Origin of the sequence: Enterobacter sp. 198 (genome assembly GCF_009025585.1) — a bacterium.
Taxonomy (GTDB): Bacteria; Pseudomonadota; Gammaproteobacteria; order Enterobacterales; family Enterobacteriaceae; genus Enterobacter; species Enterobacter ludwigii.
This window is the reverse complement of sequence record NZ_WCIM01000030.1, coordinates 628,794-685,789: the sequence shown is the minus strand read 5'-3', so window position 1 is coordinate 685,789 and position 56,996 is coordinate 628,794. Positions and strand designations below refer to the sequence as shown.

The following is a 56,996-nucleotide window of genomic DNA, read 5'->3' as shown; positions in this document are numbered from 1 at the left end:
CAACTCTTTCGGGCTGGAGATGGAGATGAGCCACATCACCAGAAAGAATGCCATCATTGCGGTCATAAAATCGGCGTACGCGATTTTCCAGGAGCCATGCGCGCCGTGCCCATGCCCCTTGTGCTTGCGTTTTTTTACGATGACGATCGGATGGGACTGATTTTTCATGCGTCCTCAGTTGTCGTCTGTTGGTTTGGGTTTTTCACCGCGCGCACGTGTTCTTCAAGCTCGATAAACGACGGGCGCTCGCTGGAATAAAGCGTTTTACGGCCGAATTCAACTGCGATAGGTGGCGCATAACCGTTAAGGTTAGAGAGCAGCGTGATCTTCACGCACTGCATCATTTTGGTCGTTTCCGCGCTTTTCTGACGCAGAACGCTGGCCAGCGGAGAGATAAAACCATACGCCAGCAAAATACCGAGGAAGGTGCCCACCATCGCATGCGCAATCAGCGCGCCCAGCTCTGCCGCAGGACGATCCGCCGAGGCCAGCGCGTGTACCACGCCCATCACCGCCGCGACGATACCGAACGCAGGGAGGGAATCGCCCACCAGCGCCAGGCTGTTTGCCGGCACTTCGGATTCGCTTTCATGCGTTTCAATCTCTTCGTCCATCAGCGCTTCGATTTCGAAGGTGTTCATGTTGCCGCTGATGATCAGTCGCAGGTAATCGACGATGAAATCCAGCATCATTGCGTCAGCGAGAATGCGCGGGTAGCTGGCAAAAATTTCGCTCTCTTTCGGGTTTTCAATATCCCGCTCAAGCGAGAACATGCCCTGCTGACGCGACTTCGCCATCAGACGATAGAGCAGCGCAAGCAGATCCATATACATGCTTTTGGTGTATTTAGAGCGACGGAACAGCAGTGGAATAGCTTTCAGCGTGCCCTTGATCGATTTACCGTTATTACCAACGATAAAAGCCCCTACCCCTGCGCCGCCGATGATAATAAGTTCAGCCGGTTGATAGAGTGCTCCAAGGTGCCCGCCGGTCATCATGTAACCGCCGAAAACTGTACCGAGAACTACCAGGTAACCTAATAAGATAAGCACGACATCATCCTTCCGCTAGTGACTATGGCAAGGATGTTCAGCTCGCAGCGTTTACCGTTTGCGGGGTAAAAAAAAGCAGCGGTAATTGCTTACCGCTGCTGGAATCTTGCCCACACGTTCGGGTTAAACAGCTTGTTCGATCTGTTCATCCAGCAGTTGTGGAATAATATCGGCAGCTTCCCGGGAAAGTTTACGTCTTTTTACTGCTCGGGATGGAGGCTGGCATAAACTACAGGCGAAGCTGCCTGCAGGCTGATGCGCATGGGTAATAAAATTGCCATCGCAGCAGTTACAGCGCGACAGCTCAAGCATTCCGCTTTCAACAAAACGCACCAGCGTCCATGCGCGGGTGAGCGCCAGCAAGGGACCCTCGTCCTGCTGAGGGCATTGTTCAAGGTAAAGTTTATACGCTTTGATCACGGCATCAACGCCGCTACACAAACCGGTTTTGAGAAGATACTGCCAGGCATTACAGAACATGGAGGCATGAATGTTCTGTTCCCAGGTCATAAACCAGTCCGTTGAAAACGGCAGCATTCCTTTCGGCGGGGGACTACCACGTAACTCTTTATACAATTTGATGAGGCGACCACGACTCAGCTGAGTCTCGCTTTCCAGCATTTGTAAACGAGCACCGAGCGTAATCAGCTCCATTGCTAACTGTATGTCACGCGCTTCCTGAACAATGCTTTTCTCGCTCATTGCTAGGCCCTTTTCTTACGGGCTGCGTCATCAGGCTGGCTGATTTCGGTAAGCAAGCGAGTGGAAAGAAGAATACCGGTATGGATCTGTTGAAGATCGTCAACACGGGAATCCTGCGTCAGACGCGTGATAGTCTGAGGATTGTCAAAACGGAACTGGCAAACCAGTTGGTTTGTTTCCGCCAGTTTAACCATTTGAGGAAGGGTTAACCCACCCAGCATGGTTGCCATTTCTTCATTAATACCCAGACGAAACATCGCGGACGCCTTGTCCTGACTAATCAAACGCTGCGCGAGCAGTAAATACGACAAATTGATGTCATAGATATGTTTTAGCAACTCGGATGTATGCATTGTTCCCATCCCGAATAACCAACTATTATTTTTATGCGGAAAGACCGCACCCCGTGATGTCGCCGGGAAATCACCCGGTATAAAAAAGAAAAGGCTAAATGCATAGTCGAATTTAGGTTTGTATTCATTGAAACGCGCAACAGCTGAAACGCGGTTACGTCTCTTACACGTTTTATCATTTCTTACAAATAACTAAGATTTTTCCTAATTCGACGCAAACTCTACTCGTCAGTTTTGACACATACAATGCAGCCACCCCCAAATTTAAAAAAAATGTGATCTACGTCACACAATTTAAGTGAATATCTCCCATAAATCCATCAGTATGACTTGTAAATTGGTTGTTTTTTGAACGATCAACACTGTTTTCTATTCTTTATGGGCGAATACTCATGCAGGAGTATGAGCAGAAGTGGCATGACATGTGCTGTTCGAAACGTATCAGCGACCAGATGCGCGTCACAGCGAATCCATCGTAAGGTCACATTTTCATTATCTATAAAAAACATGTAGTTATGCAAAACGCCTATAACAATTGTTTCACATGGTAATCATTAGAAATGTGTTTATAACGCGTTAAAACGATTTAACACCGGAAACGTAAAAAAGTGTGATTCAGGTTAAGTGGTTAATTTTTTTCATTTAGGCACGTTTTCCCGTTATTCTTCTTATAAGAATAATTAATGAATAATTATGATTAGCTTCACACTTATGTCGTATTCACCTCTTGCAGATCCGGTGAAATCGCGGTAATGGTGACTAAGACGCTGTCTTTCAGACACCTAAGGAGTGCGTTATGAGTTACTCCCATCTTCTTGTTTCTGTTGCGGTTTCGCCCGAAAGCCATGAACTCATCGCCCGGGCGGTTTCCATTGCCAGACCGCATAATGCCCGTATCAGCCTGATCACCCTCGCGGCCGAGCCTGAGATGTATAATCAACTGGCTGCCCCCATGCTGGAAGATATTCGTGAGGTCTTACAGGAAGAAACGCAGCAATTTATGCGAGAGCTGGTAGAAAAGGCGCAATATCCTATATATGACACCATTATTGCGACAGGGGAGCTTAATGCGCATATTCTCAGCATGTGCAGTAAGCAGAATATTGATTTAGTAATATGCGGGAATCATAACCACAGCTTTTTTTCTCGCGCAGCCTGTGCGGCGAAATCGATTGTGGCGTCAAGCCAGGTGGATGTGTTGTTAGTGCCTCTTGGGGGTCGTTAAACCCCCAGAGGAAAATCAGGCGAGTTTAGGGAATGTCGCGATCTTTTTTTGCAGATGGCCTTCATTACTCTGCGGCGCAATATCACGAAGATCGCGAATAAAACGCGCCTGCCAGTGGTTAATATCGTTCTTACGGATCGTTTCCATCATCTCGGCATGGCGGGAAATACGCTCCGTGAGCGGCATCGTCAGCGCACGGTTGAGGGCATTCGCCACGTCGTCACGATCGTAAGGGTTGACGATAAGCGCAGACGTCAATTCATTGGCGGCCCCGGCAAACTGGGAAAGCACCAGCACACCCGGATCGGCGGGGTCCTGGGCGGCGACGTACTCTTTCGCGACCAGGTTCATCCCGTCCCGCAATGGCGTAACCAGCCCGACATCCGCATAGCGGAACACTTTCATCAGGATCTTACGGTCAAAGTGTTGATTGAGATAAAAGAGTGGCGTCCAGCCCAACTGACCGTAGCGGCCATTAATGCGCCCTGCTTCCGTCTCCAGCTGGTGACGAATATCCTGATAAGCCTGCACTTCACCGCGCGAGGTGGGCGCTATCTGCGTATAGCGGATTTTACCGTGATGCTGCGGGTACTTTTCCAGCAGCGTTTCATACGCCAGGAAACGTTCCGGCAGCCCTTTGGAATAATCAAGACGTTCCACCGAGAAGATATTCTTCACGTGCTTGAGTTCATTCTTAAGCTGCGCCAGTTTGGGCGGCAGCGGACCGGAAGCCTGCTCGGCAATCTCTTCAGGTTCAATACCGATGGGATACACTTCAGTGTGGAATGTCTTGCCCCAGGCCGTATGGGTTTTCCCCCCTTTGGTCACCACTCGCGTTTTGCCGGACACAGAATCAAGGAACGCAAGTCGATCATTCTCGGTCTGGAAGCCCAGCAGATCGTAGTCACACAGCGCATCCAGCAACTCTTCATGCGGCGGCAGCGCGGTAAAGATTTCCGGCGTCGGGAACGGAATATGCAGGAAAAAACCAATCCGGTTATTCACTCCCCTTTTACGCAACTCTCTGGCGAAGGGCAGCAGGTGATAATCGTGGATCCATAAAATATCGTCTTCCTCGATTAAAGGCAGCAGTTTATCCGCCAGCAGCGAATTCACCCGCGTGTAGCCTTCAAAGGACTCGCGCTGGAATTTGACCAGATCCAGACGATAGTGAAACGCTGGCCACAGCACAGCATTGGAGAACTGCGAGTAATACTCGTCATAATCTTTTTCGTTTAACGCAAACGACGCCCATGTAATATTTCCGCGCGTCACTTTCTTGAGCGGTTTCTGTTCTTCACTGATTTCACCATTCCAGCCAAACCACAGCCCACCGGCGGCTTTTAAGGCACCTAATACCCCAACCGCCAGGCCACCTGCACTGGATTTTTTATCATCAGGCGGTGCAATTCGGTTAGAGACGACGACTAAGCGACCCATAATGGTTTCCCCCTTTGTTTTGCGCTATTTGTTGTTGTTGCTGGTTAGCGATGTCAGATATCCACTGCCAGACGCTGGCGACATCCGCCAGACGCCATTCGGCGACAGTCTCACCAGGCCCGACCTTGATGGCGATCCCTCCGGCCTGATTCACCACACGAAACCCTGCCTCGTCGGTCAGGTCATCCCCAATAAAAACGGGCGTCCTGCCGTTAAAAGGCGGTGTCGCCATAAACGCCGCAATCGCCGCGCCTTTATTGATCCCTTTAGGTTTAAGCTCCACCACGCATTTACCCGGCTGCAGCGCCAGCTCCGGATGTGCATTTGCTATAGCGGTCGCAAGCGCAAGCACAGCCGCTTCGTGCTGCGGCGCCTGGCGATAATGCAGGGCAAAGGCCATCCCTTTGGCTTCAAGCTCCGTACCGGGCAGTTCTGCCAGCGCAGACGAGAGTTGTACCTGTAGCGCCTGGATTAATGCGTCGGGGAGTGAAACGATATGCGTTTGATCATGGATGTCGCGGCGCTCCGCTCCGTGTACACCGGCCAGCGGAAAGCGGTAAGGCCTGGCAAGCTGGTCCAGTTCGGCCATCGAGCGCCCTGATATCAATGCCACTGCTCCCTCAGTCATCTGCGAGAGCTGATGCAACTTCTGAAGAACCGTGGCGGGGATCGCCACCAGGTCAGGATGCGGCTTTATCTCGGCGAGCGTACCGTCGAGATCAAAAAAGAAAGCATAGTGTCCGGGCAGTACAGGCGGTGCAGTTAACAAGTCAGCCACCCTATTCCTCCTTACGGTTTACGAGAGGTAAACGCCTTTACCTCTTTCATAGCCATGTAAGTATAGACAGTGTGACGTCGCTCGCCATTTGACAACCGCCCCGCCAGCAAAACTGGCGAGGCGGTTCGGGGGTCAGCTAAGGTTATTAGTTGAGCAATATAAAGATAGGAAAAACCTTAGACGGTACGCTTCGCTTTTTGCTTGTAACGGTCGAATATCACCGCTGCCAGCAGGATCAGGCCACGAACGACGTACTGAGAGAACGGCGAAATATTGAGCAGGTTCATGGCGTTCTCTACCGTCCCCAGGATCAGGATACCGGCCACCACATATGAGATTTTTCCGATGCCGCCTTTCAGGGAAACGCCCCCCAAAACACAGGCTGAAATGACGATCAGCTCATAACCGATAGAGGTCATTGGCTGGCCACTGGTCATTCGCGACGCCAGAATAATCCCTGCGGCTGCAGAGACCAGCCCGGAAAGAACAAAGATAATAATCTTGGTACGCACCACCGGCACACCGGCCAGACGTGCGGCTTCTTCATTGCCCCCGATAGCCAGGGTATTACGGCCAAACGTGGTCCGGTTGAGCAGGAACCCGAACAGGATAAGACAGGCCACGGTCAGCCAGATTGGCGCTGGCAGCCCCAGCCAGTTAGCGTAACCGAGGGTAAAGAAGCGCTCGTCTTCAATCCCCACCGCTTTACCGTCAGAGATGATATAGGCAAGACCACGCACAATTTGCATGGTCGCAAGCGTTGTGATCAGGGCGTTAATCTTCAGACGAGCAATGACAAAGCCGTTCACCAGACCGCTGAGCACGCCCAGTAACAGACCCGCCAGCACGCCAATCCACAGGCTCTCCGTCATGTTGATTACCACAGCCGTGGTGACACCGGCACAGGCAATAACCGAGGCCACCGACAGGTCAAAATCGCCCGAGGCCAGACAGAACAGCATACCGCAGGCCACCATGCCGGACATGGAAATGGCCAGCCCCAGCCCTTTCATATTAATAAAGGTGGCAAAATTAGGAACGAAGATCGCACAGGCGACAAACAGGGCGGCAAAGACCACCAGCATGCCGTACTGATCCCAGATTCGGCCAAAACTGAACGCCGACTTTGGCGCTCCGGATGTAGTAACAGAGGACATCATTAACTCCTTACTCAGGCGACAGCCTGGCTGACTTTAGGCATGGCGAGATTCAACGCCTGTTGTTCATTCGCCTGTTCATGAAGCAATTCACCGGCAATTTCACCTTCACGCATGACGACAATGCGATCGGCGACGCCAAGCACTTCAGGCAGATCGCTGGAGGCGAAAAGCACCGCCACGCCGCGTTTTGCCAGTTCATAGATCACGTTATAAATCTCGTGTTTTGCCCCCACATCGATACCGCGCGTCGGTTCGTCCAGTAAAATGACCTTCATATCCTCCGACAGCCAGCGGCCCAGAATGGCCTTCTGCTGGTTGCCCCCGGAAAGATTCATGATCAGCTGTTCCGGTCCCGGCGTTTTGATATTGAGTGAACGAATGTGGTGATCGGCATTGCTCGATTCCCAGCTATCGTTGATCAGGCATCCTGCGCGAATAAATTTGCGACGGGCGGAGATATTGATGTTGTCACGCACCGAATGCACCGGAATAATCCCCTCCGCTTTGCGATCTTCCGGGCAGAGCATCATGCCTGCCTTAATCGCGTGGGCGGGCTTCTGAATATCCACCGCTGCGCCGTCAATAGACACCACGCCTTCGGTAATGCGCGTGCCGCCGAACAACCCTTTCATTAACTCGCTACGCCCTGCGCCCACCAGGCCGAACAGCCCGACGATTTCACCGCTGCGTACCGATAACGAAACCGGCATGCGTACTCCCGGCGCTTTTACATTATCCAGTCGCAGGCGTTCAGGGCCGTACTCACGTGGTTTCCAGTGGTAAATGTCCCCCAGATCGCGTCCGACCATCGCCTGGACAAGCTGGTCATGGTTCACCTGCGCCATATCGCTAAAGGTGCGCACATAGCGGCCATCTTTAAACACGGTGATGGCGTCGCTCAGGGCAAATATCTCTTCCATACGGTGCGAAACATACAAAATCGTGCGGCCTTCCTGGCGCAACTCCCGGATCACGCGGAACAGGTTTTCGATTTCACGTGCGGAAAGCGAACTGGTGGGTTCGTCAAAGGCAATAATTCTGGCGTTACGCGCCAGAGCCTTGGCAATTTCAACCATCTGCCACTGGCCGATGGAGAGGTATTTCAGCGGCGTCTGAGGATCGACGTCCAGCCCAAGATGTTTAAGCTGCAGCCCTGCTTCATAATTAAGTAGCGAACGATTAACCACGCCGCTTTTGTGCGGGAGCTGTCCTAAATAGATGTTCTCGGCCACGGTCATCTCAGGGATCAGGTGCAGTTCCTGATAGATAATGGCCACCCCGGCATTAAGCGCCGCCGTGGTATCAGCAAAAGCCACCTCTTCGCCACGAATGGCCAGTGTGCCGGTCGTAGGGGAATAGTTGCCGCTGAGGATTTTCAACAGCGTGGATTTCCCCGCGCCGTTTTCACCCATCAGGGCATGAACCTGGCCGGCATAGCAGTCGAAACTGATATCGGTCAGCGCGTTAACACCGGGGAACGTTTTCCCGATGCCGCGAAATGAGAGATACGGATCAGACTGTCGCATAACGTCTCCGTGATTCCTGTAGTGTGTACGTCTGGCCCCTCATGGTGAATGAGGGGCGCAATCACAGCGTATTACTTACCGCCCAATCCTTTTTTCGCCAGTTCCTCTTTGAAGTTGTCGCGGGTAATCAGCACCACGTCGGTCACTTCAGTAAATTTCGGCGGTTCAGCCCCTTTGGTCACCCAGTTGTAAAGCATTTCACTGGATTTGTAGCCGTGTACGTCCGGGCTTGGCAGCAGAGAGCCATAGAAGCCGGTCGCCTGCGCTTTGGACAGTTCGCTGACGGCGTCAACGCCGTTGATGCCGATACCGATAACATCCGGAGCTTTAAAGCCCTGACCTTCTGTCGCACGCACGCCACCCAGCACGGTGTTGTCGTTCATACCGACCACCAGCCAGTGTTTAACTTCCGGGTGTTGAACCAGCATTGAGTTCGCGGCGTCGAACGCGCCGGGGATATCGTTGGATTTGGTAGGCACTTTATAGATCTGTTTTTCCGGGAAGCCGGCGGCTTTCAGAGCGTCCATGGAACCGGTAGTACGACGACGTGCAGTATCCAGCTCATCAGCCGTGATGGCCATGACGCCCGTCTCTTTTACATCCCAGCCGCGCTTTTGCATCTCTTTATAGAGTTCCTGACCCTGGCGCTCACCAATTTTGGTCGCGGCCATCATTACCAGCGGCACGGTGTCCATTGGCTTGCCTTTGGCATTGACGAACTGATCGTCAACGGCAATAACCTTCATGTCGTAACCGCGCGCTTTAGCCGCAATTGCCGACCCCAGTTTTGGATCGGGTGTACAGATAACGAAACCTTTCGCACCGCTGGCCGCCAGGCTGTCGATGGCGTTCAGGGTTTTTTCACCGTCAGGCACGGCGATTTTAATGACGTCAAAACCTAAATCTTTTCCGGCTTTATCGGCGAATTTCCACTCAGTCTGGAACCACGGCTCTTCTGGCTGTTTTACCAAAAAACCGAGTTTTAAATTCTCTGCGATAGCGGATTGTGACATAACAGCAGCCAGACCAACGGCCGCCAGCGCTTTAGTAAATTTGTGCATGGTAAACTCCAGCTTTAGCATTCTTTTCTGTAGGGAATATTTGCGTGCTTCTTATTTAATCGGACTTAAAACAAGGCATTAGCGCTTACCTCGTCATAAGCGTTATTGCTGGTGATAGTTTTAGCGGGAAATTAATCATCCATAAGAGAGCGCCATCACACCGCAGAATTACAGTAATTGCGTACATAAATTCAGCGGAAAATGACATAAAAACGGCAGGAATTGTCGGACAAATGAAACGGGGTTAAGCAGAATTATCCATAAGATCAGCTAAGAAGTCCCTGAGCGCCGGACGCTCTAGCATCCGGCGGGAAATTTACCAGGCGTAATAGATGTGGTCAGCGTGATCGCGAACGGGCGTTTCGTCACCCAACAGTCGAGCAGCCAGGGCCAGCGCAAAGTCAAAAGCATGACCAAGACCTTTGCCGCTGAGCAGGTTTTTATCCTGGACGACCGGTGCATCCACATATTCACCGTCTTTTACCGTCTCCCATAAATCCCCGGAGCAGACGTAGCGACGCCCCCGAAGCAGCCCATTTCCCCCCAGCACGCGCGCCGCTGCTGAACAAATAGGGCAAATCAGTTTTCCGCGCGCGTCATGTGCAGAAATAAAACGGATAACCTGCGGATCCGCGGCCAGATTTGCGCTGCCCTGCGGTCCCCCGGGTAGAACAATCGCATCGTAAAGCGAATCGCTGCGTTCTGATAAGATGCTGTCTGCCACCATGGGAATGTTATGGTAACTGATCACTGCACGCGACTGCGCGCAGGCCAGAGTTTCCACGTCGATGTTCAGCCGGCGCAAAATATCAATGGTGATAATCGCCTCTGCTTCCTCAAAACCGGGTGCCAACAGCACCGCAACCTTTGCCATCATAGACCTCAATGATTGAAACAAGATAAAACAGTGTTTCATTTTTACATAATCATTAAGAACAATCTTGCACAGCGATCACACACTCGCCTTTTGGCGATAAATTGATTTAGCGCAATTTTATTCCTCAAAATATATCCTGATTGATTGATCTGTTTTTCACATCGTCACAGAAGATTCTGTTGCCTTAATATTTTCACTCTTGAAAAAACGAGGCAAACAATACACAAACAAATAAAAATCAATCAGTTATTAATGTGTTAATTTATATCCGCCTGTTTTCATTTCTGTACTATATTAAATTTTGTAATGTATGGTAAACACAGCCTAATTAAGAGTTTTCTTAGACAGAATACAAGGGTATGCTTATTTATATCGAACACAGGAAGTGAATATTCGATCGACTTTTGTCGCCGCAGAAATGCCATTTCTGCATTCCATTAGATGTGCCTGCCGGGTCAGGTTAGCCGCGGACATCACGTCCCACAGTCAATAAGGATATGAGTATGACTACCCAAACGATGATGCAAAAACTCAATGCCCAGTTGAACCTCGAGTTCTATGCCTCGAATCTGCACCTGCATATCAGCTCGTGGTGTTCCGAAAACAGTCTCAATGGCTCCGCCACTTTTTTTCGCAGCCAGGCGCAAAGCAACGTCACCCATATGATGCGTGTTTTTAACTTCATGAAAGCCGCAGGGGCAAACCCAACCGTAAAAGCGCTTGATACGATCGACGATAACTACTCTTCTCTGGAAGAATTGTTTGAGAAAACGCTGGAACAGTACGAACAGCGTTGCAGCACGCTTAACAAGCTGGCCGATGAAGCCAGAGCACAACACGACACCAAAACCCTTAAATTCTTACGCGATATGGATAAAGCGCAACAGCAGGACGGCATGCTGCTTAAAACGCTGGCGGACGAAATCCATAACGCGCAGCAGGCGGGTTTATGTCCGGAACAAACCGACCGTCATCTGCTTGACCTTGTGACGGTACAGCACCACTGATCATTTTTCCTGCTCCCTGCCAGGCGCGCTTTTCGGCCTACCGGGAGCAGGTTCCCCCTCTCGTCGCCAACCTTCTGCTTTTGCTAAGATTTAACAAATCAGATCTCGCTCTCAATGATTAACCACACAACATGTAATGATTTATTTAATTACATTATCATTGACGAGGGAGCATCATGATCACCATTGAGTTTATTGTCATCCTCCTCTGCCTGCTGACAGGTACGCGTTTCGGCGGCATGGGGCTTGGGTTGATAAGCGGTATTGGCCTTTTTATTTTATGTTTTGTCTTTGGTCTGCAACCCGGCAAACCGCCGGTTGACGTGATGCTGACCATTCTCGCCGTCATTGGGTGTGCCGCAACGCTTCAGACCGCAGGCGGCCTGAACGTCATGATGCAATTTGCTGAGCGCCTGCTGCGCAAACATCCTCAACACATCACGCTTCTCGCCCCTTTTACCACCTGGATGCTGACCTTTCTCTGCGGGACCGGACACGTGGTGTACACCATGTTTCCCATCATTGCGGATATCGCCCTGAAAAAAGGGATCCGCCCGGAACGCCCAATGGCCGTGGCATCAGTGGCATCGCAGATGGCAATTACGGCCTCGCCGGTCTCCGTGGCCGTTGTGTCACTGGTCTCCATTCTGGGCGCGCAGCATGAGCTCGGCCACGCGTGGGGAATACTGGAAATTCTCGCCGTCTCGGTTCCTGCCTCACTGTTCGGTGTGGCGATTGCTGCGCTGTGGAGTTTGCGTCGTGGGAAAGCGTTAGCGGACGATAAGGAGTTTCAGGAAAAGCTCAAAGATCCGAAGCAGCGTGAATTCATCTACGGCGGGACGGAAACGTTAATGAATCAACGTTTTCCAAAGCAGGCCTACTGGTCCACGTGGATTTTCTTCGCCGGCATTGCCGTGGTTGTCCTGCTGGGGGCATTCCCTGACCTGCGCCCTGCATTTGAGATAAAAGGAAAAATGACGGCGTTGTCGATGAACCTTGTCATCCAGATGATGATGTTAATTGCCGGTGCCGTAATGCTGATGGCCTGCAAGGTCAATGCGTCTGCCATTTCTAACGGCGCGGTGTTTAAGGCGGGTATGGTCGCGATCTTCTCGGTGTTCGGGGTGGCGTGGATGAGCGATACCTTTTTCCAGGCGCATCTTGATGAGTTAAAGCTGGCGCTGGAAGGCGTGGTGAAAAGCCATCCGTGGACCTACGCGATTGTGCTGTTCCTGGTATCAAAGCTGGTGAACAGCCAGGCGGCAGCCCTGACGGCCGTTGCGCCTATGGGACTGATGCTGGGAATCGACCCGAAAATGCTGATCGCCTTTTTCCCCGCCTCTTACGGCTATTTTGTCCTGCCGACCTACCCAAGCGATTTAGCCTGCATCGGCTTTGACCGTTCGGGCACAACCCGCATCGGCAAATTTATCATTAACCACAGCTTTATTCTGCCGGGATTAATTGGCGTAAGCTGCGCGTGTGCGGCGAGCTATTTACTGGTACAGACGTTCTTTTAAGGTGAGCGAAGGGCGACAAACGGTCGCCCTTTTTAGCGTCAGGCGGGCTTTAGTGAGACTCGCCCTGCGGCGTGAATCGCAGTTCAATCAGCGCGATGGCTTTCTGAATAGCGCGAAGCGTGACCGGGTCAGCCGCAGCGGGATGGCTGTTGAAATCGATATTTTTCAGCTGCGTGGACATCTTCTCGCGCACTTCAACCGGCGCAATAACGTCCAGGACATCAAGGATTTGTTTGATAACTAACTGACAGGCGACAACGTCAGACACCAGCTCCTGATCGGCGCTCAGGTTTTGTGACATGGGGCTTTCTCCTTATTTAAAGGCCGCCATAGTAACAAAACGAAGGCCCATTCATCTCCCTCTCGTCGCTTACGGGCACAAAAAAACCCGCCGAAGCAGGTTTTTTTCATCAGAACATTGCGCCCGGTGGCACGTCTTTGAAAGTGTTGCAGTAGTTAGCCCACATACTTTTCAGGATCTTGCGAAGTTTCATCAGGTAGCTCCATTAACTTGTTATACAACTTTATCGTCAATGTGCTTATAATATGACCATCGTCACAAAAATCAATATTTTTGTGACGCAAATCACAATTTCATGCTTCCTGCCAAACCTGAAAAGTGGGGCTCACGGCACCTGAAAGCGTCAGCCTACGATCCCGCGAACAAAAGCTTCGATCTCTTTGTCCTGGCAATTCTCAAAGAAGCACTGCTGGAAACGCTGACCCGAAACGGCCGTCTTCACCAGCTCGGGATCGATTGCGCGCAGCGTATCCAGATAGTTCTCTTTCACGACCGCCGCTTTAACCTGGTTCAGAATACCGGCGTTACGCACCTGCGGCTCTTTGCGCTCGGGCGGATAACCTTCACCGTTTCGACCCGTGAACGCTTTTTCAAAGATAAACCGAACGTTCAGTTCAGCCCCCCAACCGAAGCCTTTGGCAAACGGCAGGGAGAGCGCGTTACCGTTGTTGATCTGAGCAAACAGGAACGCATCCGCAGGATCAATGCAATAGCCGCAGATAACACCCGGGTGGATGTTCAGCGACATCAATGCTCCCTGCCCCGTACCGCAGCCGGTCACAACAAAATCAACGGCTTTCGCATTCAGTAAAATGCTCGCCATAATCCCCAGATGGATATAGGTCAGGTGATGGTCATTCTCGTCGCTCATGCCCACGTTATAAACCGGGAACCCTTTTTCATCGGCTACCGTTTTCAACTCTTTCAGTATCACCGGGTTTTTCGCGGCCTGGCTGTTTTCCATCATCAGTGCAATTTTCATTTCATCTCTCCTGAATGCGTGGCGGGAGATCCCGCTATGGATACCTTTACCTGTTCACCCTACTATCAAACAAACAACCTTTCAAATTAAATGAAAGGTTGTTTTAAAAAACAAAGACGGGTTCACAATTTAGCGAGAATGAGACCGTACGCCAAACGTGCATTAAAAAGTTAAAGCAAACCTGTTGCCGCTTCAGCCCGTTAGCTAGACTGCAAAAGTACACGCTAAAATCGTATGGGGTTGACCTGTGAATCAGCGCTGCCGGATGCTTCGCTCCCTCTTTCTACTCGCGTTGACGGGTCTGTTGCTTGCTTGCCCCCCTGCCCGGGCAGAAGAGCCTGTACCGGTCTGGATCTTTGATGCTAACAACTTCGAATCCTGGCGCACACCGCAAGGAGAGTGGCAGGGTTTTTATCCTGAACTGATTAAGGCCATCAATAAACAGGCGGGTACGCAGCTGCAGCTGCGGCCGCTCTCCGGTGCCGATATTAGCCAGCGTTTTGCACAAAATGAGTATGGCGTGTATGCCGGGGTATTGCGCACGGAGAAGCGAGCCAGAACCAAAATTCTCTCAGCACGTTTGTTTGATAACGACGTGGTGGCCGCCAGTCCATCGATGACGGTGACAACTGCCGAACAGCTCAGCCATGCCCGGGTGCTGTTCCGTAAAGATGACGCGACGCTCGACAGTGTGCAACAACGTTATCCCGACCTTAAATTTCGTTCTCTGCGCCTCGTCGCCACCAGCGACGAGGCTTTTCGCTTACTGAGCGACAACCAGGCTGATTTCTATATTAATGACGCTCCGGAGATGGAGAATACCCAGCGCTATTATCTGGTCTCCCGGCCCTTTCCTGAGCTACGCATTCCTGTCGTCCTCGCCTTCAGTCCTGACCTGCTTCCCCTGCGGGATAAAATCAATGCGCTGATTGGCACCTGGTATCGCAACGGCGAAATCAACACGATGCTGGAGGAGAGCAAGCGCAATTACCTGCTAAGCCGTATCACCCTGTCAGAGGAGGAGCGAACCTGGATCGCGCATAATCGCCTGCAGATCAACCTGCCCAAAAACGAGAATTTTGCCCCGCTTATCTGGCGGGACAGCAAGGGCTACCACGGCACAGCCATTGATATGATTAACGACATGCGCGATTTACTGGGCATGAAGGTTGATGTCAATTTTATCGATCACTATTCGAGTCTTCCGCGACAGCAGTGGGCGGTTCGATTGATTGATATCGTTGATCGAAGCGACAGTGCGCATGCACAGGGCCGTATCGGCCCCGACATCGCCTGGCACAACGCCTATTACAATCGCAGCAGTCAGCCCTTCTTGTGGAACGAAGAGAGTATTCGCAGCCAGCGCGTCGGCGTACTCGACGGTTCGTTTGCCGCAGCCTATTTACGCCAGCGTTTTGGCAGCGATGTGATTATCGTGACCCGGCCAACCATTGACGGTCTTATCGACGCGATTGAGAACGATGAGATTGACTATATTCTGGGCGACCTCAGTTCGCTGGAGTCCACGCTTCGCGGCAACGAGTTGTTTCGCGGGGTGCTGAAAGTCGCGGGGGTCACCCGCTCTGAGTTTATTATTGGCCCGTGGGTGGATCCGCAGCATCCGCTCTTTCATCTGCTGACTCAGGTTCATCGCCTGTCAGAATACCGCACGCAAATAGAACGTCAGGATGAGCAGAGTTACTTACCCGATTTTTCTAAAAACACGCTGAAGATTATCAGCGTGATTTTGCTGATCGTGGCCCTGTTCAGCATCGGTATGCTGATCATGATGCGTCGCCATTTACGCCAGAACCGGATGGTTAACCGCAATATGGTGCAGGCGCTGGAGAAGGTAAACCGCGCGCACGATGACGAGACCGGCAGCCATATTCAGCGCGTCGCCCGATATTGCGGCTTGATGGCGCGTGAGCTGGGGCTTTCGCGCAAAAAGACCCGTGAGATAGAACATTTTGCCTCACTTCACGATGTCGGAAAAATTGCCGTGCCGGAGCGTATTCTGCGTAAGCAAGGCCCGCTGACCCAGGACGAGTTTGCCGAGATGAAACTTCATACCGTGAAAGGGTGGCGGATTATTCAGGGCTTAGAGCTGGGCGCAGTTGCGGAGAATATTATCCATTTCCATCATGAAAAATGGGATGGCAGCGGATATCCGCAGGGGCTGCGGGGAGAACAGATTCCGCTGGAAGCCCGCATTCTGGCGCTGGCCGATGTGTATGATGCCCTGCGGCAAAAGCGGGTCTATAAGCCGGGATTCACACACGAGCAAGCTTGCAAAATCATTCTGGAGGGTGACGGCCGCCATTTTGACCCGCAGCTTATTGCGCTGTTTCGCCTGCATCATCTTAAGTTTAAAACCATTTTTGACAGCCTGGCCGACTAAACGGCCCGTCGCAAAGAGAAAGCGCAGATTGCCCGGCTATTCCTCGCATTGCGACTCACATCTGCAGGTACGATAACGTATTTCCACTCACTCAGAGCGAACCATGAAAAGAGTCTTCGTCGCCGGTACGATCCTGCTGCTGGCGGGCTGTAACATTAATCGCCAGGCTGAGGTCAGCACCCTGGACGCGCCAAATGGCATCGTCCGCCTCGACTACGGGCAAGCAATGCTGCAAAACGCCTATTCCGATGAGTATGTTAATAACGGCACCGCAGCTAAAGCGTGTCAGAGCATGGGGTATGCCACCGCCTCTGCCTATGGCCAGCCCATTAAAACCTGCACCCTGACCAGCGGCTCTCTGTGTCTCAATGAGAGCGTGACGATCCAGTATAAATGCATGGGCTTTGCCGTAAACCCTAAGGCAAATAACCCGTGGTATTAATCTGTGCTGCCAGTATTGACTGGCAGTGTATTTCATTACGAACAAAAACAATTCTCATTAATAAAATATAAATCGGCAATGCGTTTTATTCCCATTCGTATTTTAAATAAAGAAATAATTATTTTACGTTTTGCAAATAATTAAATAACAAATTATAGTGTCGCTCATTGTGAACCAGAATTAATAACCCGGAGCGTCACCATGCTGAAAACTGAAATGATCGACAAGCTCAATGCGCAAATGAACCTTGAGCTTTTTTCATCCCTTCTCTACCAGCAGATGAGCGCCTGGTGCAGCTACCACAGTTTTGAAGGCGCTGCCGCCTTCCTGCGCCGCCACGCGCAGGAAGAGATGACCCACATGCAGCGTCTGTTTGATTATCTGACTGACACGGGCAGCCTGCCGCGCATCGATAACGTTGCGTCCCCGTTTGCCGAGTATAATTCGCTTGATGAGCTGTTCCGTGCGACCTATGAGCACGAGCAGCTGATTACGCAAAAAATTAACGAACTGGTTCATGCGGCAATGATCGGCCAGGATTATCCGACCTTTAATTTCCTGCAGTGGTACGTGGCAGAGCAACACGAAGAAGAGAAACTGTTTAAATCCGTGCTGGATAAATTGTCTCTGGTGGGGAAAACAGGCGAAGGTCTTTACTTTATCGATAAAGAACTTTCTACCCTCGATACACAGAAATAATATTGCTGCGGTGCTGTTTTCAGCGCCGCACTTTTTATTCTTCGCGCACAGATTTACATACACCCCGCACAGCTTGTACACCGCCAGTCCTGCGCATTGACCGCCTGGTAAAAATACCGGTAGTTAGCCGTCTCCAGCGGAATACCGGCATCAAAAAAAACATCTGTCAGCCAGTCTACGTTTTCGATGATCCACTCATCTTCTTTTAGCCCCTGCGCAAAGGTGTCGTCCTCAGGATCGATGATCGAATAAATGGCCCAGGTGCCCATATCCTTTTCACGACGCGATTCAGGAAGCTGCAGGGCCTGGTTCTGCCAGCTGATTATCCAGTGACCATGGCACAGTAAATTACCGCCCCGGCTCCACGCCGCGGTAAAGGGATTATTTCCCGCCATCTGCCCTCACTTTATTTGAAAACTTATAGTTATTGTTTAAATTACGCCTGATTTTTCGGCAAAAATAGTGCCCTTACGAAGTAGGTATCCCCTCCCAAAGGGGCAGGTGCGGGTAAATTACTTAAAGTCGAAAAATATCGTAAATAATTCATTACACCAACTGTAACGGTCATTTGACGAAGCGGGGCTTTTCCCTTACTCTGCGCCGCAGAATTTGTCGCGATTACGAATCGTTGTAGAGGAATGCGTGAAAAACAGAACCCTGGGAAGTATTTTTATCGTCGCCGGAACGACGATTGGCGCAGGAATGCTGGCGATGCCTCTGGCTGCCGCAGGCGTTGGATTTGGAGTGACACTGCTGCTCCTTGGCACACTCTGGGCGTTGATGTGCTACACCGCCCTGCTGTTGCTTGAGGTTTATCAGCATGTGCCCGCGGATACCGGCCTGGGTTCTCTTGCGGCACGCTACCTGGGACGCTATGGCCAGTGGATAACCGGCTTTAGCATGATGTTCCTGATGTACGCCCTGACCGCGGCCTATATCAGCGGCGCCGGCGAGTTAATCGCCTCCAGCGTTAACGACTGGTTCGACGCTGACATCACGCCTTCAACGGGCGTTATCTTCTTTGCGCTTATTGGCGGGGGGGTGGTCTGTGTGGGGACTTCGCTGGTCGATCTGTTTAACCGTTTTCTGTTCAGCGCCAAAATACTGTTCCTGATTGTGATGCTGGTTCTGCTGGCACCGCATGTTCACAAGGTTAATCTGCTGACGCTGCCGCTGGAAAAAGGGCTGGCGCTGTCCGCGATCCCGGTTATTTTCACTTCGTTTGGCTTCCACGGTAGCGTGCCCAGCATCGTGAGCTATATGAACGGCGATATCCGCAAGCTACGCCGCGTCTTTATGGTGGGGAGCGCCATCCCGCTGATTGCCTATATTTTCTGGCAACTGGTGACGCTGGGGAGCATTGACGCGTCGACCTTTACAGGGCTGATGGCGGAACACGCTGGCCTGAACGGTTTTCTGCTGGCACTGCGCGAGGTTGTCACCTCCCCGCACGTTGAGCTGGCGGTCCATCTGTTTGCCGACCTGGCGCTGGCCACCTCATTCCTGGGCGTGGCGCTCGGCCTGTTTGATTACCTGGCCGATCTGTTCCAGCGTCGTAATACTGCCGCAGGACGCTTACAGACAGGGGCAGTCACCTTCCTGCCTCCTCTGGCGTTCGCGCTGTTTTACCCGCGTGGGTTCGTGATGGCGCTGGGGTATGCAGGTGTGGCGTTATCCGTGCTGGCCCTGCTGCTCCCTTCCCTGCTGGCCTGGAAGAGCCGCCAGCAGCATCCTCAGCAAGGGTACCGCGTCATGGGCGGCAAACCGCTGCTGTGCATGGTGTTTGCCTGCGGAGTGATGATTATTCTGGTGCAGTGCTTGATCGCCGCAGGGATGCTACCGGAAGTGGGTTAACAAAAAAGGGGCTGAAATCAGCCCCTTTTTATTAGTGCAAACAGCAGCTCTTAAACTTCTTCCCGCTGCCGCACGGACACGGATCGTTACGCCCGACCTTTGTGCCGTTAACAATCGGTTTTTTTGCTTCTGGCTGCTGTGGGTTGTCCACCCAGTAATTGTACAAACGCAGTGCCGCAGGCTGAATGCTCTCAATGCTGGCTTTATATTCGTCTTCGCTCAGCTCATCCAGCTTCTCGCTGTTCTCGTCTGTACCGTGCAGCGCAATCGCATCAAGATCGGCCTTCAGCGCTTCCGGTAAGGCTGACCAGTCCGTCAGCGCCACACCGCGCATATAGCCATAACACCACTCTTCAACAACGGTATAGCTCTCGCCGTCGACATCGTTGTAACCAAACATCGGCTCAAACTGATCCGGGTATTCGCTCAGGCGCTCAGCAATGTCGTTCATATGCTTAAAGCAGAGATCGATAAAACGGTGCATTTCACGATCGTTTTTCCAGCGCGGAATGTATTTCTCGCCACCCCACACGGCCACCAGCCAGGTATCTGGCTCAACGACAACAGGGCCGGAAAGGACTGCGGTAAGCATGCCGTCCAGTTCAGACACGTCAATCACGGACGCATCGTCATGACCGTAAGACATTAATGTCTCTTCCAGCCACGCCATTTCGCTTTCATTCAATGGGCCTTCAGTCATCGCTGACACTCCTGATAAAAAAGGAAAAGATCCTGACACATATCTCACGGCTTTCCTATCTGAAGTTTAGGTCTTTATTGCTGCAAAAACGTGCAAATCGTGACCATTGCACAACTTATGGGCTTTGTTGTTAACGATATGTGATCTCCGCTGTAATTTCATCGCGTCCCACAAGGTGCCATATCACCGCACTCTATACTCAAACATGTCACAACCCGCTCAATGGGTTAACCATTCTGGCAACGATTTTGCTTAATGTTCTTCGCGCGAACCTGCGCAGGGAAACCTCGCCGTATTACGCAGGCGTTGTCTGGATCTTGTTCGTTTAGTGCATTTTGTTCTTGCTCGTGTTTTTGGATTGGCTGCGCCGTCGGCGTCCGGGTTTACGCCGTGGTGCAAAAACCTCTTTGCTAAGGAACATAATAATGTCGCTGAAATTTATCAGAACTCCCCTTTCTCTCGTGCTGGCCGGTTGTCTGGTGACGGCATTTTCTGCGCATGCAGATATTGTCATTGGTGTGGCCGGGCCGTTTACCGGCCCAAACGCCACCTATGGCGATCAGTACTGGCACGGTGCAACGCAGGCCGCTGAAGACATTAACGCCGCAGGCGGCATTAACGGCGAGAAGATTAAGCTGGTTCAGGGGGATGATGCCTGCGAGCCGAAACAAGCCGTGGCCGTCGCCAACCGCCTGGTCGACCAGGATAAAGTCAACGCGGTGGTCGGCCATTTCTGCTCCTCTTCCACAATGCCTGCCTCCGAGGTGTACAGCGACGCGGGGATCCTTGCCATTACCCCCGGCTCCACCAACCCGCTCATTACCGAACGAGGCATGACCGATATGTTCCGCATGTGTGGTCGCGATGACCAGCAGGGCCAGGTCGCCAGCGATTTCATTATCGATAAGCTGAAAGCCAAACGTGTGGTCATCATCCATGACAAAGACACCTACGGTCAGGGGCTGGCAGACGCCACCAAAGCTGCGCTGGCGAAGCGCGGGGTTCAGGATGTGATGTATGAGGGCTTATCCCGTGGTGAGAAAGACTTTAACGCGCTGGTGACAAAAATCGGCGCGCAAAAGCCGGATGTGGTGTTCTTCGGCGGTTGTCACCCTGAAGCCGGCCCGCTGGTTCGCCAGATGCGTGAACAGGGCGTACAGGCGAAATTCTTCTCCGGCGACTGTATCGTCAACGAAGAGATGGTGACCGCGGCGGGTGGGCCACAATATACCAAGGGGATTTATATGACCTTTGGTAAGGACCCGCGGCTGATCCCGGATGGGAAAGCGGTCATTGAGAAATTCCGCGCCGGTAAATTCGAGCCTGAAGGTTACACCCTCTACTCTTATGCCTCCGTTCAGGCCATTGCTGCGGCCTTCAAGGCCACGGGCGGTAAAGACTCGGCCAAAGCCAGCGAATGGCTGAAAGCCAATGCCGTCGACACGGTTATGGGCAAAAAAGCCTGGGACAGCAAAGGCGATCTGAAAGTGTCTGACTACGTGGTGTATCAGTGGGACGATAACGGAAAATATAAGGAAGTTCAGTAACGGGACGGAGTCACGCTCAACGCCGGCAGGTTCGCCTGTCGGCGCGTAATAAACATCAGGCTGCGCGTGCCGCGCAGCTTAAAATAACGAGCGCGCTATGATGAGTACATTCTTCCTGCAACAGTTAATAAATGGCTTAACGCTGGGCTCCGTCTATGGATTAATCGCCATCGGCTACACCATGGTGTATGGCATCATTGGTATGATTAATTTCGCCCACGGCGAAGTGTATATGATCTCCGCCTACCTCTGCGCCATTGGCCTGGCGCTGCTCTCCTTCTTCGGCCTGCAGTCGTTCCCGTTGCTTATCCTCGGTACGCTGATCTTCACGATTGTGGTGACCGGTGTTTACGGCTGGACTATCGAGCGCATTGCCTATAAGCCGCTACGCAACTCTACCCGTCTGGCACCGCTTATCTCCGCCATCGGGATGTCTCTGATTTTGCAAAACTACGCGCAGCTGAGCCAGGGGCCACGTCAGCAAGGGGTGCCCACGATGCTGGATGGCGTACTTCGCCTGCATATTGGTGAGGGATTCGTTCAGATAACCTACACCAAAGTGTTTATTCTGGTTGCCTCGTTCGCCGGCATGCTGTTGCTGACATGGATAATCAACAATACCCGGCTTGGGCGGATGTGCCGTGCGGTGCAGCAGGACCGCAAAATGGCCTCCATTCTGGGCATTAACACCGACAGAATCATTTCGCTGGTCTTTGTGATTGGCGCGGCGATGGCCGGTCTGGCGGGTGTGCTCATCACCATGAATTACGGCACCTTCGATTTCTACGTCGGATTTGTCATTGGCATCAAGGCGTTTACCGCAGCGGTGCTCGGCGGGATTGGCTCCCTGCCCGGTGCGATGCTCGGCGGGTTGATTCTGGGCGTCGCCGAGGCGCAATTTTCCGGCATGGTGAACTCAGATTATAAAGATGTGTTCTCGTTTGGCTTGCTGGTCTTGATCCTGATTTTTCGTCCTCAGGGTCTGCTTGGCCGCCCGATTGTCGCCAAAGTGTGAAGGAGAATACGATGACCTCTCACGGCTTTTCGCTTAAGCGCTGCATTCTGGACGCCATTTTTTCCGGGCTGATTGCGTTAATAATTTTTGGCCCGATTGCCGGCGTGGTGCTGGACGGATACAGCTTTAATTTCGCCGGACAGCGGCTCGCATGGATAGTCGGCATCGTGATGCTGGGCCGTTTTCTGCTGAGCGCTTTTTTAGGCACCGCTCCGGGTGCACGTTTCCAGGCACGTTTTGAAGCCGACAGCGCGGGGGTTTATGTCCGGCCGCCGGAATACAAAAGCCGCATGCGCTGGATAATCCCGCTGATTATCGCCCTTGCGATCTGCTTTCCCTTTGTTGCCACCAAGTACGTTCTCACCGTCGCCATTCTTGGGCTTATCTACGTGCTTCTCGGTCTCGGGCTGAATATTGTGGTCGGTCTGGCCGGGCTTCTGGATCTCGGTTATGTCGCTTTTTATGCCATCGGCGCTTACGGGCTGGCGCTGGGGTATCAGTATCTGGGATTAGGATTCTGGAGCATGCTGCCGCTGGCGGCAATTATGGCTGCCGCGGCCGGCGCCCTGCTCGGCTTTCCGGTGCTGCGCATGCACGGTGATTACCTGGCGATCGTCACGCTTGGCTTTGGGGAGATTATTCGCCTGATCCTCAACAACTGGCTGACCTTCACCGGTGGCCCGAACGGCGTTTCTGCCCCACCTCCCACCTTTTTCGGACTGGAGTTTGGCCGCCGTGCCAAAGAAGGAGGCGTGCCCTTTCACGAATTTTTCCATCTGACCTACAACCCGAACATGAAGTTTATCTTTATCTATACGGTCCTGTTCCTGGTGGTGATGCTGGTGCTGTATATCAAGCATCGTCTGACGCGGATGCCGATTGGTCGGGCATGGGAAGCCCTGCGGGAGGATGAAATCGCCTGTCGCTCAATGGGATTAAATCATGTGCTGGTCAAGCTCTCGGCCTTTACGCTGGGTGCGTCGACTGCCGGCATCGCCGGGGTGTTTTTTGCCACTTATCAGGGCTTTGTCAACCCGACATCGTTTACCTTTTTTGAATCGGCGCTGATCCTGGCGATTGTGGTGCTCGGCGGTATGGGCTCAACGCTTGGCGTGGTGCTGGCGGCGTTTGTGCTCACGGTGACGCCGGAGCTGCTGCGCAGTTTTGCCGAGTACCGGGTTTTGCTGTTTGGCATGCTGATGGTGGTGATGATGATCTGGCGTCCACGCGGGTTGATCCGCATTAACCGCAGCGGGTTTGCCGTGCGTAAGGGCGTAGCGCCATGAACGGAACGATATTAAGCGTTGAACATCTGATGATGCATTTCGGCGGGATCAAGGCGTTAAACGACGTCAACCTGGACGTGCAGCGCGGTTCAATTACTGCGCTTATTGGCCCAAACGGCGCGGGAAAAACCACCGTCTTCAACTGCCTGACCGGTTTCTATAAGGCTTCCGGCGGCAATATTTTCTTCAATACGCGCAATAAGACGACCAACGTCATTCAGATCCTCGGGCAAAAATTCCAGCCAGGAGACTGGATCCACCCTGCGCAGTTTGGGCAACGCCTGTTCTACAAAATGTTCGGCGGCACTCACCTGGTGAACCGCGCCGGACTTGCGCGCACCTTTCAAAATATTCGTCTTTTTCGCGAGATGTCGGTCGTGGAAAACCTGCTCGTGGCCCAGCACATGCGCGTCAATCGCAACCTGCTGGCCGGCGTATTCAATACATCAGCGTACCGACGGGCGGAAAACGACGCGCTGGACAGGGCCTTTTACTGGCTGGAGGTGGTCGATCTTGTGGAGTGCGCCAACCGCCTGGCGGGCGAGATGTCGTACGGGCAACAGCGGCGCCTGGAGATCGCGCGGGCCATGTGCACCGGCCCGGAAATGATCTGTCTGGATGAACCCGCCGCCGGGCTGAACCCGGTAGAGACACATAAGCTGAGTAACATTATTCGTTTTCTGCGCGACAACCACGGCATAACGGTATTACTGATTGAGCACGACATGGGGATGGTGATGGAAATATCGGACGACATTATTGTGCTCGACCATGGCGATGTGATTGCCCGGGGGAAGCCTGAGCAGATCCAGCATGACGAAAAGGTGATTGCCGCCTATCTGGGCACCGATGAAAGCGAGGTCACTCTATGAATGAGCCGCTGCTGTCATTTCGCGAGGTGGATGTGTTCTATGGCGTGATTCAGGCGCTGAAGCAGGTATCCCTCGAAGTGCATAAAGGGGAAACGGTGGCGCTTATCGGCGCGAATGGCGCGGGTAAATCGACATTGCTGATGTCTATTTTTGGCCAACCGCGTATTCGTAACGGGCAAATCCTGTTTTGCGGCGAAGACATCAGCCATAAATCTACCCACTATGTGGCCTCCGGCGGCATAGCGCAGGCACCCGAGGGGCGGCGTATTTTTCCGGATATGACGGTTGAAGAGAACCTGCTGATGGGGACCATTCCTGTCGGCAATCAATTTGCCGCCAACGATATGCAGAGCATGTTTGAGCTGTTCCCGCGCCTCAAAGAACGCCGTAAACAGCGAGCCATGACCATGTCCGGCGGAGAACAGCAAATGCTTGCCATCGCCCGCGCGCTAATGAGCCGCCCTAAACTGCTACTGCTGGATGAACCCAGCCTGGGTCTGGCGCCCATAGTGGTTAAGCAGATCTTCCAGACGCTGCGCGAGCTGGCTCGCAACGGCATGACCATTTTTCTGGTAGAGCAAAATGCACATCATGCTCTGAAGCTTTCTGACCGTGGCTACGTCATGGTCAACGGGCAAATTCGCCTCAGCGGCAGCGGCGAGGAGTTGCTGGGAAACCAGGAGGTAAGAAAAGCCTATTTAGGCGGGGTGTAATTCATACGCGTGTCATACGCATGTCGCGCATAACTGTAAATATATGTCAGGCGATGCGACGCGGGTGATTCAATATACCGCTATTAACATCTTCGCTGATTATTTATGAAAGATAGACATTTGCGGCCATCGGTCCGCTGAGTCCGTTGATACGACAGAACTCAACGCGAATCCCGGGAAGGAGCGTTTCTTTTTCGTTGTTATTAAAGGCTGAAATGTGGAGAAAAACGTCCTTTCGACCATCTGAAGGGATGATTAGGCCTTTGCCACTGTGCATATCAAAACTTTTGACAATTCCTGTCATTTTACGAGACAAATAAGATCCTCTTAGAAAACATGCATTAACTATACACACAAATTAATTTTAAGCTAATGCAGCGTGACACTTTTTATGTGAGCCTTCCGGAAGGCTAAAATAAAAATTGCTAATTCTCCCGCCTCATGCATTAATGAAGTCGTTGGTTTAATCCACACACGAGCGTAAAAAATTTTACCCGGCAGTCCTCATAACCAGGCGCTATCGCTGATATCCCCTCCTTTTGAGTCCATACGTTTAATATTATACGTTTCTTAGCATTTCAAATACTCACAAGGAGTCTGCATGTCTTCAAGAATTATAGGTTTGGTTAAGTGGTTTAACGAAGATAAAGGTTTCGGTTTTATCTCTCCTGTCGATGGTAGCAAAGATGTGTTTGTGCACTTTTCTGCTCTGCAGGGTGATGATTTTAAAACTCTCTTTGAAGGCCAGAAGGTCGAATTTGCTATCCAGAGTGGCGAAAAAGGCCCTGCTGCGGCAAGCGTAATACTTTGCGATAGATAAAGTTATCACGGACCCGCGATCACGATGATGGATTTTTCCTGAGTAGACGGGTCCTGGATTAGAAGGCTTTTTCTGAGCAACAGGTCAGCATATTTTTCTCGTAGAAAGAGTGTGCTGACCGATGTGATGAAGTGCAGGTCTGCTGCACGAAGAGTCTTAAAGCAGTAGCGAGCTGCTTGTAAAATATCAAAGTGCGTAAGAGGTCAGGCAACCTCCAAAAGCATCACTTCTTCAATGTTGCTTTGCCAAATGAGATCGTCTGTAAAGACGCAAATTCATCATCTGGCAAATGCATTTTTAGAATTTTTGAGCGGTTTTGAAAAGAGTGCTGCAGTGTGGGCAAACAAGTTGAGCCCCTTTTTGTACACGGCTGAAACTATGCTCAGAGTCTTTTGAACAGTTTGGACATGGACATTTTACTAAGTAATTGCGACGGAATTGTGTATTTTTACGTCCTGACATAGGCATCTCCTGATTTAAACGACTGTCACCATACACGTTCACGAAGATGATTGCTTGCTTTTATTTCCGAATGATTGCAAAAACCAAAGAAAGTACAAATGCAACGCTTTTTCGAAAATTAAATACCGCTAATGTTAAAAAAGGTAAATGATATCAACTTAAATATTCACTTCAGATGCCCATGTTGTCATGGCTCCCAATACAGAACGTCGATTTTTGATGTGTCTGAAAAAAATCCGTATGGCGCTAAATGCATTTTCTGCAAATCGACGATGACATTCGCAGACAGACCTGACAGCCAGACAAAAATTTTCGCGCCGTCCTGATTCCCCTCGCCTTCATAGAGAAGGTGCTTAAGCAGATAACGACCAACAAGGTGAGATATGAAGAAAGTCATCGTCTTTTTCAATGGTAAACCGAGCAATGTTGTCACCGTGCTTAAGGGTATTACATCCATACGGCAGGAATATCCGAATGGTGAAGCGATAAACCTGCAGATAATGTCCGCAGGTTTTCCTTCTCTGACCGGCGATCATGAAGTGGTTTATGTGGCGTCGGACAGGGAGCTGACTTCTCAGGAAATTCTGGATGCGGCTAAGAAATATTTATAATTATTCTGAATGTATGGCTGTTATTGTAGATGCCCTTGTTTAAGGGTAATCCCCTTCTTATTTGTGCTGCTAACATCTTTTGTTTACCCTCCCCGCGTTAAAAATCTTATACGGAATGAATAATACGTTAACGCTATCGCGAACAAACACATCCCTAATAGACTTAATTGCGTCATAATGTGTCAGGTGGCTTATTGTCTCAGCCCTGATTCATTCAGTTGTGTGTCAGACACAATATGCGTTACCTCATCCAGGTGCCCAATTCTGGCCTCCCCTGAACGATTAAACTTACTCTTATCTATCAACAATAAAGACTGAGAAGCGCGCTTGAGTAGCAGCGATTTGAAGCCAGCGTTGACCCTGTTGGAATCCCACAACCCTCCATGACTGTCTATCCCTTCGCAGGAGAAGATAAACAGGTCGATGTCCAGCAGTTTGAGTTGTGAAATCAACGAGGGGTTAACGTAGCAGCCATACTTACGCTCAAGTTTACCGCCGGAGCTAATAAGTTGAATCTGTTCACGTTTGCCCAGTTCCAGGCAGATGGGGTGACTGTTAGTAAAGACCTGAATATCGATGTCAGGCAGTTGACGCGCTAGATACCAGCAGGTTGAGCTGGCATCCAGAGCAATGACCATCCCGGCTTCAATCCACTCCAGCGCCTCTCTGGCGATATCCGCTTTATGCGTGAAGTGGCTCTTAAGGCGAATATGAAAAGGATCGCCGCTGTCCTGGTTTTCTCGGTGAATATATTTCGCCCGCCCGTGGTTGCGCAGCACTTTTCCCTGCGCCTGCAGTTCGCTGAGATCGCGGCGAATGGTCTCTTTACTGACGTTAAGCTGGGTGGATAAAACGTCCGTCGTCAGACTATGATGCTGAATCAACAGGTCGATTATCGTTTGCTGACGTGCCTCTTTCATTTTTTCTCACCCATCATTCGATACACGCCCGCGCTGGCGGGCGCACCGGCATGAGATTACGGCGTTACCCCCTTTTTTAAAAGAATATTCCCGTATTTAGCACACTCCCCTGTGACAACGATCGCAAAGGATTTTTTGGCACGTGTGTAAAACGCATAGCGGTCAATGCGGGTAATTGCCGGACAGGGTGCCTGACGTGAAAGCGCATCGCGATAGCGAGCCTCAACACGGGGATCGAGGGAGTCACCCTCAACTGCAGCCATCATCACCAGTGGCGGCGCGTAGCTGTCGAGCTCAAACAGCGGGATAATCGCATGCAGCAATTCGCTGACCTTTAGCCCATCGGCGCGTATAACCTGCGGTCCCATACTGTGGGCGGGGAAATGGGCATCAGAAAAAATAATCTCATCGCCGTGGCCCATTTCGGCCAGGACTTTCAGTAGTTCAGGTGATATTAACGGTGAAATCGTTTTTAACATCTCAAACTCCCTCGATCGGTGCAGATTCGGTTTCCCGAAAGAAGTAGCGGTACTGATAATGCATCTGCGCTCTGGCGTGTTCCGGGCTCGTAAATTCTCCGACCCCGTACCAGCCAAACAGGGCTGCCCCCGCGACAGTGGTTTCTGCATCATCAAGTACCTTGATGGGGATGCCGAGCATATTGGCTTTGATCTGGTTCCACAGCATGTTACGGCTGCCACCGCCGACCAGCAGCAGTTCAGTCGCGTTGAAGTGACCAATCTTTTCCAGCGTGCGCAGATTCTGCGCCAGCTGCCCGGTGAGGCCCTCCAGCGCAGCGCGATAAAAATGACCGCGTGTGGTGTTGAGTGTGACGCCCTCCCAGCCCGCATGCTGACAGCCGAGGAGATCACAGTGCATTTTCACCCCTTCGGACCCCATGGGTATGCGGCGGGCTGTCTCAATCAGCGTTTGCCAGGGCGTCTCTTCGGTCCAAAGCAGTTTACGTACCCATTCAAGTACGCCCGATGCCAGCCACTGCATGCCAGGGTTATACAGCCCTGGCTGGCTGTCCAGTTCGCAGGTAGAACCGACGTAGCGACTGAGCAGCGGCGTGTTGACCTGCGCACTGCGCACCATCAGGATCTCCCATGTTCCCGAGGAGAGGACGGGTTCATCCGCCGCGGCACCTGCACCAAACAGCGCAAACTGGGTATCGTGTCCGGCGGAAATCACCGGGATACCGGCGGGTAGGTCAAGCCATTGGGCAGCATCAGACTGTAAATTACCGACGAGCTCACCGGCTTCCACCAGACGTGGGAAGAGCCGACGCGGCAAACCCGCCGCCTGCAAAATTTCATGGCTGAAATCGCGCTGTTGAATATCCAGCATCTGGCTGGTCCCTGCCATAGTAACGTCGGTGGTGAATTCGCCGGTCAGACGGTGGTTAATCAGCGACGAGATAAACAGCCAGGCGTGTGCCTGTTCCAACAGCTGCGGGTGATTTTCTTTTAGCCACACCAGCTTATACAGCGTATTGAAGCCAAATGCCCCCACGCCGGAAATGTCCTGAAGCCGCTGAGGTGACAGCAAGCGGTCAATATTTTTCATGACTTCGATGGTGCGTGGGCATTTCCAGCTGATGATTGGGTAGAGCAGCCTGCCGTGCTCATCGACCAGCGCGCCATCAACGCCGAAGGTGGTCACCGTGACGCCGCGAACGCGACAGTTTGCCAGACTCGTCTTCAGCGAGCGGCAACAGTCCGCGAAGCGTTGCATAATGGCATCGAGAGACCACTGGTGCCAGGCGCTATTTTCTATGGCGATGTCGCTGGCATTTGCCGTAGCAGCACGGGCGATAATTTTGCCCTGCCGGTCAACGGCAATGGCCCGGATATTGGTCGCTCCGCAGTCGAGAACCAGAATAACCTCTTGTTTCATAGCAACTCCTGAAACGTCGCCGGCTAACGTGTCGCTTATCCGGCCTGCAATTCGGTGTTTTACAGGCCCGGTAAACATACGCTACCGGGCAAAGACGTTTACTCAACGTTTGTACAGCGGGCCATAGTTTTGACAGGCGCGGTAATCCTGGCCTTCGCTATCCATGCCGTGCGCAGCCCAGGCGGAAGGACGATAGACCTTCGACTCTTCCACGTTATGCATGCAGACCGGAATTCGCAGCATTGATGCCAGGGTGATGAAATCAGCGCCGACGTGGCCGATGGTCAGCACGCCATGGTTTGCCCCCCAGTTCGCCATCACGGAATAAACGTCGGTAAAGGGACCTTTACCCGTCAGACGTGGTGCAAACCAGGTGGTCGGCCAGGTTGAGTTGGTACGGGCGTCAAGCTGATCGTGCATCTCTTTCGGCAGTTCCACGCTCCAGCCTTCTGCAATCTGCAGAACCGGGCCAAGACCTTTGATGATATTCACGCGGGTCATGGTGAACGGCACGCCACCTTCGGTCAGGAAGCGAGAAGAGAAACCGCCGCCGCGGAAATATTCATGTATCGCCGGACACCATTCGGTGGCCGCCAGGCAGGCATCAACCTCCTGCTGGCTAATGTCCCAGAATGGCTTCATCGTTGGATTGCCATCGCTGCCACGCTGTTTGCATGAGCCATCGAGAGCCGCAGAGCCGGAGTTGATCAGGTGGATAATACCCTTCTCAGCCAGACCGCTGAGCGGTTGACCGGTCACGCGCGCTACCGCTTCTGGAGACCAGTAGGTGCGCACGTCGGCGAACACCTGTGCTGTGCCGGTCAACTGGTGGCCCATTAGCATCGCCACGCCGTTGAGGCTGTCATTTTCGGTCGCGACGACAAAGGGTTCACGCACGCCATTCCAGTCAAAGGAACTGTTAAGCAACGCTTCGGCGGTATCGCCGTTCGGGTATTGATCGGTCCAGTGACGCTGGCCCTGGAAGCCTGCCGCAATGGCGTTGTAGCCCAGCGATTCTTCCACCCGCCCTTTTTCCGCCAGTGCTGGGTTGCCCTGCATCATGTCGCGGATACACATCGCCATCAGCAGGCTCTCTTTCAGCACCTCACGGTTTTGCGCTTCGTTACGCTTATACTGCTGCGCGTTCTGGTCTTCGCCGTAGCGGAAGTTTTTGTCCGCCCAGGCCAGCGCCATTTCCAGTTCGGTTTCATCGAAGATTTTCTGATCAATGCGGCGGCGCAGTTCAGTCATATCAACTGCCTGTACCTTCATCCCCAGCCAGGATTCGAAGAAGTTAGGGTCGACGATGGAACCGGCAATCCCCATCGACACCCACCCAATGGAGAGATAGCTTTTCCCTTTCATACTGGCGACGGCTAAACCGGCACGCGCAAAGCGCAGCAGTTTTTCCTCAACATCTTCGGGAATCGAGGTGTCGTCGGCGTCCTGGACATCATGACCATAAATAGAGAATGCCGGAATCCCTTTCTGGCTGTGTGCAGCCAGCGCGGCGGCCAGATAAACGGCACCCGGACGTTCAGTCCCGTTAAAACCCCAGATGGCTTTCGGACGCATGGGGTCCATATCGATCGTTTCGCTCCCGTAGCACCAGCACGGCGTCACGGTGATGGTCACGCCGACGTTCTGGCTGCTGAATTTTTCTTCACAGGCGGCAGATTCGGCCATCCCCGCAATGCAACCGTCAGCAATGACGCATTCAATTTGCTCGCCGTTGGGGTGACGAAGCTTTTCAGTGAGCAGCGCGGCGGTGGCGTTGGCCATATTCAGGGTTTGCTCCTCCAGAGACTCACGAACCCCCATACGACGACCATCAATCACCGGACGGATACCTATTTTCGGTAAGCTGATTTTTTTCATGACAGATCCCTCACGTTTTCGGATACAGGTTTAATTCGTTGCCGCTTGCGAACGGAAACGGGCAAAGATGAAGATGACGGCAAAACACACTGCCGGAACCAGTTCTGCTGTTGGGATATTGCCTGCAGCATCGCTGACAAAGCCCATGACCGGCGTCACAATCCCGCCGCCGATAATGGTCATGACGATGAATGACGAGCCGTATTTGGTGTCCTGACCCAGGTTCTTAATCCCAAGGGAGAAAATGGTTGGATACTGAATAGACATAAATGCACTGCACAGCGTTAGGGCCAGTAGACCGAAATGGCCGCCGAATACGGCGGAGACCAGGCATAGCACCATGGCAAGCAGGGCATAAGCGGCCAGTACTTTATGCGGTGCGAAGCGGCTGATTAGCCATGTACCGGTAAAACGACCGATGAAGAAGCACACCATGGTGCCGGTCAGGTAGTTGGCGGCGAAACCTGGCGTCATACCGGGGATCTCTTCAATAGCGTACCGGATCAGATAGCTCCAGCAGGCAGTTTGCGCGCCGACATAGCAGAATTGCGCCAGCACCGCCCAGCGCCAGTGGCGAATCCGGACCAGACGGGAAAGAGAGGCAGAAAATGTGCTTTGTGTGCCGTCGCCGTGATTATCGCTCTGAAGGACCGGAAATTTGGTCAACATAATCAGCAGGGCGACCAACAATACAATTGCCACGATAATCATATAAGGCGTTTGTACGGATAACACCAGGCTATGCTTATAAATGCTTAGCTGTTCTGGCGTCATTTTATCGAGTACCGCCTGAGAGTGATGCGGCACGTGAGACAAAATTAGGCTTTGTCCAAACACAACGGCAATAATCGCGCCAAAAGAATTAAAAGTTTGCGCCAGATTAAGACGGAAATGACCACCACTATCTGGCCCCAGCACTGTCACAAAGGGGTTAGCAGCAGTTTCAAGGCAACCTAACCCCGCCGCTATAATAAAAAGACCGACTAGAAACAATGTATAATTCATTAACTCAGCCGCAGGCCAGAATAATGCAGCACCAATGGCATATAAAAACAACCCGGTAATAATACCTGCCTTATAGCTGAGTTTTTTCATCAGTATCCCGGCAGGCACTGGAATGACAAAGTAGCCGAAATAGAACGCAGATTGTATCAGGCCAGCCTGGAAGTTTGTCAGGGTAAAGGCTTGCTGAAACTGGGGGAGTAAAATGTCATTCAGGTTATTAGCGACTGCCCAAAGAAAAAACAGTGAGCAGAGTAACGCGAAAGGAATAATGTAACGCTGGGCTTGCCCGGCATTGACCGCACGAAAACTCTGCGTTGGTATTGTTGTATTTCCCATAACACCCTCGTTAGTCAGAAGCGTCAGAATGTGACTTTCCTTTCTTGCCAGACGGTAAAAATAAAAAGGTGCTTTACTCTTACTGACGCGAATCTGGCGATCGGAATGATCTCGTGAATGCATTTTCATGTAAAAAAGGGGGGCGAATATGATGACAATCACATTTAACGGCAACGCGATATCTTTATGTGATCGTTATCACTTTAAATTTAATAAAAACAACCCCCATCGGGGAAAATAAACATGAAAAACCACAACCCCAGTGACCGATTTAATGCATTACTCCGGAAACGGGCATTTTCACAGTAAAAATCATCAAAACGACTGTTTGAATAAAAATCTTCTGAATCGGTCATTTTTACCGAAATGAATTAATCGAATAAGGATCAATTCCCGACTATTAATTGACGGCGATCACAAAGTGCAACCACCGGAATTCTTTTAGCGTTATTCCCTATAAAGATGGTGCGCAAATATACGGTTAATTCATCAGGACAACAGGCTTGTTCTGCTGGTGCTTTAGATCATCAAGAGAGGTAACAAATGGAACGAAATAGACTGGCGCGGCAGATTATTGATACCTGCCTGGAAATGACCCGCCTGGGGTTAAATCAGGGCACGGCTGGCAACGTCAGCGTGCGCTATCAGGACGGGATATTGATAACGCCAACGGGGATCCCCTATGAAAAACTGACGGAGTCACACATCGTTTATATTGATGCCGACGGTCAGCATGAACAGGGCAAATTGCCTTCCAGCGAGTGGCGTTTCCATATGGCCGCGTACCAGACGCGCCCGGATGCGCAGGCGGTGGTGCATAACCATGCGGTGCACTGTACCGCCGTGTCTATTCTTAACCGCCCTATCCCGGCCATTCATTACATGATTGCCGCCGCAGGCGGTAATTCCATACCCTGCGCGCCATATGCCACATTTGGGACACGCGAGCTGTCCGATTATGTCGCCTTTGCCCTCAGGAACCGCAAAGCAACGCTGTTACAGCACCACGGCTTAATTGCCTGTGAAGCAAATCTGGAAAAAGCCCTGTGGCTGGCGCATGAAGTTGAAGTACTGGCACAACTGTACCTTTGCACGCTGGCAATAACGGATCCGGTCCCGGTACTGGATGACGATGCTATCGCCATTGTACTGGAAAAATTCAAAACCTACGGACTGCGCATTGAAGAATGACATCACATAGCAAACAGGAGAAATGCCATGGCGAAAAGAATGATTTTGAACGAAACGGCCTGGTTTGGCCGGGGCGCGACAGGGATGCTTTGCGATGAGGTAAAGCGTCGCGGCTATCAAAAAGCGCTGATTGTCACCGACAGGACACTGATACAGTGTGGCGTGGTGGCGAAGGTCACGGATAAGCTGGACGAGGCGGGGTTGGCCTGGGAAATATACTCCGGCGTGCTTCCTAACCCGACAATCGGAATAGTACAGGAAGGGTTGGGTGTTTTTCAGAACAGCGGCGCAGATTACCTTATCGCTATCGGGGGCGGCTCACCTCAGGATACCTGTAAGGCAATCGGCATTATCAGCAATAACCCGGCGTTTAAGGATGTTCGTAGCCTTGAAGGCCTGTCCCCAACCCGTAACCCCAGCGTACCCGTTCTGGCCATTCCCACTACAGCCGGAACAGCGGCTGAAGTGACCATTAACTACGTGATCACTGATGAAGAGAAGCGGCGTAAATTTGTTTGCGTCGATCCGCACGACATTCCGCAGGTCGCTTTTATCGATGCAGATATGATGGACGGTATGCCGCCAGTGCTGAAAGCAGCAACCGGCGTTGATGCGCTGACCCATGCGATTGAAGGGTATATCACCCGGGGCGCATGGGCCTTGACCGATGCGCTACACATCAAGGCGATTGAGATTATTGCCGGCGCACTGCGCGATTCAGTCAAGGGCGATCGAGATGCCGTCGAGGCGATGGCGCTGGGCCAGTATGTTGCCGGCATGGGCTTTTCCAACGTTGGCCTGGGGCTGGTTCACGGTATGGCGCACCCGCTGAGTGCTTTTTATGACACACCGCACGGCGTGGCGAATGCCATTTTGCTGCCCCATATCATGCGTTACAACGCTGACTTTACCGGCGATAAATTCCGCGATATTGCACGGGCGATGGGCGTGAAGGTTGAAGGGCTGAGCCTTGCGGACGCGCGCAATGCTGCCGTGGATGCCGTCTTCAGGCTTAATCACGATGTGGGCATCCCGCTCCGTCTGCGTGAGGCTGGAGTACAAAAAGAAGATATCCCGATGCTGGCCCAGGCGGCATATGATGATGTCTGTACTGCCGGCAACCCACGGGAAGCGAGCCTGGCAGATATTAGCGAGCTGTACCATACCGCCTGGTAGTGCGACTGCGTTACCCGGTTTAGAGGACCCTTCTGGGCCGGGTGACGCAGAGAGACAGTGCCATCAGTATTTAAAACCGTGATTTCGCAGCTGACGACCGACGCCAACAGATCCTATCGGTAATGGCCATTGTTGGGCATGATTGCCCTCTTATGGTTGCGAAGTTGAAGGGTGAAACTAGGGTATACGGAGAAAAACAGGCACAAAAAAACCACCTTTCGGTGGTTTCACGACACTGCTTATTGCTTTGATTATTCTGCTTTTTCCCATGGTAGCCGGAGTGGGACTTGAACCCACACAGCGCGAACGCCGAGGGATTTTAAATCCCTTGTGTCTACCGATTCCACCATCCGGCCAGGGAAGAAAGTGGAGGCGCGTTCCGGAGTCGAACCGGACTAGACGGATTTGCAATCCGCTACATAACCGCTTTGCTAACGCGCCGTAAAACTTTTTTACGCGACACCCGCTATTGCGCATGTCTTTAATCTGGAGCGGGAAACGAGACTCGAACTCGCGACCCCGACCTTGGCAAGGTCGTGCTCTACCAACTGAGCTATTCCCGCATGTCATCAAGTTAACTTCTAACCACTTGATTTCATTATCGTCCGGCTAGCTGTGCCGCCGTTCGATGCGTTGCATTCTACTGATATGACGGTATGAGTCAACGTTATTTTTTGCATCCCCGGATCGTTTGCTGAAAATTACGTCGAAACGATCACTGATCAAGCAAATCGCCGCGGGCAGCGTTTAAATATTGCAGCATAGACCACAGCGTCAGTACCGCAGCAACCCACAGCAGCCCAATCCCCGCCCACTCAACCCAGGCGTTTGGACGCCAGAGCATCCAGACCAGCGAGGCCATTTGCGCGGTGGTTTTCACTTTACCAATCCACGATACCGCGACGCTGCTGCGCTTACCCAGCTCCGCCATCCACTCACGCAGCGCAGAGATGATGATCTCACGACCAATCATGGTTGCTGCAGGCAGCGTTACCCACCACGTGTGGTAGTGCTCAGCCACCAGCACCATCGCGATAGCGACCATGACCTTATCGGCGACCGGGTCGAGGAAGGCACCGAAGCGGGTGCTTTGGTTCCAGCGGCGTGCCAGATAACCGTCAAACCAGTCCGTAACCGCAGCCACCAGGAAAATCAGTGCACAGGCAAAAGGGGCCCAGACGACTGGCAGGTAAAACGCCAGTACAAAGAACGGGATAAGCACAACGCGAAAAAGAGTGAGCAACGTAGGGATATTAAATTGCATAATGACGGTAACTGTTTGTTGTCAGTAAAATTTAGCTCTATGTTGCTACAGAGCCCTCAATGTTTCAACGAGTAGTAGATCTTTTCTGCCAGCGCTTGCGAAATACCCGGCACTTTTGCAATTTCCTCCATGCTGGCATTGAGTAATCCTTGCAATCCGCCCATATATTTAAGCAACATCTGCCTGCGTTTTGGCCCGACGCCTTCGATGGTCTCAAGCGTACTGGTGTTTTTTACCTTCGCCCGTTTTTTCCGGTGCCCGCTGATGGCGTGATCGTGTGACTCATCGCGGATATGCTGGATAACATGCAGTGCCGGAGAATCCGGCGGCAGGCTGAAGCCCTCCCCTTCCGGTTCGAAGAAGAGCGTCTCCAGACCGGCTTTACGATCGGCCCCTTTTGCCACACCCAGCAGCAACGGATGGTTTTTATCCCAGCTCACATCAAGTGAGTCAAAGACCGCTTTCGCCTGCCCGAGCTGCCCTTTCCCGCCGTCAATCAGTATCACATCCGGGATTTTGCTCTCTTCGATGGCTTTACCGTAGCGACGGCGCAGCACCTGGTTCATGGCTGCATAGTCATCACCCGGCGTGATCCCGGTGATGTTATAGCGACGATATTCCGCGCGCAGCGGGCCGTTAGCATCAAACACCACGCAGGAGGCCACGGTCTGCTCGCCCATCGTGTGGCTGATGTCGAAGCACTCCATCCGTTTAACCTCCGGCAGCTTCAGGAGCGTAGCCAGTGCCGTTAAACGCTGGTGGACCGTCGATTGCTGGGACAGTTTTGTAGTAAGCGCCGTCGCCGCATTGGTCCGGGCAAGCTTCAGGTAACGCGCGCGGTCACCGCGCGGTTTGGTCTGCACGTTAACCCGACGACCAGCCAGTTCTGACAGCGAATCCGCCAAAAGCGTTTTATCATCGAGATTGAAATCAAGCAGGATCTCCGATGGCAGCGTGCGCATCTGACTCCCCTGCAGATAGAACTGCCCGACGAAGGTTTCAACCACCTCACCCAGCTCCGTCCCCCCCGGCACTTTCGGGAAATAGCTGCGGCTCCCGAGCACTTTACCCTGACGAATAAACAGCACATGCACGCAGGCCATGCCGGCGTCAAAGGCAACGCCGATCACGTCGAGATCGTCACCGGTGTTCGAGACAAACTGTTTCTCAGTGACTCTGCGCACCGCCTGGATTTGGTCGCGGATCCGCGCGGCCTCTTCGAACTCCAGCGCTGCACTGGCTTTCTCCATCCGGGCAATCAGCTGCGTTAATACCTGATCGTCTTTCCCGGCTAAAAACAGGCGCACATACTCGACCTGCTGCGCATACTCGTCTTCACTCACCAGTCCGGCAACGCATGGCCCCAGACAGCGGCCAATCTGGTACTGCAGACACGGGCGCGAGCGATTGCGATAGACACTGTTTTCACACTGGCGAACAGGGAAGATTTTTTGCAGCAGCGCCAGCGTCTCACGTACGGCATAGCCGTTGGGAAACGGGCCGAAATATTCACCCTTGGCATGTTTTGCACCGCGGTGCATAGCAAGCCGGGGGTGCGTATCGCCGCTCAGGAAGATGAACGGATAGGATTTATCATCGCGTAACAGCACGTTGTAGCGCGGCTGATAGAGCTTAATATAGTTATGCTCAAGCAGCAGCGCCTCCGTCTCGGTATGCGTGACGGTAACATCAATATTCTGTATGAGTGCGACCAGTGCTTCGGTCTTACGGGAGGCAAGGTTACTGCGAAAATAGCTGGAGAGGCGCTTTTTGAGATCTTTCGCTTTCCCCACGTAGATAACCGTACCGCCAGCGTCATACATACGATAGACGCCAGGCTGGCTGGTTACGGTTTTCAGAAATGCTTTTGAATCGAACACATCACTCACTGACTTAACAACGTCTCCGCATTACATAAACCATGCCGGATGGCCAGATGAGTCAGTTCAACATCACCATGAATGTTCAGTTTGCTGAACATGCGATAACGATAGCTGTTCACCGTTTTCGGGCTAAGATTCAGCTGTTCCGAGATCTCATTTACCTTCTGACCTTTGGTGATCATCAGCATAATCTGCAATTCACGCTCGGACAAACTGGCAAACGGCGATTCCGTTTTCTCGGGTTCGATCTGACTCAGGGCCATCTGCTGAGCAATGTCGGAAGCAATGTAACGCTGTCCGGCAAACACGGAACGGATAGCATTGACAACTTCCTGCGGCGCGGCACCTTTACTCAGGTAACCGGCAGCACCCGCCTGCATCACTTTCGCGGGCAGCGGGTTTTCAGTATGCACGGTCAGCATGATGACTTTTGTATCAACAAAGGTACGCGCGATTTTGCGGGTTGCTTCAAGACCACCGATACCGGGCATGTTCATATCCATCAACACCACATCGGCTGAATTAGTGCGGCACCATTTTACGGCATCTTCGCCGCAACAAGCCTCACCAGCAACTTTAATACCTTTTATATCTTCAAGAATGCGTCGTATCCCTGCGCGCACCAGTTCGTGGTCATCAACAAGAAGGACGTTGATCAAAGGAAATGTCTCCAGAATAGGGATAACGCTACTGAGTGATAATTTGGTTTATATTAACGGTTTTCCTCACAAGATTAAAACGTTAAAAAATCGGCTATTCGATTTCGCTCTCGTTTTTGGAAATTAGGCTGTACAGAACGTGGAAAGAGAGCCCGCGCCACCAGGGCTTGTGCAGCTTTTTTTAAGCATCTGTATTCAAAAAGTTACAAAAAACCTGTCGCCTGAGTCCGTAAAAAAACAGTTCTTAAATTTTTGTAACAATAATTAACGGCAAGCGAACCGGGTATAAACAATTCGTCGCTATTAACGCCGCACAGTTTAGCGGCGCGCGTTGTTTACGCAAATAAACATCCTGTGTAAAAGTACGAAAAACAACCGCTGCATTTTTTGCTGCGCCTTGTGGTATACTCCGCCGCCTTGACTTTCATCGTCGCGCACGAGCGCCGTTTTATAATGAGGAAAATAAATGAGCACACCTGAATTTGCCACTGCGGAGAATAACCAGGAACTGGCACAGGAAGTAAACTGCCTGAAATCGCTGCTAACGCTGATGCTACAGGCGATGGGCCAGGCTGACGCCGGTCGTGTGATCATTAAAATGGAAAAACAAATCGCGCAGATGGAAGACCAGGCTGAATCCGCGGTATTTGCCAACACCGTTAAGCAAATTAAACAAGCCTACCGCCAGTAATAAAAAACGGCTGGATGCGGTGCATTCAGCCGTTGCCTCGTCTGACACGCAGAACGTACTCTCTACTCAAATAAGCCCGGTCGCCGCCGCGTAACACGCGATCTGCGTCTTGTTAGGCGCATTGAATTTCTTCTGCATATTCTTCTGATGAAAGTTAACCGTATTCTCTGAGATGGAGAGAATGATCGCAATTTCCGCCGAGGTCTTCCCTTCCGCGGTCCATTTAAGAATTTCCCGTTCACGTTTGCTGAATTTCATCTCAGGCGGCATCACCATCTCATCTTCAAATCGAATCAACGATGTTAAGGCCACTTGCACCAGCAGTTGTAACCGCAGCTCTATTTCCTCGTGGTCTAACGGGCTCTCCAGCATGCTAGTACGAGAAACCGACAGAAAACCGAGAGCATGATTCGGCAGCATCAGACACTGCGTTATTCCTGTACGTAAGCCGTGCTCCCGTGCGCTATGCCATAATTCCTCAGCATCCGCGAATAATTCGTCAGTCCAGGGTAAATGCCCCTGGATGAAATTCTCCGGTTTTAACACCGGGTCAATGGCGAAATAATTCTTCGACTGATATTGCGCCTGCCACTGTGGCGGATAAGTGGTATGCACAGAAATCTTAGGCCGCGTAAAAGGCACGGGATGGCGTACGCAGAGTGCGTAATAATCGAATTCTAGCGCCTGAGTTTGTCGCTGAAGTTCCTGATATACCTCGTCGGTACAGGTCAATTTCTGAAACCGGAGGGAGCATTCCCGTCGCCAGGTGAAAAAGTCTGAATCCTTCATACTTACTAAATGAAGCCTCTGAAATGATATTCATTATTATGGTGAATATAACCTAACACATAAAACTTATTTCTAACTACAAAATATCGGCAACAGCACAATTAACTTTACGTTTGATAAGGTTTATTGGGCCTGAGCGGAATAAAAAAACACGGTGTCGGGCGCAGGGGGAGAATAATTTGCCCCAGATGAATTTTCTGGAGCAAATTAGTGCAAAAATTCTACTGCATGAGGAATTTTTCAAGGAACTGACGGGTTCGCGGCTGCTGTGGGTTGGCAAATAAGTGTTTTGCCGGCCCCTGCTCCACGATCCTTCCCTGATCCATGAAAATGGCGCGGTCCGCCACATCACGAGCGAAGCTCATCTCGTGGGTAACGATAACCATTGTGCGTTTCTCCTGTGCCAGCTGGCGGATGGTGTTCAGCACCTCTCCCACCAGCTCAGGGTCGAGCGCAGAGGTCGGTTCATCAAAGAGGATCACATCCGGGCGCATCGCCAGCGCGCGGGCAATCGCCACACGCTGCTGCTGACCACCTGACAGGCGGCGCGGGTAGCTGGTTTCTTTACCGGCCAGCCCGACTTTTGCGAGCAACTCGCGCGCGCGAACCGTCGCGTCCTCTTTGGCTTCCCCTTTTACAATGACCGGGCCTTCAATGATGTTCTCCAGCACCGTCCGGTGTGGGAAGAGATTGAAGTTCTGGAAAACAAAGCCCACATGCTGGCGCAACTGGCGAATCAGACCTTTTTGCTGGCTGATGGATTTGCCGGTATCAATCGTAATGTTCCCTACCCGAATCGTGCCTTCTTCAGGCTGTTCAAGCAGGTTGATGCTGCGCAGCAGCGTTGTTTTCCCGGAACCACTCGGGCCGATAATGGCGACCACTTCACCCTGCTCAACCTCCAGATCAATCCCGTGGAGCACCGTTTGACCGTGGAATTTTTTCACCAGGTTTTTAACGTCGATAGCACTCATTTTGGATCACGCTCCTGGCGGTTAAGCTGGTTTTCGAAATAGTTTTGCAAGGCGGATAACACTGTCGCCATTACCCAGTAAATCAGCGAGGCCGCCAGATACATGGTGAACACTTCCAGGGTGCGCGAGGTAATAAGCTGCGCCTGACGGAACAGTTCCGGTACCTGAATGGTGGCCGCCAGCGACGTGTCTTTCACCAGGCTGATAAAGCTGTTGCTGAGCGGCGGAAGCGCCACACGCGCCGCCTGAGGCAGAATGGCTCTGCGCAGCGTTTGCCAGGGCGTCATACCGATACTGGCCGCCGCTTCCCACTGCCCTTTATCAATGGACGAGATTGCCGCACGCAGCGTTTCAGAGGTGTATGCCGCCGTATTGAGCGACAAACCAATCATCGCCGCCGGGATCGGATCCAGCTCAATACCAAACTGCGGTAAACCGTAGTAGATCATAAAGAGCTGGGCGATAAGCGGCGTGCCGCGAAACACGGAGATATAAAAACGCGCCACCCAGCGTACTGGTAAGACGGGCGACATACGCATTAAGGCCAGCACAAACCCGAGTACCAGACCGAAGAACATCCCGCCAATACTGAGCTGTAACGTAAATACCGCACCTTTAAGCAGGTACGGCAGGGAATCAATAACCAGTTGAATACTTTCTTGCATTATTATTTTTCGACCTGATTTTAGACATGAGGATGGTAGGCAAACAGCGCAGGTGCCCCGCCGGTGTGAACAAACAAAATCGGCCCTTCATCCTTAAAGCGCTTCTGTTCAATGCCATCGATAAGACCGGCCATCGCTTTGCCCGTATACACGGGATCAAGCAGGATACCCTCGAGGCGCGCCAGCAATTTCACCGCGTCCATCCCCTCTTCATTAGGCGTGCCGTAGCCTGGTGCAAAATAGTCGTCCCAGAGCTGGATATCAGCCGTTGCCTTCAACGCCAGTTGCTCTGCCACCGCCTGCTGTAAGGTGACCACTTTCGGCTTCTGGTCCGCGACGCTACGCGATACCGTCACGCCAATAAGCTCGACATCGGGTAATAATTGCTCCAGACCAACGGCCAGCCCTGCGTGGGTACCTGCACTGCCGGAAGCAACAACGACAGAGGAGAGATTGACCGCGCCCTCGCATTGCTGGGCAATCTCCAGCGCACTTTCCACATACCCCAGCGCGCCCAGCGCATTCGAGCCGCCGACAGGAATAACGTAGGGACGAAAACCCTGCGCTTCCAGACGCGTCGCCAGTTCATCAAGTTGTGCGGTCGGGTCGGTTAATGCCTCGACCATTTCGACTTGTACGTTAAACAGATCCAGCAGCAGACGGTTGCCGTTAGTCAGATAGTTTTCTGCTTGCGTTCCAATTGGGTTTTCCAGTAATGCCACACAGTGGAGACCCAGCTTTGCGGCCACCGCGGCGGTCTGGCGGACATGGTTAGACTGAATGGCACCTGCGGTAATGAGCGTATCCGCGCCTTCACGCAGGGCGTCAGCGGCCAGAAACTCCAGCTTACGCAGCTTATTGCCCCCCATCGCCATCGGCGTTACGTCATCGCGCTTAATAAAAATATCGCGTCCTAAATAGTCAGAAAATCGCGGCAGATACTCCAGCGGAGTCGGCGCGCCGATAAACTCCAGGCGGGGAAAGCGCGTTAAATTCTGTAGTGACATGGGTTCTCCGGTAACACAGACTCAAGGTGATATTTTTCATTATGCACGCAGACGCGTAAGAAATAAAAAAGGCGCTTTTAAAAGCGCCTTTTTTTAACGTCAAAGACTTATTTCGTGACGTCTGCCCCGAACCACTTCTCAGAAAGGGCTTTCAGGCTGCCGTCTTTTTGCATGTCAGCAATCGCGGAGTCAATCGCTTTAACCAGGTCGTCGTTGCCTTTACGAACGGCTACACCGGATTCCTGACGAGAGAACGCATCACCGGCTACCGCCAGGGTATTGTTGGTTTTCTTCACCAGATCCAGCGCGGCCAGACGGTCAACCAGAATCGCATCAATACGACCTACGCGGAGATCCTGGTATTTTGTCGGGTCATCATCGTAAGTGCGGATATCCACACCCTGAACGTTCTGGCGCAGCCACTCTTCATAGTTGGTTCCCAGACCGACACCGACTTTTTTGCCTTTCAGGTCAGCGGCCGTTTTGATGGTGCCTTCGTTACCTTTCTTCACCAGCGCCTGGATACCGGACACGGTGTACGGCGTGGAGAAATCATACTTCTTCTTACGCTCGTCAGAAATGGTCACCTGGTTAATCACCACATCAATACGTTTGGAATCCAGCGATGCCAGCATACCGTCCCATTTGGTCGGTTTGATGGAGGCTTTCACGCCAAGGTGTTTCGCCAGTTCCTGTGCAAATTCCACTTCAAAACCGGTGAGTTTACCGTCATCGCCCTGGAAGCTGAATGGAGGATAGGTTCCTTCCAGCCCGACCAGCAGCGTACCGCGCTCTTTCACTTTATTCAGCAGATTTTCTGCGGCGAACGTTTTCACGCTCATACCCGCGACCAGCGCGACTGCCATTACACCCATCAGCGCCTGACGAGCCAGAAGTGCTAATTTCATAAATACCCCGATATAGTGGAATTTTTGAGTAGTGTAGAGAAATCACCTGCAAGGTCAAAGGCGACTGCGCTACATCTTATTCTTTTTTAATATATATCAGAAGTTGTTCCAGCGTGGGCTTTCTGCTTTATCACACCCGGCATTTGTACCTTATATTGTGCATACTTGCGCAGCGCAATGCGGTAGTTGTTGGTGCTGGTCGCAGGCAGCCACGGCTCAAGATTCTCATCCAGATAGCCGGTCTTCAGCAGATCGCGGGAGATGTTGTTCACGGTGAGATGTTGTCCGAGACGGCGCAGGCGGACGACATATTCGCGTACGGTTCCGTGGCTCATCTCCGTTTGTTCAAACAGGAATTGTTTGAAGCCGATAATGTCGAAGAAGTCGCTTTGCTCTTTGCAGTGGAGATCACCGCAGAAACGGCAAAGCGCCACCCACTCTTTTTGTTCTTCGAGCCATGCTGCTTCATCCATCAACGTGTCGAGGCGTGAAATCGCGATCTTATTAACGATTTCGCCTCGACGAACCAGCGTGATACGATCGAGTAACTTGTTACAGTGGGCGCAATGCGTCTGGCTGTGTTTAAAGTCTTTCAGGTAGCGGCTTAAAGGCCGTCTTTTAGATTGCTGCACCGTCATGATAACTCCTGGTTGTCAATACGTTGTGCGGCATTTTTCAGGTGAATCAATCACCTATAACTTACCCAGCTTTGTGCGTAAACGTTTAATGGCCTGGCTGTGCAACTGGCTCACCCGAGACTCCCCCACTTCCAGAACAGCGCCAATCTCTTTGAGATTAAGCTCTTCCTGATAATAGAGGGTCAACACCAGCTGTTCGCGCTCAGGTAAAGCCTCAATCGCTTCCATTACGCGCTGGCGTAAATTACCTTCCATTAAATGGTGTAACGGGTTTTCTTGCTGATGCTCATCCGTCACCAGCTCGATGCTATCGCCATGCTCTTCTCGCCACTCGTCATAAGAGAAGAGTTGGCTATTATTGGTATCGAGCAACATCTGACGATACTCTTCAACAGCAATGCCAAGACGTTCCGCCACTTCTGTTTCCGTTGCGTTACGTCCCAGTTCCTGTTCCAGCTGCCCCATCGCATGCGCCACTTCGCGCGCGTTGCGGCGAACACTGCGCGGCACCCAGTCGCGGCTGCGCAGCTCATCCAGCATCGCACCACGAATACGCTGAACTGCGTAAGTCGTAAATGCCGTTCCTTGCAGAGCGTCGTATCGGTCAACTGCATTCAATAACCCGATACCGCCCGCCTGTAGCAGATCGTCAAGTTCCACGCTCGCCGGCAAACGCACCTGGAGGCGCAATGCTTCGTGACGCACCAGTGGGACATAACGCTGCCACAGCGAGTGTTTATCCATTACACCTTCAGCGGTATAGAGTGAATTCACGATAAACAGCCCTGCGTTAGTTGAGTTATCGGCATGATTATCCGATTCTGCAGGGCGTTCAATTGGATGAATAATGGGTGAAATGAGGGGTTATTTTGAGATTAGAACAGGAAATTCTGCAGCCAGTCGTTTTTCCACTACTGGCTTGCTGAATGTTTTATTGTACCCTTTAGTGTTTAACTGCATATTTGCTATGGATTTTTTCCAGTATCCGGGTAACTTTCTTTGTGTTCTCAATAGTAATATCTGCAGGCAAGAAACCACGCTTTTGTTTAAACCGTTGCAAAGCAACTGTAACTATTGCTCTGAAAGTGAGCTCGCCTGAAATTGTAGATTGCTTAGTGCTCCATCCCTCATCGCCAATATAGTCTTGTGAATCTGCTATATCTGCAAAATAACCGAACGGAGGATGCATGCCGGCATCTATGACCGCAATGGTATGGTCAACATGTTCAAGCGCATTATAGAAACGTTCGTCCATGAGCCCCACCGTATCAAGCGCCAGCGCGGTGTAGTAGCTAAATGCCCCGACACAGGAAGGGAACATAAATAGTTTTTCACCGGCATAATCGCAGCGCATCCGCACGAGTGGCTGCCCCTGCTGATTAACATTCAGTAACCCATGCTGACTAAAATTGAAGTGTTGTACCCCTGTGAGACGGGACATTTCAATGTAGCGATGAAAAACATCATTCCGTTTGACAAACAAGTCATCCTCAATGAGGAAATAGTGATCAACGCCCTTTTCTCGCAGGTAAGATAGCGCCAGATTTTTGCTGCCCCCTACCCCAAGATTCTCTTCATTCAAAATATAGTGGCAATCCAGAGCTGAATACTCAGGGAAATGTTGTCCATCATTAATAATGACCAGTTCATCTATACATTGGCGCGGAAGAGAGTTTAATAATTTAAGCAAACCGTCTTTACGATTATAAGTGACGATCCCCACACCAATTTTTCCACCCTGATACATACATCATTTACCTATTCTTCGTTTCAGACACCGCCAGTTTCTGGCGCTCTTCCGCTTGGGTACAAGCATTAGCCTATCCAGGCGCGCTGCCAATCATTCAGACCGCCCTCTCTTAACATCCAGTCGCGATGCACTGCTTTGCGCAGTTCTTCACCAGCCCTGTCAAGCGCGTTCCAGTCGTGAATGTATTCACGAACAGCAGAAATCCACGCTTTAGGCGTATTTTTTACCCGATGAACGGGCAGGCCACAGCGATAAGGCTCGATATCCGTGCAGATAATGGGGAATCCGCAACTTCCCAGTTCTAAGAGACGAAGATTACTTTTACATTCGTTAAATCGATTCTGTTCGAGCGGGACCAATGCCAGATCAAGGTCAAGTTCACTCAGCTTTTGCGGATAATGCTCAAAAGGCACAGGCAAATGGAATTCGCACGCGACGCCCTCAGGCTTCATCCCCATAAACACCCATTCCACTTCATCTTTTAATTCAGAAATGATCGGTAATAATATTTCGAGATCGCCCGTATGGCTCGCCCCCCCCGCCCAACCTACACGCGGTTTTTTACCGCGGCGCTTAGCGGACTTGAGGTTCCCCCACAGTTCCATATCCAGGCGATTTTTAGCCACGCGGATATCCGAATGAAAACGAGAATAGGCTTCAGCTAACGGCTCAGTTGACACGACAACCCAGTCAGCCAGGGCCAGAGCCGAGGTCAGTCGATTCTGGATGTCTTTTGGTACATTCTCCCTGAAGATATTTTTCTCCGGGACGTCTAAATAGTAATCATCAAATTCCATAATAATTTTGGCATTACAGACCTGACGATAGCGTTGTACTGTCTGGGGAATATCATCGGCGATAGGCACTTCAAGAATCAGGCGATCGGGCTGAAACTGCGCCACTTCCATCACCGTAGGCAGGCCGAGGATCAATCCGCCATCAGCCTTCAACTCTTGCTGAAGCGCACCAAGAGGTTTAATGACGCGATAATTACCGCATCCGGTCCAGTTAATGTGGGTACCCATGATCACAGGTAACGGCTTTCCTGGCAGCGCATGCGGTAAGCGCGACATGCGGGTGTTCAGGCTAAATGTCGACCCGAGACGATTCATATTTGGATTGTAATAAGGATCACGCGCCAGTTCTGCTCCCCATTTCTCCAACAACGCATCATTGCATGCTTCATCCGCATGTGTAGCGACTGCAAATTTTTCAGGGAACAAACGCGAAGCTCCACCAAGGTGCTTAACTCGGCTAAACGGTGTCCACAGGGTGATATACCCTTGCGCTTTCGCTTTTAATGCCAAATCAACGTCAGCGTAGTAGATCGGGAAATTCTCTTCGTCGAATCCGCCAAGCTCATCAAATACGTCTTTACGCACCATCATGCATGCGGCACTTACTGCATGAGCGCCCCGAGGGATTTTCAGTCGGCTAAGGAAGCCACTGTCATCCGGAGAGCTCCCTTTCCCACAGACAATCACGCCGTCATTGATGCCTGTAATATACCCACCATGCTCCAGCGTACCATCCGGATATTCAAGTTTACTCCCGACAATACCGACTTCCGGGCGTTGAGTGAGTTCGAGTAAAGCCCCCATCCAGTTGCCATCGTGAATTTCAACATCATTGTTCATGAACAACAGGTACTCACCTGTTGCATAACGGCTAGCGTAGTTGTTGATAGCGGCAAAGTTGAACGCAGCATCCCAGCGCAGAACTCTAATTTGCGCCAGCTGCATCGACTCCAGCTGATCCAGATATCTTCTCGCATCCTCATCGGTTGAACCATTATCAACAATGATAATTTCATACTGATGGTACGCCGTTTTCTCCATCAAAGAATCAATACAGCGTTGGAGCAATACCAGACGGTCCTTGGTCGGAATAATCACCGACACCTTCGCGATGGCGGGGAGTTGATACGTCACGAACTGGACGCCAGGCTCTTCGCCGGATGCGATCGTTGCATGTATGCCGCAGCGTGAGAGATGTGCGGCGGTGATGATTTTCATTTCATCAATGATAGCGGGGTTTTTACACCATTCGTTCATACTGATGGCTCTGGCGATCAACGCCTCAGGAATATGACCGACCGCGAACTGTCCTTTTTCTTCAATTAATTTCCAGCAAAGATCGATATGACTGAGATATAGGCAGTCAGGATTAAATCCATTGTGGCGACGTAATGCATCTATAGAAATAAAGACACTGGAGCCGATATAAGGATGCGCACGCAACATATCTATATCGCATTCCGGCTTCAGAATTAAGCCATCTTCCTTATCATCACGAATAACGAGTTCATCAAAATACCAAAACTCCTTCTGCGGATCCCGCATGGTAAACTCGGCACAGGTAAGTAACGCATGCTCTTCCAGGGTATCGCCCGACTCCATAATGAGCAAATTAGCGGATGCGATCCCGTCCACCGCCAGATTCAGATCACCCACGAAGCGTATTATCGGATCGTCAGTAATACAATGCGATGGTTGCTTTCCTACTACAATGAGTGAGTCGGCGCTTAATGTCTGGTTATTAACAGAGCGTAAACTCGCATGCAGCTTATCGCGGTCGCCCTCACGATCGATGATTATGACCGAAATACTAGCGCAGGCAGGGAAAGACTGAAGCAACGTACCTATAATTGCGGAACGCAATGGCGTCGGTTTTCTTTCATTCATCCAGCTACTGACTGACCGCGTTGTTTCTTCCCCGAAACTGTCCATAACCTTGCGGTGAAACTCGAGATTGCGGTGCTGTTCTTGCGAAATCTTTAATACTTTTGGCGCAGGCAGACGATCGAGTATCCGTCCAACACAGGAGTCTAAAGAAAGCTGCGCGTTTGCTTCAGCCCGGTATTCCCAGGCCCAGTGGGCTGCCTGCGAGTAACCGTCAAGGATCTCTTTTATCCAGCGGTTTCGGTTAACGATTTTGGGAGCACCTGTCAGCGCAAAATGATAATCATTGCGTTCCAGCAGGTTTGCTTCTGTCAGATAACCGTGTGAGGAAATACCGTCTGATATCAAAACCGGTATCCCCATACTCATGGCAAGTACAACTCGGGCTTCATCACCAATAATAAGCTGATATTGTGACAGCAGCTCTGGCGTTACAGGACCAGGCGCAGAGTCGAGATTATAGTAATCCAGTTCAATATTTCTGGTCTGGAATGACTCGATGAGCTCAACTAAATTTTTATTATATCCAGTAGAGATCAGCAGTGCTTTTTCGAGTTTATCAGTGAAGACACCTGTGGCAGATGCAAATTGATTATTAACAGTGAGCGGGAAAATCTTGATGCGCGGTTGTTTAATTCCCTTTTCAACTAAGCGGACATAACTGGCGGTAGAACAGGCAAAACTGGTGGTGGAAAGCGCATTTTCCACATCAGCGCCGTAGGGTAAATCATAATCAGCATAACTGTAAAAGTGATGGAAGAAGACCCTGGAAACCCAGTCTCCTTGCATAAAAGTCGTGTTCAGCTCGGCGGGAATATAGCCGTTAAATATCCATATCAGATCGTAGAAAGCGTGCAACTTACCATCGGGTTGTTCCAACAAGCGAATGGTTTTATTTTCATTTATAATATTCAAATTGTTGAGCCAATACCGACCCGTGGTTTTGGCAAAAACATCGACCTGCCAGTTGTGACGATGAAAATATTCTATCAGATCAAAAAAGATACTCTCGTGTTGACCGTAGTGTTCAAACCTGTCAATGGTAAGTAAAATTTTGCGCATAATATTTTCAAGTCTATCAACATTTAAGTGGAGTTGGGCAATATAACAAAAACCCGGCAACGCCGGGTTTTTGAATATCAAGGGCGTAAGAATTAACGCAGCAGAGACAGCATAGACTGAGGAACCTGGTTTGCCTGAGACAGAACAGAAGTACCAGCCTGTTGCAAGATCTGTGCTCGTGACATGTTAGACACTTCGGTTGCATAGTCAGCATCCTGGATACGAGACTGTGCTGCAGACAAGTTAGTTACTGAGTTGTTCAGGTTGTTAACGGTAGATTCGAAACGGTTCTGCATTGCACCCAGGTTGCTACGTGCACCGTCGATACCTTTAAGAGCAGTATCAACTGCATCAATAACCGCTTTTGCAGTGGTGTTGTCGCTGATAGATGCCGTGCCGCCGGACAGGGCAGTACCGGATGCAAGAGAGCTGAGCTTAGCATTGATCAGAGAGTCAGAACCGATGCTGATGGTATCGCCAGTTTTGGTGTTTGCACCAACCTGAATGGTTACGCCGCCGCTCTGAGAACCATCCAGCAGGTTTTTACCGTTGAAGTTTGCAGCACCTGCGATACGGTCGATTTCAGACAGACGCTGGTTGATCTCGGTGTTGATGGAGGTCATGTCAGTGTCTTGGTTGGTGCCGTTTGCTGCCTGTACAGACAGTTCACGGATACGCTGCAAGTTGGTGTTAATTTCGTTCAGGTTGCCTTCAGCAGTCTGAATCATAGAGATGCCATCGTTGGCGTTACGAGCAGCCTGAGTCATGCCCTTGATCTGAGAATTCATGCGGTTAGCAATCGCCTGACCAGCAGCATCGTCTTTAGCGCTGTTGATACGCAGGCCAGAAGACAGACGCTCAATCGCGGTACCCAGAGCAGACTGAGATTTGTTCAGGTTGTTCTGAGTAGACAGGGATAACAGGTTAGTATTGATTACTGACATAATTTAATTCCTTCAAATTGGATTCTAGGGTCGGTGCTTAACACTCACGGCGTCTCTCACCGTCAAAAAGGTTATCGACGAACGTTTTGAAGACTTTAGAATTTTCATTGATTTTTTTTTAATTTTTTGATTTTAAAGACATAAATTCACATCGTCATACCAAAAAAAGAATGGTTTATGGTGTTCAGCCTTTTAGGGCCATAAGCAATATCCCAGGGCTGCATCCTTCATACCGTTAACGAAGAGGGTATATGCTGAGGAGAATACCGCTTATTCAGCCGATAATTTTCTTAGCTAATGGTTAAACTATTTTCCTATGCCGCCGATAACTAGCTGAAACTACCATTGACTAAAGGAAACAATCTAATGGCAAGTGCAACAATCAGTAGTCTTGGCGTAGGCTCAGGTTTGGATCTACAGACGCTCTACACGAATCTTGAAAACGCTGAAAAAACAAAATTAACGACAATAACGAATCAGCAAACCTCTTATAACGCGCAGCTCAGTGCGTTCAGTAAGCTGCAAAGTGCGATGCAAACGCTCAATACCGCTACTGCAGCGCTTTCTAAAACTGACACATGGAACGCAACAGCCGTAGGATCAACCAATAACTCCTTCACGGCAACCACAGCCACGGGCGCCACCGTCGGTAGCTATACCGTTCAGGTCAAATCGTTGGCAAAAGCGCAGGTGCTGACCACTGCCAGCCAGACTAGCGCGACCTCGCAACTTGGCACAACAACGGGTGGAACCCGTACTATTACCATTGGACAAGCAGGCTCGACAAAGCCGTTAACCGTTACACTTGATGATTCCGATACCTCGTTAAATGGAATCGCTAGTGCGATCAATAAAGCGAACGGAAACGTAACGGCTACGGTCATTAAAGCGAAAGACGGTGACTACACCTTAATGCTGACATCAAAAACATCTGGTACAGCAAATGATATGACGGTGAGCGTGACGGGCGATAGCACATTACAGAGTATCATTGGATATGATTCATCAACCCACACAGGGGTGATGAATCAACAAACGGCATCTCAAAACTCGCAAGTTATTATCAACGACATTACGATTGAGCGTTCAACTAACACTATCACTGATGCACTGCCGGGTATTACCCTGAGCCTAAAAAATGAAAGCACGAGCAGTGAAAATCTGAATGTTACCCGCGCTGCTGACACCACTCAGAAAGCCATCACTGACTGGGTAACGGCTTATAATGCTTTACAGTCGACAATTACGTCCGTCACGAAATATGTAAAGGTTGATGCCGGTGAAAGCCAGTCCGCAAATAATGGCGCTTTAATTGGCGATAGTACGGTACGCTCGGTGCAGTCACAATTACGTGGATTATTAACTGAGGTGCAGTCAGGCTCTTATGCAATCCTGGCTCAACTGGGTGTGACACAAGATACTGCCACGGGTGCAGACGGTTCGTTAGGCAATCTTAAAGTTGACTCGACCAAATTGAGCAAAGCGTTAACGGATAATCCAGAAGCGGTCCAGGAATATTTTACAGGCGACGGGAAGACAACCGGGCTTGCGACACAAATGGGCACGACGCTCACCAATATGTTGAGCACGACCGTCGGTAAAGAAGGGATTATCAAAAATGCGACCGACGGTATTAACACGACCCTGAAAACGCTTGATAACCGTTATGATGCGATGGAAGCCAACATAGAAGCCACAATGGCGCGATATAAAGCGCAATTCACTAATCTGGATACGTTGATGAGCAAAATGAACAATACATCTACCTATCTGAAACAGCAATTCAGTTCTTCCAGCAGTTAAGGAATATTTATGTACTCACAAATTGGTGCGCGTGCATATCAACAAATTGGTCTTGAAAGTGCGGTAATGAGTGCAAATCCGCATCAACTTGTGACCATGCTATTTGACGGGGCACTCAGTGCCCTTGTCCGTGCCCGGCTTTTCCTCAACGAGAATCGTATTGCCGAAAAAGGTGAAGCACTGTCGAAAGCAATAAATATCATCGACAACGGTTTAAAGGCTGGCTTGAATATGGAGATCGAAGGTCCGCTTTCCGCGAACCTTGCAGCACTGTATGACTATATGATTCGTCGTCTGTTATATGCTAATTTACGTAATGACGAAGGGGCTATCGTCGAAGTTGAGGAATTATTGAATAACATTGCTGACGCGTGGAAACAAATTGGCTCTAATGTCTCCTCTCACCAGGATAATCTTTAATGAACACCCCCAACTCTGTACTTAGCGCCTGGCAGGCGCTACATAACCTCAGCCTTTCCATGCTTAAGCTGGCTAAAGCCGGTCAGTGGGACGATCTAATCACACATGAAATTACTTATGTTCAACTTATTGAACATATATCGCAGAATCCGATAACATCAGCACCGCAGCTTCATATCGAACAGGCCAGATTGTTGCTTGAAAATGTGCTTAAAAATGAAAGCGAACTTAAAGAGTTACTGGCTATGCGCATGGAAGAGCTCCGCCATCTTATTGATCAAACCGGTAAACAGCAATCCATAACATCTACTTATGGAAAGCTGTCAGGAAATATTCTTTATCCAGAAAGTTTGACCCGCGACACACAATTATGATTTCTTCATCCATACTCCAGAAGTCTGCCAAACGGCTTCTGGAGCACGGACGATGAAAAACCCCACCCTGTTACAATGTTTTCACTGGTATTACCCTGCGGGCGGTGAATTGTGGCGAGAGGTCACGGCGTTAGCCCCCAATCTTAACGAAATCGGCATCAATATGATCTGGTTGCCGCCAGCCTGTAAAGGCGCATCCGGCGGGTACTCGGTCGGATACGACACTTACGATCTTTTCGACCTCGGTGAGTTTGACCAGAAAGGCAGCGTCGCCACCAAGTACGGTGACAAAGCTCAGCTGCTGGAGGCTATCGACGCACTCAAAAGTAATGAGATCGCCGTCCTCCTTGACGTGGTGGTTAACCACAAAATGGGCGCTGACGAGAAAGAACCCGTCCGCGTTCAGCGCGTCAACGAACAGGATCGCACGCAGATCGACGATGAGATCATTGAGTGTGAAGCCTGGACACGCTACACCTTCCCTGCCCGTGCCGGGCAATATTCGCAGTTTATCTGGGATTACAAATGCTTCAGCGGCGTCGACCATATTGAAAACCCCGATGAAGACGGCATTTTTAAAATCGTCAACGACTACACCGGTGAAGGCTGGAACGACCAGGTTGATGATGAGATGGGTAATTTTGATTACCTGATGGGCGAAAACATTGATTTTCGCAACCATGCCGTCACCGAGGAAATCAAGTACTGGGCCCGCTGGGTCATGGAACAAACTGGCTGTGACGGTTTTCGTCTGGACGCCGTCAAACACATTCCCGCCTGGTTTTATAAGGAGTGGATTGAGCACGTTCAGGAAGTCGCAACGCAACCGTTGTTTATCGTGGCGGAATACTGGTCCCACGAAGTGGATAAACTGCAGGCCTATATTGACCAGGTCGATGGCAAGACGATGCTGTTCGATGCCCCCCTGCAGATGAAATTCCACGAAGCATCGCGCCAGGGTCGGGAATACGACATGAGCCAAATCTTTACCGGCACCCTGGTCGAAGCCGATCCGTTCCATGCAGTAACTCTGGTTGCCAACCATGACACTCAGCCTTTGCAGGCACTGGAAGCGCCGGTTGAAGCGTGGTTTAAACCGCTGGCCTATGCCCTGATCCTGCTGCGTGAAAACGGAGTGCCCAGCGTCTTTTATCCGGATTTATTCGGTGCCAGCTATGACGATACGGGCGGTGACGGCGAAACCTACCATATTGATATGCCGGTCATCGAGCAGCTTCACGAGCTGATCCTCGCCCGCCAGCGTTTTGCCCACGGCGTGCAGACGCTGTTCTTCGATCACCCAAACTGTATCGCCTTCAGCCGCAGCGGCACCGAAGACGATCCTGGCTGTGTGGTGGTGATGTCGAATGGCGATGACGGCGAGAAAGTGATTTGTCTGGGTGAAAACTACGGCAACAAAACGTGGCGTGATTTTCTCGGCAATCGCGAAGAAACGGTCACCACCGCGGCGGATGGCGAAGGCACCTTTACCTGCAAAGGTGGAAGCGTCAGCGTGTGGGTGATTGAGGATGCGTTGTAGAAACAGCGCCGGGTGGTGGCTTCGCCTTACCCGGCAAAAAAAGTTAAGGAAGGTTACTCTTGAGCGAATTCTTGCTCAGGTAGTCCGCACACTCCACCGTTGGGCGGTCAACCTTTTGCAGCTCCATACCGTCATACTCAAGCGTTGTGCCGTCGCGATCTAGCGGATAGATATCCAGCTTGCGCGTGACGTTGTAATAGCTGTCTGAACGCAGCATGATCTTACCAGGCACGGCAATCACACGCTGCCACTGGCGGCAGTCCAGCGTATCGCCCTCCTCCGTCACCACCAGCGTGGCAATCGCTTCAGGACTGACCAGGCTGCTCTGCGGCCCTTTTGACTGCCAGTATCCTGCCAGATCTGCCGGGACAGGATGTTTGATCACATCTTGATAGTTATCCACCTGGACACACCCGGCAAGGATTATCAGAGCGCCTGTTAATGCTAACTTTTTCATGAAAAATCCAGGTTAATGAAAAAATTCATTTTGGCATTAAAACGCGCGCAACTCTAGCGAGAACTCTTTATGGCATCCGAATTCACTATTGCAGATAACTCATAACCCCTATGCCACACGTACGACGCGAGTTAGCTGCTCATTTTGATCACGGATGAAATCAACTTTCGCTTCGTTTTTAGGATGATGAGCCAGATAATCATCAAACTGAACGTGTTCTACTGTGTACCCCAGCTCAAGAATAAAAGTCAGCAGTGCCTCACGCTGTTCATTAAACCATGGTAAGTCCCATGCTTCGAAAGAGAAGGGTGGAAAATTATTATGCTCGAGGAATCCGACGGCACCTTTTAAAACATCCAGTTCCAGACCTTCAACATCAATCTTCAAAAATCGAGTTTTCTGTTCAAACAAAAGATCATCGAGTTTGATTAGTTGTACTACATCTTTTTCATCGCTCATCGCTGCCTCTACTCCCGTGTTTGAACGATATTGTTCAATCATGGAAAAACCACCGACGTTATACATTTTGTGGTAGTCAGGCACTGGCAATTCAAGTATCCCATTTGCCGCTCCAACCCCTTTGTTCAGGGCTGTTACATTGTTGAGGCGATTGAGGAAAATATTTCCGCAGAGCTGATAATACACAACCTTTTGTGGTTCAAAGGAATAAACATGA

At 51.1% G+C, this 56,996-nt stretch carries 59 protein-coding genes and 3 tRNA genes (2 of these 62 cut by a window edge); 22 read left to right on the top strand and 40 right to left on the bottom strand.

Annotation, left to right across the window (positions count from 1 at the left end; genetic code table 11):
• From motB to flhD, 4 genes are all read right to left on the bottom strand, one after another.
• A protein-coding gene (gene motB, locus F8561_RS21560; RefSeq protein WP_014170676.1) for a flagellar motor protein MotB crosses the window boundary here: on the bottom strand, nt 1-168 show its beginning. Its footprint begins 762 nt before the window's first position; the window shows 168 of its 930 coding nt (coding positions 1-168); the start codon lies at nt 166-168; its stop codon lies beyond the left edge, outside the window.
• A complete protein-coding gene (gene motA, locus F8561_RS21555) occupies nt 165-1,052 on the bottom strand; it encodes a flagellar motor stator protein MotA (RefSeq protein WP_008500417.1) in 888 nt (295 codons plus the stop codon). Before motA ends, motB begins: the two co-directional genes overlap by 4 nt.
• A 123-nt stretch (nt 1,053-1,175) precedes the next feature.
• Entirely contained in the window at nt 1,176-1,754 is a 579-nt protein-coding gene (gene flhC, locus F8561_RS21550; protein ID WP_014170677.1) for a flagellar transcriptional regulator FlhC, read from the bottom strand.
• Between the two features lie 2 nt (nt 1,755-1,756).
• Nucleotides 1,757-2,107, bottom strand: coding sequence for a flagellar transcriptional regulator FlhD (gene flhD, locus F8561_RS21545; RefSeq protein ID WP_020883374.1), 351 nt, complete (start codon nt 2,105-2,107; stop codon nt 1,757-1,759).
• Nucleotides 2,108-2,903: 796 nt separating this feature from the next.
• On the opposite strand from flhD, the gene uspC reads away from it, so the two are divergent.
• Entirely contained in the window at nt 2,904-3,332 is a 429-nt protein-coding gene (uspC, locus tag F8561_RS21540; RefSeq protein WP_032678440.1) for a universal stress protein UspC, read from the top strand.
• A gap of 15 nt (nt 3,333-3,347) precedes the next feature.
• On the opposite strand, the gene otsA is transcribed toward uspC, so the two are convergent.
• The 6 genes from otsA to F8561_RS21510 all read right to left on the bottom strand — a co-directional run bounded on the left by otsA (nt 3,348) and on the right by F8561_RS21510 (nt 10,171).
• Nucleotides 3,348-4,772, bottom strand: coding sequence for an alpha,alpha-trehalose-phosphate synthase (gene otsA / locus F8561_RS21535; RefSeq protein ID WP_014170680.1), 1,425 nt, complete (start codon nt 4,770-4,772; stop codon nt 3,348-3,350).
• A complete protein-coding gene (otsB, locus tag F8561_RS21530) occupies nt 4,747-5,550 on the bottom strand; it encodes a trehalose-phosphatase (RefSeq protein WP_014170681.1) in 804 nt (267 codons plus the stop codon). The genes otsA and otsB overlap by 26 nt, the downstream gene beginning before the upstream one ends.
• Before the next feature lie 176 nt (nt 5,551-5,726).
• Nucleotides 5,727-6,707, bottom strand: a complete 981-nt coding sequence (araH, locus tag F8561_RS21525; protein ID WP_014884358.1) for an arabinose ABC transporter permease AraH — start codon at nt 6,705-6,707, stop codon at nt 5,727-5,729.
• Between the two features lie 14 nt (nt 6,708-6,721).
• Nucleotides 6,722-8,236 carry an L-arabinose ABC transporter ATP-binding protein AraG gene (gene araG / locus F8561_RS21520; protein WP_020883372.1) on the bottom strand — a complete coding sequence of 505 codons (1,515 nt, stop codon included), beginning with the start codon at nt 8,234-8,236 and terminating at the stop codon, nt 6,722-6,724.
• Nucleotides 8,237-8,307: 71 nt separating this feature from the next.
• A complete protein-coding gene (araF, locus tag F8561_RS21515) occupies nt 8,308-9,297 on the bottom strand; it encodes an arabinose ABC transporter substrate-binding protein AraF (RefSeq protein ID WP_020883371.1) in 990 nt (329 codons plus the stop codon).
• A 316-nt stretch (nt 9,298-9,613) separates the two neighbouring features.
• Nucleotides 9,614-10,171, bottom strand: coding sequence for a DJ-1 family glyoxalase III (locus tag F8561_RS21510; protein ID WP_059305592.1), 558 nt, complete (start codon nt 10,169-10,171; stop codon nt 9,614-9,616).
• 506 nt (nt 10,172-10,677) lie between these two features.
• Here F8561_RS21510 and F8561_RS21505 point away from each other — a divergent pair.
• Both F8561_RS21505 and F8561_RS21500 read left to right on the top strand, forming a co-directional pair.
• Complete coding sequence (locus F8561_RS21505; protein WP_020883369.1) at nt 10,678-11,181, top strand: non-heme ferritin-like protein; 504 nt, start codon at nt 10,678-10,680, stop codon at nt 11,179-11,181.
• Between the two features lie 176 nt (nt 11,182-11,357).
• Nucleotides 11,358-12,701 (top strand): anaerobic C4-dicarboxylate transporter, encoded by a 1,344-nt coding sequence (locus F8561_RS21500; RefSeq protein WP_151887925.1) that lies wholly within the window; start codon nt 11,358-11,360, stop codon nt 12,699-12,701.
• Between the two features lie 49 nt (nt 12,702-12,750).
• Here the strand turns inward: F8561_RS21500 and F8561_RS21495 are convergent, their stop codons facing one another.
• The 3 genes from F8561_RS21495 to F8561_RS21485 all read right to left on the bottom strand — a co-directional run bounded on the left by F8561_RS21495 (nt 12,751) and on the right by F8561_RS21485 (nt 13,984).
• Nucleotides 12,751-13,002: a DUF2766 family protein gene (locus F8561_RS21495; RefSeq protein WP_014170688.1), complete on the bottom strand. Its 252-nt coding sequence runs from the start codon at nt 13,000-13,002 to the stop codon at nt 12,751-12,753.
• 109 nt (nt 13,003-13,111) lie between these two features.
• The gene (gene azuC / locus F8561_RS21490) at nt 13,112-13,195 is read right to left on the bottom strand and encodes a stress response protein AzuC (RefSeq protein WP_014832437.1); all 84 of its coding nucleotides are present in this window, start codon (nt 13,193-13,195) and stop codon (nt 13,112-13,114) included.
• 150 nt (nt 13,196-13,345) lie between these two features.
• On the bottom strand, nt 13,346-13,984 hold the full coding sequence (locus tag F8561_RS21485; RefSeq protein WP_020883367.1) for an RpiB/LacA/LacB family sugar-phosphate isomerase: 639 nt from the start codon (nt 13,982-13,984) through the stop codon (nt 13,346-13,348).
• A gap of 247 nt (nt 13,985-14,231) precedes the next feature.
• Between F8561_RS21485 and F8561_RS21480 the strand changes: the two genes are divergently transcribed.
• The 3 genes from F8561_RS21480 (at nt 14,232) to ftnA (ending at nt 17,526) form a co-directional block, all read left to right on the top strand.
• The gene (locus tag F8561_RS21480; RefSeq protein ID WP_226778098.1) at nt 14,232-16,385 is read left to right on the top strand and encodes an HD domain-containing phosphohydrolase; all 2,154 of its coding nucleotides are present in this window, start codon (nt 14,232-14,234) and stop codon (nt 16,383-16,385) included.
• 103 nt (nt 16,386-16,488) lie between these two features.
• Complete coding sequence (gene yecR / locus F8561_RS21475; RefSeq protein WP_020883365.1) at nt 16,489-16,827, top strand: YecR family lipoprotein; 339 nt, start codon at nt 16,489-16,491, stop codon at nt 16,825-16,827.
• A gap of 201 nt (nt 16,828-17,028) precedes the next feature.
• Entirely contained in the window at nt 17,029-17,526 is a 498-nt protein-coding gene (gene ftnA / locus F8561_RS21470) for a non-heme ferritin (protein ID WP_014170693.1), read from the top strand.
• Between the two features lie 53 nt (nt 17,527-17,579).
• Here ftnA and F8561_RS21465 read toward each other — a convergent pair whose 3' ends face one another.
• Nucleotides 17,580-17,921 (bottom strand): hypothetical protein, encoded by a 342-nt coding sequence (locus F8561_RS21465; RefSeq protein ID WP_032678445.1) that lies wholly within the window; start codon nt 17,919-17,921, stop codon nt 17,580-17,582.
• A gap of 247 nt (nt 17,922-18,168) precedes the next feature.
• On the opposite strand from F8561_RS21465, the gene tyrP reads away from it, so the two are divergent.
• Nucleotides 18,169-19,380 (top strand): tyrosine transporter TyrP, encoded by a 1,212-nt coding sequence (gene tyrP / locus F8561_RS21460; protein WP_151712426.1) that lies wholly within the window; start codon nt 18,169-18,171, stop codon nt 19,378-19,380.
• 31 nt (nt 19,381-19,411) lie between these two features.
• On the opposite strand, the gene F8561_RS21455 is transcribed toward tyrP, so the two are convergent.
• On the bottom strand, nt 19,412-20,080 hold the full coding sequence (locus F8561_RS21455) for a YecA family protein (RefSeq protein ID WP_020883362.1): 669 nt from the start codon (nt 20,078-20,080) through the stop codon (nt 19,412-19,414).
• Nucleotides 20,081-20,505: 425 nt separating this feature from the next.
• On the opposite strand from F8561_RS21455, the gene F8561_RS21450 reads away from it, so the two are divergent.
• From F8561_RS21450 to F8561_RS21430, 5 genes are all read left to right on the top strand, one after another.
• Nucleotides 20,506-21,627, top strand: a complete 1,122-nt coding sequence (locus F8561_RS21450) for a branched-chain amino acid ABC transporter substrate-binding protein (RefSeq protein ID WP_020883361.1) — start codon at nt 20,506-20,508, stop codon at nt 21,625-21,627.
• Nucleotides 21,628-21,727: 100 nt separating this feature from the next.
• Nucleotides 21,728-22,642 (top strand): ABC transporter permease subunit, encoded by a 915-nt coding sequence (locus tag F8561_RS21445; RefSeq protein WP_025203827.1) that lies wholly within the window; start codon nt 21,728-21,730, stop codon nt 22,640-22,642.
• Between the two features lie 11 nt (nt 22,643-22,653).
• On the top strand, nt 22,654-23,928 hold the full coding sequence (gene livM, locus F8561_RS21440; protein WP_020883360.1) for a high-affinity branched-chain amino acid ABC transporter permease LivM: 1,275 nt from the start codon (nt 22,654-22,656) through the stop codon (nt 23,926-23,928).
• On the top strand, nt 23,925-24,800 hold the full coding sequence (locus F8561_RS21435) for an ABC transporter ATP-binding protein (RefSeq protein WP_151887924.1): 876 nt from the start codon (nt 23,925-23,927) through the stop codon (nt 24,798-24,800). Before livM ends, F8561_RS21435 begins: the two co-directional genes overlap by 4 nt.
• Nucleotides 24,797-25,513, top strand: coding sequence for an ABC transporter ATP-binding protein (locus F8561_RS21430; RefSeq protein WP_151887923.1), 717 nt, complete (start codon nt 24,797-24,799; stop codon nt 25,511-25,513). The genes F8561_RS21435 and F8561_RS21430 overlap by 4 nt, the downstream gene beginning before the upstream one ends.
• Before the next feature lie 103 nt (nt 25,514-25,616).
• On the opposite strand, the gene cspF is transcribed toward F8561_RS21430, so the two are convergent.
• Entirely contained in the window at nt 25,617-25,829 is a 213-nt protein-coding gene (gene cspF, locus F8561_RS21425) for a cold shock-like protein CspF (protein ID WP_025203826.1), read from the bottom strand.
• Between the two features lie 285 nt (nt 25,830-26,114).
• On the opposite strand from cspF, the gene F8561_RS21420 reads away from it, so the two are divergent.
• On the top strand, nt 26,115-26,333 hold the full coding sequence (locus F8561_RS21420; RefSeq protein WP_014170702.1) for a cold shock domain-containing protein: 219 nt from the start codon (nt 26,115-26,117) through the stop codon (nt 26,331-26,333).
• A gap of 297 nt (nt 26,334-26,630) precedes the next feature.
• On the opposite strand, the gene F8561_RS24495 is transcribed toward F8561_RS21420, so the two are convergent.
• The gene (locus F8561_RS24495; protein ID WP_214579409.1) at nt 26,631-26,795 is read right to left on the bottom strand and encodes a YnfU family zinc-binding protein; all 165 of its coding nucleotides are present in this window, start codon (nt 26,793-26,795) and stop codon (nt 26,631-26,633) included.
• A 131-nt stretch (nt 26,796-26,926) separates the two neighbouring features.
• On the opposite strand from F8561_RS24495, the gene F8561_RS24490 reads away from it, so the two are divergent.
• A complete protein-coding gene (locus F8561_RS24490) occupies nt 26,927-27,121 on the top strand; it encodes a hypothetical protein (RefSeq protein WP_032669962.1) in 195 nt (64 codons plus the stop codon).
• Nucleotides 27,122-27,178: 57 nt separating this feature from the next.
• Nucleotides 27,179-27,406 (top strand): hypothetical protein, encoded by a 228-nt coding sequence (locus F8561_RS21410; RefSeq protein WP_014170703.1) that lies wholly within the window; start codon nt 27,179-27,181, stop codon nt 27,404-27,406.
• Nucleotides 27,407-27,597: 191 nt separating this feature from the next.
• On the opposite strand, the gene fucR is transcribed toward F8561_RS21410, so the two are convergent.
• The 5 genes from fucR to fucP form a co-directional block, all read right to left on the bottom strand.
• Entirely contained in the window at nt 27,598-28,326 is a 729-nt protein-coding gene (gene fucR / locus F8561_RS21405) for an L-fucose operon activator (RefSeq protein WP_032678450.1), read from the bottom strand.
• 56 nt (nt 28,327-28,382) lie between these two features.
• The gene (gene fucU / locus F8561_RS21400; protein WP_151887922.1) at nt 28,383-28,805 is read right to left on the bottom strand and encodes an L-fucose mutarotase; all 423 of its coding nucleotides are present in this window, start codon (nt 28,803-28,805) and stop codon (nt 28,383-28,385) included.
• A 1-nt stretch (nt 28,806) separates the two neighbouring features.
• Entirely contained in the window at nt 28,807-30,225 is a 1,419-nt protein-coding gene (gene fucK / locus F8561_RS21395) for an L-fuculokinase (protein WP_151887921.1), read from the bottom strand.
• Between the two features lie 102 nt (nt 30,226-30,327).
• Nucleotides 30,328-32,103, bottom strand: a complete 1,776-nt coding sequence (fucI, locus tag F8561_RS21390; protein WP_151887920.1) for an L-fucose isomerase — start codon at nt 32,101-32,103, stop codon at nt 30,328-30,330.
• Between the two features lie 30 nt (nt 32,104-32,133).
• A complete protein-coding gene (fucP, locus tag F8561_RS21385) occupies nt 32,134-33,444 on the bottom strand; it encodes an L-fucose:H+ symporter permease (RefSeq protein WP_151887919.1) in 1,311 nt (436 codons plus the stop codon).
• Nucleotides 33,445-33,987: 543 nt separating this feature from the next.
• On the opposite strand from fucP, the gene fucA reads away from it, so the two are divergent.
• Together fucA and fucO are read left to right on the top strand one after the other, a co-directional pair.
• Complete coding sequence (gene fucA / locus F8561_RS21380) at nt 33,988-34,635, top strand: L-fuculose-phosphate aldolase (RefSeq protein ID WP_020883353.1); 648 nt, start codon at nt 33,988-33,990, stop codon at nt 34,633-34,635.
• 27 nt (nt 34,636-34,662) lie between these two features.
• Nucleotides 34,663-35,811 (top strand): lactaldehyde reductase, encoded by a 1,149-nt coding sequence (gene fucO, locus F8561_RS21375; protein ID WP_151887918.1) that lies wholly within the window; start codon nt 34,663-34,665, stop codon nt 35,809-35,811.
• Nucleotides 35,812-36,080: 269 nt separating this feature from the next.
• Here fucO and F8561_RS21370 read toward each other — a convergent pair.
• From F8561_RS21370 to uvrY, 6 genes are all read right to left on the bottom strand, one after another.
• Nucleotides 36,081-36,167: transfer RNA gene (locus tag F8561_RS21370), tRNA-Leu, on the bottom strand.
• An 11-nt stretch (nt 36,168-36,178) separates the two neighbouring features.
• Nucleotides 36,179-36,252, bottom strand: a tRNA-Cys gene (locus F8561_RS21365).
• Nucleotides 36,253-36,298: 46 nt separating this feature from the next.
• A tRNA-Gly gene (locus F8561_RS21360) sits at nt 36,299-36,374 on the bottom strand.
• A 152-nt stretch (nt 36,375-36,526) separates the two neighbouring features.
• Complete coding sequence (gene pgsA, locus F8561_RS21355; RefSeq protein WP_014170706.1) at nt 36,527-37,075, bottom strand: CDP-diacylglycerol--glycerol-3-phosphate 3-phosphatidyltransferase; 549 nt, start codon at nt 37,073-37,075, stop codon at nt 36,527-36,529.
• A 56-nt stretch (nt 37,076-37,131) separates the two neighbouring features.
• The gene (gene uvrC / locus F8561_RS21350; RefSeq protein ID WP_014170707.1) at nt 37,132-38,964 is read right to left on the bottom strand and encodes an excinuclease ABC subunit UvrC; all 1,833 of its coding nucleotides are present in this window, start codon (nt 38,962-38,964) and stop codon (nt 37,132-37,134) included.
• On the bottom strand, nt 38,961-39,617 hold the full coding sequence (gene uvrY / locus F8561_RS21345) for a UvrY/SirA/GacA family response regulator transcription factor (RefSeq protein ID WP_013096026.1): 657 nt from the start codon (nt 39,615-39,617) through the stop codon (nt 38,961-38,963). Before uvrY ends, uvrC begins: the two co-directional genes overlap by 4 nt.
• A gap of 466 nt (nt 39,618-40,083) precedes the next feature.
• Between uvrY and F8561_RS21340 the strand changes: the two genes are divergently transcribed.
• On the top strand, nt 40,084-40,308 hold the full coding sequence (locus F8561_RS21340) for a DUF2594 family protein (protein ID WP_003859644.1): 225 nt from the start codon (nt 40,084-40,086) through the stop codon (nt 40,306-40,308).
• 66 nt (nt 40,309-40,374) lie between these two features.
• Here F8561_RS21340 and sdiA read toward each other — a convergent pair whose 3' ends face one another.
• The 10 genes from sdiA to F8561_RS21290 form a co-directional block, all read right to left on the bottom strand.
• The gene (gene sdiA / locus F8561_RS21335; protein ID WP_050737002.1) at nt 40,375-41,097 is read right to left on the bottom strand and encodes a transcriptional regulator SdiA; all 723 of its coding nucleotides are present in this window, start codon (nt 41,095-41,097) and stop codon (nt 40,375-40,377) included.
• Nucleotides 41,098-41,318: 221 nt separating this feature from the next.
• Nucleotides 41,319-42,071 (bottom strand): L-cystine ABC transporter ATP-binding protein TcyN, encoded by a 753-nt coding sequence (gene tcyN / locus F8561_RS21330; protein WP_014170709.1) that lies wholly within the window; start codon nt 42,069-42,071, stop codon nt 41,319-41,321.
• The gene (tcyL, locus tag F8561_RS21325) at nt 42,068-42,736 is read right to left on the bottom strand and encodes a cystine ABC transporter permease (protein WP_014170710.1); all 669 of its coding nucleotides are present in this window, start codon (nt 42,734-42,736) and stop codon (nt 42,068-42,070) included. Before tcyL ends, tcyN begins: the two co-directional genes overlap by 4 nt.
• Before the next feature lie 20 nt (nt 42,737-42,756).
• Nucleotides 42,757-43,743, bottom strand: coding sequence for a D-cysteine desulfhydrase (dcyD, locus tag F8561_RS21320; protein ID WP_126487925.1), 987 nt, complete (start codon nt 43,741-43,743; stop codon nt 42,757-42,759).
• A gap of 107 nt (nt 43,744-43,850) precedes the next feature.
• The gene (gene tcyJ / locus F8561_RS21315) at nt 43,851-44,651 is read right to left on the bottom strand and encodes a cystine ABC transporter substrate-binding protein (RefSeq protein ID WP_151887917.1); all 801 of its coding nucleotides are present in this window, start codon (nt 44,649-44,651) and stop codon (nt 43,851-43,853) included.
• A gap of 86 nt (nt 44,652-44,737) precedes the next feature.
• Entirely contained in the window at nt 44,738-45,289 is a 552-nt protein-coding gene (fliZ, locus tag F8561_RS21310; RefSeq protein ID WP_014170713.1) for a flagella biosynthesis regulatory protein FliZ, read from the bottom strand.
• A gap of 54 nt (nt 45,290-45,343) precedes the next feature.
• Complete coding sequence (locus tag F8561_RS21305; protein ID WP_014170714.1) at nt 45,344-46,063, bottom strand: RNA polymerase sigma factor FliA; 720 nt, start codon at nt 46,061-46,063, stop codon at nt 45,344-45,346.
• Nucleotides 46,064-46,232: 169 nt separating this feature from the next.
• The gene (locus tag F8561_RS21300) at nt 46,233-47,036 is read right to left on the bottom strand and encodes a glycosyltransferase (RefSeq protein WP_149376756.1); all 804 of its coding nucleotides are present in this window, start codon (nt 47,034-47,036) and stop codon (nt 46,233-46,235) included.
• Nucleotides 47,037-47,104: 68 nt separating this feature from the next.
• Nucleotides 47,105-50,782: a glycosyltransferase gene (locus tag F8561_RS21295; protein ID WP_149376755.1), complete on the bottom strand. Its 3,678-nt coding sequence runs from the start codon at nt 50,780-50,782 to the stop codon at nt 47,105-47,107.
• Between the two features lie 92 nt (nt 50,783-50,874).
• A complete protein-coding gene (locus tag F8561_RS21290) occupies nt 50,875-51,726 on the bottom strand; it encodes a flagellin domain-containing protein (protein ID WP_025203814.1) in 852 nt (283 codons plus the stop codon).
• 366 nt (nt 51,727-52,092) lie between these two features.
• Between F8561_RS21290 and fliD the strand changes: the two genes are divergently transcribed.
• The 4 genes from fliD to amyA are packed head-to-tail and all read left to right on the top strand — an operon-like array spanning nt 52,093 to nt 55,863.
• Complete coding sequence (fliD, locus tag F8561_RS21285; protein WP_149376754.1) at nt 52,093-53,529, top strand: flagellar filament capping protein FliD; 1,437 nt, start codon at nt 52,093-52,095, stop codon at nt 53,527-53,529.
• Nucleotides 53,530-53,538: 9 nt separating this feature from the next.
• A complete protein-coding gene (fliS, locus tag F8561_RS21280) occupies nt 53,539-53,949 on the top strand; it encodes a flagellar export chaperone FliS (RefSeq protein ID WP_025203812.1) in 411 nt (136 codons plus the stop codon).
• A complete protein-coding gene (fliT, locus tag F8561_RS21275) occupies nt 53,949-54,323 on the top strand; it encodes a flagella biosynthesis regulatory protein FliT (protein ID WP_025203811.1) in 375 nt (124 codons plus the stop codon). The genes fliS and fliT overlap by 1 nt, the downstream gene beginning before the upstream one ends.
• Before the next feature lie 52 nt (nt 54,324-54,375).
• Nucleotides 54,376-55,863, top strand: a complete 1,488-nt coding sequence (amyA, locus tag F8561_RS21270) for an alpha-amylase (protein ID WP_020883341.1) — start codon at nt 54,376-54,378, stop codon at nt 55,861-55,863.
• Nucleotides 55,864-55,906: 43 nt separating this feature from the next.
• On the opposite strand, the gene yedD is transcribed toward amyA, so the two are convergent.
• Complete coding sequence (gene yedD / locus F8561_RS21265) at nt 55,907-56,320, bottom strand: lipoprotein YedD (protein ID WP_025203809.1); 414 nt, start codon at nt 56,318-56,320, stop codon at nt 55,907-55,909.
• A gap of 108 nt (nt 56,321-56,428) precedes the next feature.
• On the bottom strand, nt 56,429-56,996 hold the 3' portion of the coding sequence (locus F8561_RS21260) for an FkbM family methyltransferase (RefSeq protein WP_149376753.1). Its footprint extends 227 nt past the window's final position; the window shows 568 of its 795 coding nt (coding positions 228-795); its start codon lies off the right edge, out of view — the gene reads right to left on this strand; the stop codon is at nt 56,429-56,431.

Excerpts from the sequence above, each read along its gene's own strand:
- flhC (WP_014170677.1), bottom strand. The coding sequence starts at position 1,754 with ATGAGCGAGAAAAGCATTGTTCAGGAAGCGCGTGACATACAGTTAGCA.
- flhD (WP_020883374.1), bottom strand. The coding sequence starts at position 2,107 with ATGCATACATCCGAGTTGCTAAAACATATCTATGACATCAATTTGTCG.
- uspC (WP_032678440.1), top strand. The coding sequence starts at position 2,904 with ATGAGTTACTCCCATCTTCTTGTTTCTGTTGCGGTTTCGCCCGAAAGC.
- otsA (WP_014170680.1), bottom strand. The coding sequence starts at position 4,772 with ATGGGTCGCTTAGTCGTCGTCTCTAACCGAATTGCACCGCCTGATGAT.
- araH (WP_014884358.1), bottom strand. The coding sequence starts at position 6,707 with ATGTCCTCTGTTACTACATCCGGAGCGCCAAAGTCGGCGTTCAGTTTT.
- araG (WP_020883372.1), bottom strand. The coding sequence starts at position 8,236 with ATGCGACAGTCTGATCCGTATCTCTCATTTCGCGGCATCGGGAAAACG.
- araF (WP_020883371.1), bottom strand. The coding sequence starts at position 9,297 with ATGCACAAATTTACTAAAGCGCTGGCGGCCGTTGGTCTGGCTGCTGTT.
- F8561_RS21510 (WP_059305592.1), bottom strand. The coding sequence starts at position 10,171 with ATGGCAAAGGTTGCGGTGCTGTTGGCACCCGGTTTTGAGGAAGCAGAG.
- F8561_RS21505 (WP_020883369.1), top strand. The coding sequence starts at position 10,678 with ATGACTACCCAAACGATGATGCAAAAACTCAATGCCCAGTTGAACCTC.
- F8561_RS21500 (WP_151887925.1), top strand. The coding sequence starts at position 11,358 with ATGATCACCATTGAGTTTATTGTCATCCTCCTCTGCCTGCTGACAGGT.
- F8561_RS21495 (WP_014170688.1), bottom strand. The coding sequence starts at position 13,002 with ATGTCACAAAACCTGAGCGCCGATCAGGAGCTGGTGTCTGACGTTGTC.
- azuC (WP_014832437.1), bottom strand. The coding sequence starts at position 13,195 with ATGAAACTTCGCAAGATCCTGAAAAGTATGTGGGCTAACTACTGCAAC.
- F8561_RS21485 (WP_020883367.1), bottom strand. The coding sequence starts at position 13,984 with ATGAAAATTGCACTGATGATGGAAAACAGCCAGGCCGCGAAAAACCCG.
- yecR (WP_020883365.1), top strand. The coding sequence starts at position 16,489 with ATGAAAAGAGTCTTCGTCGCCGGTACGATCCTGCTGCTGGCGGGCTGT.
- ftnA (WP_014170693.1), top strand. The coding sequence starts at position 17,029 with ATGCTGAAAACTGAAATGATCGACAAGCTCAATGCGCAAATGAACCTT.
- F8561_RS21465 (WP_032678445.1), bottom strand. The coding sequence starts at position 17,921 with ATGGCGGGAAATAATCCCTTTACCGCGGCGTGGAGCCGGGGCGGTAAT.
- F8561_RS21455 (WP_020883362.1), bottom strand. The coding sequence starts at position 20,080 with ATGACTGAAGGCCCATTGAATGAAAGCGAAATGGCGTGGCTGGAAGAG.
- F8561_RS21450 (WP_020883361.1), top strand. The coding sequence starts at position 20,506 with ATGTCGCTGAAATTTATCAGAACTCCCCTTTCTCTCGTGCTGGCCGGT.
- F8561_RS21445 (WP_025203827.1), top strand. The coding sequence starts at position 21,728 with ATGAGTACATTCTTCCTGCAACAGTTAATAAATGGCTTAACGCTGGGC.
- livM (WP_020883360.1), top strand. The coding sequence starts at position 22,654 with ATGACCTCTCACGGCTTTTCGCTTAAGCGCTGCATTCTGGACGCCATT.
- F8561_RS21435 (WP_151887924.1), top strand. The coding sequence starts at position 23,925 with ATGAACGGAACGATATTAAGCGTTGAACATCTGATGATGCATTTCGGC.
- F8561_RS21430 (WP_151887923.1), top strand. The coding sequence starts at position 24,797 with ATGAATGAGCCGCTGCTGTCATTTCGCGAGGTGGATGTGTTCTATGGC.
- F8561_RS21420 (WP_014170702.1), top strand. The coding sequence starts at position 26,115 with ATGTCTTCAAGAATTATAGGTTTGGTTAAGTGGTTTAACGAAGATAAA.
- F8561_RS24495 (WP_214579409.1), bottom strand. The coding sequence starts at position 26,795 with ATGTCAGGACGTAAAAATACACAATTCCGTCGCAATTACTTAGTAAAA.
- F8561_RS24490 (WP_032669962.1), top strand. The coding sequence starts at position 26,927 with ATGTTAAAAAAGGTAAATGATATCAACTTAAATATTCACTTCAGATGC.
- F8561_RS21410 (WP_014170703.1), top strand. The coding sequence starts at position 27,179 with ATGAAGAAAGTCATCGTCTTTTTCAATGGTAAACCGAGCAATGTTGTC.
- fucR (WP_032678450.1), bottom strand. The coding sequence starts at position 28,326 with ATGAAAGAGGCACGTCAGCAAACGATAATCGACCTGTTGATTCAGCAT.
- fucU (WP_151887922.1), bottom strand. The coding sequence starts at position 28,805 with ATGTTAAAAACGATTTCACCGTTAATATCACCTGAACTACTGAAAGTC.
- fucK (WP_151887921.1), bottom strand. The coding sequence starts at position 30,225 with ATGAAACAAGAGGTTATTCTGGTTCTCGACTGCGGAGCGACCAATATC.
- fucI (WP_151887920.1), bottom strand. The coding sequence starts at position 32,103 with ATGAAAAAAATCAGCTTACCGAAAATAGGTATCCGTCCGGTGATTGAT.
- fucP (WP_151887919.1), bottom strand. The coding sequence starts at position 33,444 with ATGGGAAATACAACAATACCAACGCAGAGTTTTCGTGCGGTCAATGCC.
- fucA (WP_020883353.1), top strand. The coding sequence starts at position 33,988 with ATGGAACGAAATAGACTGGCGCGGCAGATTATTGATACCTGCCTGGAA.
- fucO (WP_151887918.1), top strand. The coding sequence starts at position 34,663 with ATGGCGAAAAGAATGATTTTGAACGAAACGGCCTGGTTTGGCCGGGGC.
- pgsA (WP_014170706.1), bottom strand. The coding sequence starts at position 37,075 with ATGCAATTTAATATCCCTACGTTGCTCACTCTTTTTCGCGTTGTGCTT.
- F8561_RS21340 (WP_003859644.1), top strand. The coding sequence starts at position 40,084 with ATGAGCACACCTGAATTTGCCACTGCGGAGAATAACCAGGAACTGGCA.
- sdiA (WP_050737002.1), bottom strand. The coding sequence starts at position 41,097 with ATGAAGGATTCAGACTTTTTCACCTGGCGACGGGAATGCTCCCTCCGG.
- tcyN (WP_014170709.1), bottom strand. The coding sequence starts at position 42,071 with ATGAGTGCTATCGACGTTAAAAACCTGGTGAAAAAATTCCACGGTCAA.
- tcyL (WP_014170710.1), bottom strand. The coding sequence starts at position 42,736 with ATGCAAGAAAGTATTCAACTGGTTATTGATTCCCTGCCGTACCTGCTT.
- dcyD (WP_126487925.1), bottom strand. The coding sequence starts at position 43,743 with ATGTCACTACAGAATTTAACGCGCTTTCCCCGCCTGGAGTTTATCGGC.
- tcyJ (WP_151887917.1), bottom strand. The coding sequence starts at position 44,651 with ATGAAATTAGCACTTCTGGCTCGTCAGGCGCTGATGGGTGTAATGGCA.
- fliZ (WP_014170713.1), bottom strand. The coding sequence starts at position 45,289 with ATGACGGTGCAGCAATCTAAAAGACGGCCTTTAAGCCGCTACCTGAAA.
- F8561_RS21300 (WP_149376756.1), bottom strand. The coding sequence starts at position 47,036 with ATGTATCAGGGTGGAAAAATTGGTGTGGGGATCGTCACTTATAATCGT.
- F8561_RS21295 (WP_149376755.1), bottom strand. The coding sequence starts at position 50,782 with ATGCGCAAAATTTTACTTACCATTGACAGGTTTGAACACTACGGTCAA.
- F8561_RS21290 (WP_025203814.1), bottom strand. The coding sequence starts at position 51,726 with ATGTCAGTAATCAATACTAACCTGTTATCCCTGTCTACTCAGAACAAC.
- fliD (WP_149376754.1), top strand. The coding sequence starts at position 52,093 with ATGGCAAGTGCAACAATCAGTAGTCTTGGCGTAGGCTCAGGTTTGGAT.
- fliS (WP_025203812.1), top strand. The coding sequence starts at position 53,539 with ATGTACTCACAAATTGGTGCGCGTGCATATCAACAAATTGGTCTTGAA.
- fliT (WP_025203811.1), top strand. The coding sequence starts at position 53,949 with ATGAACACCCCCAACTCTGTACTTAGCGCCTGGCAGGCGCTACATAAC.
- amyA (WP_020883341.1), top strand. The coding sequence starts at position 54,376 with ATGAAAAACCCCACCCTGTTACAATGTTTTCACTGGTATTACCCTGCG.
- yedD (WP_025203809.1), bottom strand. The coding sequence starts at position 56,320 with ATGAAAAAGTTAGCATTAACAGGCGCTCTGATAATCCTTGCCGGGTGT.